Source organism: Shewanella oncorhynchi (genome assembly GCF_012584455.1).
In the GTDB taxonomy this organism is placed as follows: domain Bacteria; phylum Pseudomonadota; class Gammaproteobacteria; order Enterobacterales; family Shewanellaceae; genus Shewanella; species Shewanella oncorhynchi.
The window spans coordinates 115,343-173,013 of record NZ_JABAEB010000005.1 but is presented as its reverse complement, the minus strand read 5'-3'; the positions used below and the strand labels follow the sequence as shown (position 1 = coordinate 173,013).

Sequence of the window (57,671 nt, the reverse complement as noted above, 5' to 3'; positions counted from 1 at the left end):
AAAGTGATTACATTCGCAAAAATATGGCGCTGGACTGGAACAACATCCACCAAGCGGTCGATGCATCTTTAGCACGCCTCCAAATAGACACTATCGACCTTTATCAAATCCATTGGCCTGACCGTAATACCAATTTCTTTGGTGAACTGTTTTACGATCAACAAGAGCATGAACATCAAACACCGATACTTGAAACCCTAGAAGCGCTCGCCGAAGTGATCCGCCAAGGTAAAGTGCGCTATATCGGTGTGTCGAACGAAACGCCTTGGGGCTTGATGAAATACCTGCAACTCGCCGAAAAACATGGTTTGCCGCGTATTGTGAGTGTGCAAAACCCCTATAACTTGCTTAATCGCAGTTTCGAAGTCGGCATGAGCGAAATCAGTCACCGCGAAAACTTGCCATTACTGGCCTATTCGCCACTGGCCTTTGGCGCCTTGACGGGAAAATATTGCAACGACCAATGGCCTGAAGGCGCGCGCCTGACCTTGTTTAAGCGTTTCGCCCGCTATACAGGTTCGCAAATGGCTCTGGAGGCTACAAAAGCCTATGTCGATTTGGCCCGCGAGTTCAAACTCACGCCCTCACAAATGGCGTTAGCTTTTGTTAACTCACGTAAGTTTGTCGGCTCCAATATCATAGGTGCCACCGACTTATATCAACTGAAAGAAAACATCGACAGTTTAAAAGTCACCTTATCGCCAGAGCTATTAGTACGATTAAACCAACTGTCCGATCAATTTAGATTACCTTGCCCTTAGCCCCTAGGCTTAGTCGGCGAGTTGTTTGAATGACTGACCAATAGCATCGGGTCAAATCCCCCTGATGCTATTGATTTCAAATAGCTTTAGAGGCATAACTTTTTACCTTTATATCACCTCATCAATGCGCTCTCTCCTCCATTCAATCAAAAGCTACCTATTACTTAGTCTTCTTTATCTTATCCCTCCGGCTTAGCAAAAGGTCATCGTCTTCAGCTCCACGAGCTCACCAGCGCCAGGCTATGCGAGAAGGCTGCAATACATGGTCTAGGTTACATTCGGATACAGAGTCCTTTTAAGAAGTGAAATATAGTGGCATCACAGTCACTAGACAGATGTCTTAAGGATCAAAAAATGAAAAAACTTTGCTTTGTAATCACAAGTGTTTTGATGTCAAGCCACGCTCTTGCTGAAAGCAATACCTACATTCGTAACGGTAATATCTATAGTCATCAAGATCAGTTCTTTGCTGGCGCAGGTGTTGCTACTGGTAGTCAGTTTTATAAGGGTCAAGATCACCAGACAGGTGCCTACCTCAATGGCGGCTACCACGGTGAAGACTTCAACGCCGATCTGTCCGGCATCAACTACCGCTTTTTAGGCACGAACGATAGTGCCGTTAATTTCAGTATCTTTGCCGTTGCCAATCCTGGCTTTGATGCCGATGATGCGGATATTTTAACGGGCATGAAGGATCGTAAATTCAGTGGCGATCTGGGTTTAAACGCCGACATTCATTTAGGAAATGGCACGCTATCAACTAAATTCCAACACGATGTCACCAATATTTATGATGGTTTTCAGGCCGATATCACCTATTACCATCCAATAAATGTAGGCTTCGGTGATCTGGTGCCTTATGCGGGTGTGCACTACTTCAGTAAAGACTTCGCAAACTACTACACAGGTGTGACATCATCTGAAGCTACGGCGCAGCGCCCTGCCTATCAAGCCGACGGCACCTTTGCCTATAAGCTAGGCTACGCTTTGGTTATTCCAGTCACTAAGCATTTAGATATTACTCAAGCCACAGGTTACTCGCACATAGGTGCCAACATGGCAGACTCTCCGCTAATAGACAGTAACAACCAGTGGGTTACTACCCTTGGCGTGAACTATAGCTTCTAAACAACCTGACGAGACAAGACCATGACACTTATCAGAAAAACGTTTTTATGTGCTGGATTAGCTCTGATGCTTTCAGCTTGTGCCACTTCCTACGATACCGAAAAGCAATTTTGGTCTTTCGGTAAAGGATTTGAAACCGCACAGATTGCACCCGATAGCTGGCAGATAAGCTTTGTTGGCAATACCAACACTGACCGCGCATTGGCCCGAAAGTACGTCATGCGTAAGTCAGCAGAGTTATGCAAACAAGCGGGTTATAACTACTTCACTTTTACTCACGAACAAACCGATCGTGATGCAATTGGCCAGTTTGGAGTAGGAGCGAGCGCGAGTAAGGATATCTTGTGGGGGAGTTCGACGATGAATCAAGAAACCTCTGTCATGGTCGAAGTCACAGGTTTACATAGCAAGCCAGAAAATGCGAGTTCCCGCATCTATGAAACAGATTACATACTTAACAATGTCAATGTGAAAAGTTAATTGCTCATCAAAAATGCACCAGTCTAGATTCTCGTTAGGTATCAAGGCTGGTGCGTTTTATTTATAAATCCCCCTGTTCTGCACCAATTCGTTAGGCACTCATTCGTATAGTGAGTTGAGTCATTCTGCCTCTATCTCTAAATCAACTCAGCAGATTAGATGACGCAGGTTTAGCCGCATTGCTCGCTTCAGCTCATGTTAAAGAAACAGACAAAAACGGCTAAAACCTCGCATTATACCAATCGTATTAAACCCCAACTTTAAACTTCAGCCTTGAATTTTAGTGACATGCGAGCCCCACCTAAGTCAGGAGCACGGCCAATACGTAATGGGGACCCCATCCAACAACCAATTCTATCGACAATCGCCAGACCCATGCCATGACCGGAATTTCCGCGGCTGTGCTGACCACGCACAAAAGGTTTAATCACTTGAGCAGATTCCTGTTCATCTATGCCAGGGCCATCATCGTCAACGTGTAACCACGCAATCCCATCTTCCGATGCCAACATCAACCGGATATTGGCACGGCCAAAACGCAGCGCATTACTGAGCAAGTTATTCACCTGCATTGACAAGTACTTAGGATCTGTTTTGATATTTAGCGGTATTGGGCAGGTGATGAGTTCCATTGAAAACCCTGAGTATACTTGGCCTTGATACTTTTCCAGCAACCAAGTATTAAGCTCAATAGGTTGCCAATCAGGTTGGATATTCGCCTCATCGAGGCGGGCATAGCTGAGCAGTGTCATGACCAACTCTTCCATAGTGTCCAGATCGCGGTTCAATCGCTGAAAATACTTCACCCTAAGTTGTTCGCTTTGGGTTTCTTCTAACGCCGCAATACCAAATCGCAGCCGCGCAATCGGAGTTTTTAAATCATGGGAAACTGCCCGACTAAGCAATTTATTGTCATCGATTAATTGCTGGATGCGATCTGCCATACGGTTGAATTCGCTTTCTATTGTGCCTATGTAGGACGCTTTACTGACCACAATTCGCTGCTGTAATTCTCCCATACCAAATGCTTGAGTCACCTTACTGAGATTAACCAGTTGGCGGATTAAAGGAGACACCCACACCAACAAAATCACCACCACACCGCCATAAAAAAGCATGGTATACAGCTTATTCGCGTTAAAACTCACATCGGCTGGCGTCACTATCTGGGTATTGATATTCAGCACCTGACCCGTTTTAGGCAATAAATAGTGCAAAGAGATGCCGTCATCGGACTCCAGCAATAATGATTCCCCTGAATAAAACTCTGTCTTTAGGGCTGAGGGTAAGACAAAATCTGCTTCATTCACCAAAGACAATTGATCTGCATTTCGCTGATTCCAGTTGTCTATAAACGCATTATTAGGGGCGGGATCGTTATCTAACGTTTGCGCCAGTGAACCGCCCAGCAGTTTTAATGCCGCGAGGTGAGTTGCTGGGCTAGGCGTTTCATTATCAGGATCAATAAGTGTTGCAAACTCACTTATCGACCAGCCTAGGCTGGCAATGGCCACCAGCACGACCAGCACCAGAGAAGTCATTAACTTCTTCATAAAGCTTGCTCTGCCTCATCGCGGCAAAACAAATATCCCTTGCCACGAATGGTTTTGACTTTATAGGGCTGACTCAACGCTTCCTGCAACTTCTTGCGTAAGCGCGATATGCGAATATCCACCGAGCGGTCTAGGCCATCGTATTCAATGCCCCGCAGTTGGGCCACCAATTCATTGCGACTCACTATCGTGCCCGCCTTCAATGCCAGCAGCCACAAAACATCAAACTCATTGGCATTCAAATCCAGCGGCTGTTTATCAATGGTGACTGACTTTGCCGTCGCATTTAACACTAAAGAATCAAACACTAATTGCTGCTTTTGCTCCTCATCACTCACTCGGCGTAACAGGGCCTTTATCCGCGCTAACAGCACCTGTGGTCGAATCGGCTTAGTGAGGTAATCATCAGCACCGGCATCTAACCCGCGGATTTCATCGCCGTCCTCAACGCAAGCCGTCATAAATAAAATGGGCCCAGTATAAAATGCCCTGGCCTCCTTACACACATCGAAGCCATTCTTAACGGGCATCATCACGTCGAGTAGCACTAAGTCAGGCATCTCATCGGCTATCATCTCTAAGGCAAAATCACCTTGGCTGGCCACTGTGACTCCGTAACCGTGATCCAGTAAATAATCACTGATCCACTCTGCCAGTGAGGTATCGTCCTCTACGACTAAGATATGCTTTGCAACTGACATATTAGAATAACCTCCAACCGGACTGACTCTGTTTAGGGGCCTTATAAACCCATGTCACGACCACTTTAACTTGCGCGAGCGGTTGCACATCATCATTACGGATAAGACTAAAAGTCGCCGTTTTATCCCCTTCAAAACTATATTGATATTCTTGCATAGCTTTGCCAGTCCAGCAGGTTAACTGGTGCTGACGGTCTGTCAGTATGAGGCAGTACTCGCCGCTCGCGGGTGTCTGCCATCGGAACAATACATCTTGATAGCAAGTTTGCCCTTTATGCAGTGCAATGCAGCGTTCTGGGGTTGCGGTAAAAATAACGGCATCATCCTGACTCCAAGCCAAAAAAGGCGCGCTCAGCATCACTACCGCTAACAATTGATAAAATCGGTTCATGCCCTCCTCCTAAAACACATAGCTAAGAGAAGCATTAAAATACGATGTATAACTCGCTTGATTGAAGGGACTGTCGGTCACTTCTTGGGATAACACATTGAAGCGGTACATGGCCCGAAAGACAAAATTTTCACTCAGCGGATAGGCAACCCCTAACTCCATGCCGTAACTGAAAGAGCTATCCGGCCGATACTCAGGAAAGCGTTCAGTGGCTTCTTCCTTACTGATCCCAAAAAGATGGCGATTCAAGGTGGCAGATGAGTAACCTACGCTCCCCAATACGTGAAAATTCCAATTACGAACCTGCCAGGACTTACCCAATCTGGCAGAACTCTGAATACCTTGATCATCATAATAATCAGATACTAACCTATACTGAAAAACATAGTTATCGCCCCAATAACGCGTAGCACGAAAACCGGCACCAACATAGAGAGAATCTTCCGATAGTAGATAGGCATTGCGGCCAGCTTCATCCAGCGTACTGGGATCCACATCAGGACGGGACCAAGAACCTTGTAAGTTAGCCAATAGCAGTTCTAATGACCAATCCTCTGAGCTCCAAAGATTAAACCCCAGATTAATGCCATCTTGAGATTGATGGATCATCTCAACAAACAGCCCTTTGTACTGGTACATGCCACTGACTAACAGCGACAACTGTGCAGAACCAGAATCCGTTTGCCGAACATCGACTTGATTAATCCCGTAAACACTCATGCCCAGCTCAAAATCACCGCCGTCAGCAAGGCGATTAGTTCCTCCAGTAACACTGCTCGCAATATCTGATGCTGCAGCGGTTCTAGGAAGAATGCTCAGCGTTAACACTAGAAGCCAAAGAATACGCATGCCCATTTAATTCACATTTTTAGTCGTTATTTAGCGCTACATATTACAACAGTTTGTTGCAAGTCACTGCACAACCAGTATCATTTTTACGGCAATAGTGTGTCGGATAACAAGAGAGACCTATATCCCAAACAACTTGAATCCTGCATCTTCAAATTATTTGGGGATATACTCACCTCACATTGAGTTAAGGTACAAATGAGGCTCAAGCTAAGATGAAGTAGCGCAGTTAAGTTAACCGCTGTCAGTCGTTGGCACACTGAATTATGGGCTAATGCATTTAAACAACTCGCACCTTAAACTGCTGCATCGTTTCCCTCAATGAATTCGCCTGCTTAGACAGTGACTCGCTGGCTTTAGCTGTTTCGTTAGCGCTGCTGAGTACCAACTCACCCGAATCACGAATCGCATTAATGCGCTCACTAATATCTTCGGCGGTCACGGCTTGCTCCTCACTAGCGGTCGCGACTTGAGTATTAGCCTGAGTCAGTTCAGTCAACGCATCTAAAATCTCAAATAAGTGTTGCTTGGCTTGATTAACGAGCAGTGATGACTCACTGATTTGCTTATCGTTATTGGCGAAGGATTCGACTGAGGATTTAGCATCTTTCACAAGTGTTTGGATAAGATCGCTGATCTCCTGCGTGGCCGTTTGACTGCGCGTTGCCAATGCCCGCACTTCTTCGGCAACGACAGCAAAACCACGACCTTGATCTCCCGCCCGCGCCGCTTCAATCGATGCATTCAAAGCTAATAAGTTCGTCTGCCCAGCTATCGCATCGACCACAGAAACAAAGTTGAGGATTTTCCCCGTACTCGCCTGAACCTGTTGAATAAGTTGATTCGAATACTGGGCGCTGGCAACCAACTGCTTCGATATTTTTTCGCTCGCATCGACAACCTCACAACTTTCTTTCACTTTATGCTCAGCTTGTCCCGCTGAATACGAAGCGGTTTCTGCACTACTCGCCACTTCAGTGATCGTTGCTGCCATTTGGGTCATAGAGGCGGCGACTTGGTCTGTGTTATCCTGCTGCCTCAACATAGCCTCACGATTATTCTCGGCCACCGCATTAAGCTCAGTCACCATAGAGGCAATTTCTTCACTTCGAGCAATCACTTGGCCAACAGTTTTACTTAAAGTCCACGCCATTTGATTCATACTGACGGTAAGTTCGCCTAATTCATCCTTGGAATCGACGTGTAACTCTTGGTTAAAGTTGCCCTTTTCCATCATGGCGGCAGAATTACGTAACCGATTGATAGATTTGACCATGTATTGACTGCAAACGATGCCAATCAATAATCCTATGACTAAAGACACTATCGAAATAATCGTTAAGCCATAAATCGCCCTGAGTTCTTCTTCCTCTGTTACAGAAACCGCAGTTTGGGTCATTTGCTCTAAACGCTCAACGAATTGCCTCAGCTCAGTATTAAACTCGTTTTGCGCAATCTCTAAAGATTCAACCCGCTTAGCCAAGGCTGCAGGTTCTTCTTTTTGCTGTATTCCAGTAATCACAGTGGCAAGCAGGGCTTCATAATTACCAAAACGTTGAATAATAGTGCCAATCTCTTGATTTAACTGCTGAGTTTTTTCATGTAATTGCGGATTTACAGCCTCTTTTAATGCCTCATTGAGCATAGACTGAGTCGAGAGTAACTCCTTGCTAATGTCTTCATTGTGCTTGATAACATCCGCAATAAAAGCCACTAAAATTTGCTGGCTCGATGCGGTTTCAATGTCCGCGGCACGAAACGCTTTTTCTAGAATGACAGAGCTTTCAAGCTGCTTAATGGTGACGTCAGTTGATAATCTCACTAACGGAAGATTCTCTTCTGCAATGGCTTGAATTTCCTCCGATACACGCTGCATCTTCAACAAACTAAATCCAGACAAAATCAAGATCAGCACTAACATCACCCCAACGAGGGCGATCATCTTATGTTTAATCCGTAAGTCTTTTAAAAGCTTCACCATAAAACTACTCTCCAGCAAACACTGACAACGAAGGACGTCCAATTTAGAATAGTCGGAGTTTTAACTTTAGGTGGATGAATTAAGCGTAAAGTATTAGCTGAATTTAAAAGAAAAACTTAAACATTAGAAAAATCGCATCATAGCTAAGCTCAATGATGCGTTAGAGTCTAAAACCGTTTAAGGCGTGCGAAATATCTATTAGGCAACAGTTTGAACAGACCTTAGTGAAATTAGGCATTCAATACCACTGTCCGATAACAACACCTCAACAAACCGCTAAGACTTGCATTCACATGGCAGATCACAGAAGATCCCATGGCCTTTTTCATTGCCCTTAGCCTCGCCCATGACTCAACCTGCATCACCTACGCCAAATACTGTGACTAACACAGCGACGAATACTGTTACCTCACATCCTTCGGCAAGTGCCTCTCCTGATGCCACAGCGGTTCTTTGTTCATTAGAAGCAGAGCAGCGCAATGCTAAAATTAGGTCACAATTCCCAGCGTTAAATCAAATGCTTGATGGTTATCCCCTATGTTATCTCGACACAGCAGCCACCAGCCAAAAGCCGCAAATGGTGTTAGATGCCATGGCGCAGTTTTACGCTAATGAAAATGCGAATGTACACCGTGCTGCACATCAGTTATCGGCGCGTTCGACCTTAAGCTATGAGAAAGTGCGCGATCAGTTGCAGCAATTTTTGAAGGCAAAACGCCGCGAAGAAATCATTTTTACACACGGCACCACAGAATCAATCAACTTAGTCGCCTTTGGGCTGACAGCCCAATTAAGCGCTGGCGATGTGATATTAATCGACGCCGCCGCTCACCACGCCAATATCGTGCCTTGGCAGGAACTGGCGAAACGCACAGGGGCAATCATTAAACCAATCCCGCTCTGTCAGGATTGCCGCTTAGATATCAACGCCTATAAAACCTTGCTCGAGTTAAAGCCTAAAATCGTCGCCCTGTGTCATGTTTCCAACGCACTAGGTACAGTCAATCCCGTGGCTCAGCTAGTGCAGTTAGCGAAAAAACAAGGTGCTATCACCTTAGTTGATGGTGCGCAGGCAGTGGCGCATTTAACGCTGGATGTGACTGAAATCGATTGTGATTTTTACGTCTTCTCTGGGCATAAAATGTATGGTCCCACTGGTGTTGGTGTGCTTTACGGCCGTTTCGACGCGTTAGATAATCTCGCGCCACTATTAACTGGCGGCGAGATGATTAAACGCGTGAGCTTTGAGGCGACAGAATTTGGCAACCTGCCGAATCGCTTAGAGGCGGGTACACCGCCGATTGCTGAAGTCATAGGTTTGGGCGCGGCCATTACATTTTTACAAACCGAGCTCATGCCGCAGGTTCAAGCTTATGAAGCAGAACTAGTTAACTATTTACAAAGCCAATTGCGCGCGCTCGGTGAAGTGCATTTATACGGCGCCTTTGATGACAATATCGGCGTCGTCGCGTTTAATCTTGCCAGTGAACATCACCAAGATGTAGGCATTTTGCTGGACCAACAAGGGGTTGCCGTTCGTTGTGGCCATCATTGTGCCATGCCATTAATGCAGAGCCTGAATCTTAAGGGCTGTTGCCGCGCCTCTATCGGTATCTACACCAATAAAGACGATATCGACCGCTTTATTGCCGCGTTAGCCTCGGTAAAAGACTTGCTGCTGTAATCCAGCATTTAGCCACTGCTCTACCCAACTCATACGATGCTCAAAATAAGTTAGACAGGATTTCACCCTATGACAGATTCAATCATGCCTATGCCAAATGAGGCCGATTTTCACTATTTAGTGCAAGATGCCGAAACCTTACTGGCGCGTTTTACCAATGCCCCTAACTGGCAGGAAAGATATCGCCAAATTATGTTGCTAGGGAAAGACTTACCAAGTTTAAGCCCTGAGCTTCGCATCGAGACCGCTCAAGTAAAAGGCTGCGAGAGTGATGCATGGATTTACCATCTAGAACAGGCTGGCAGGCACTATTATTTAGCCGACAGCGATGCCCGCATCGTTAAGGGATTGATTGGATTATTGCTTGGCGCCTGCCATGGTAAAAGCCGCGCTGAAATCCAAGCATTTGATCCTATAGCTTACTTCAAACAATTGGGCCTAGAAGGTCAGCTCAGCCCATCGCGCACCAACGGCCTTAACTCACTGGCAAAAGCAATGCTTGAAGCCACTCGATAATCATAACCCGAGGGTTTTCATTTACTGCGACAAGCAATAATTGAAACCACTCGGCAACAACAAATAATCACAACTCTTGCTCAGGGGCAAAGGCCAAAAAAGGGATTTAATCAAAGACTTCTACGCCCTAAAAAGGTATAAAGAAGTTACATTTGCGTTATTGATAGGAACCGAGCATGCCCATCAAGGCAGTCAATCACTACCGTCGTACACTCCTTAAAGGTCTTGGCGCAGCAACTCTGTTAAGTCCACTCGCCAGTTTACCTAGCTTTGCCGCCGCACAGAGGCGGATATATGTCGATGGTTTATCCTTCCTACCCGATGACTTAAGTGATGTAACCGCCGCTAAGCTCGATGCCTATCTTTGCGATATTTCGGCTATTGAGACCATAGAACAAGCCGATGGCACTCAAAACTACAAACGCACTTATAAAGCTTGCATGGAAAGCATTAAGCAGGCCGCTAAACGGGTAAGTGATCATCCCGATATTTTGTTGCAAGGCCTGAGGGGGCAAGATATTCAACGTGCACGCGACAGCCAACGCACTGCGGTATACTTTCAAATCCAAGGCGCAGATTGTGTCGAAGAAGACAGTGAAGCTAACCAGTGGGCGCGGGTAGATGAGTTTCATCAACAAGGGCTACGCGTACTGCAACTCACCCACCATTACGGCAATACCTTTGCCGGCGGCGCCTTAGATAATGATGCCAGTGGCGGACTCAATAAACCACTCACGGCCCACGGGCACGAACTTATCGCCAAACTCAATCACGCCAATATCTTGATCGATGTGAGTCACTCCAGCGCTAAAACCGCTTTAGATGTCGCAAAAATCACTAAATCACCCATAGTGCAAAGCCACGGCGCGGCGCGCGGCATAGTCAACCATGCCCGTTGTTCCCCCGATGAAGTGATCCGCGCCATCGGCGATAGCGGCGGCGTATTCGGCGTATTTATGATGAGTTTCTGGCTTACCAATAATGCCGTGCCCACGATTGATGATTATATTCGCCAACTGGAATACGTTATGCGTGTTGGTGGAGTGGACTGCGTGGCAATCGCGAATGACTTCCCGCTCCGAGGCCAAGAAAACCTACTGACACTCGGTAATGACAACGCCAAAGGCATTAAAGAATATCAAGAATGGTGGTACAGCCTGAGGGCGAAAGGCGTGCTAGGTTTTGATGCAGAACCAAGGCATGTCGTGATCCCCGAGCTGAATCATATCGATCGCATGAGCCGTATCGACGATGCCTTAGCCAAGGCACGCTTTAAATCTACTGACCGCGACCGTTTTATGGGTGGTAACTGGCAAAGAGTGCTCAACAAAGTGCTACTGTAAATGCCATTGTTTTATCGTCATGTTTAATTTACTTTGTCGATAAATTTACTGGCTTATCAGCTTGTTTCAGTCTTGGATATTCTATGCTGACCACACTCGCTATTTTCAATTATCGCTCTCTGCGTGAAATCGTCTTACCCCTAGGGCAACTCAATTTGATCACTGGGGCGAATGGCAGTGGTAAATCGAATCTATACAAGGCACTACGTTTACTCGCACAAACGGCGCAAGGCGGCGTTGTCAATGCTTTAGCCCAAGAAGGCGGACTCGACTCCAGCTTTTGGGCGGGACCAGAAAACCCCACCAAAAGTATGCTAGCGGGCGACACCGCCATTGAAGCCACCGTCAGGCAAGCGCCAAGACGCCTAAAGCTTGGATTTGCTGGCGAAGATTTTAGCTATCTTATTGAACTCGGTTTACCCAAACCCGACGCCACCACGCTGTTTGGCTTAGATCCACAAATCAAGCGCGAAGCCATTTGGAACGGGCCTAAGTATAGACCCTCAACTGTATTGGTTGAGCGCCGTGGTCCTATGGTGAAGAGTCGCAGTGCTGACGGACAAGGCTGGGTAACCTTAGGCGCACACCTGCAAACCGGCGACAGTATTTTTACCGAATTTGCCGATCCAGAGCGCAGCCCTGAAGTGCTAAAACTTCGCGATAGTATCCGCGCATGGCGTTTTTACGATCACTTCAGAACCGATGCAGAAGCGCCAGCCCGTCGTCCACAATTAGGTACAGCCACGCCAGTATTGCACCACGATGGGCGCGACCTTGCATCAGCAATTCAAACCATTTTTGAGATAGGTGATAAAGCGGCTTTTGATCATGCGGTGAGCGATGCTTTTCCCGGTGCTAAAGTTCGCATTGAACCCCAAGCGGGCGGTATTTTAGTACTCGCATTTCATCAAAATGGCTTATTAAGGCCACTCAATGCCAGTGAATTGTCGGATGGCACCTTGCGTTATTTGCTATTAATTGCCGCCCTACTCACCCCAAGGCCGCCAGAGCTTATGGTGCTAAACGAACCAGAAACTAGCCTACATCCCGACTTATTACCTGCGCTTGCACGCTTAATCGCTAAGGTATCGGAAGAGTGCCAGTTGTGGGTGGTTTCCCATGCTAATCGGCTTATCAATGCCTTAAGCCAATTTGAACACTGCAATACCTTGGCCTTAGACAAAACCTTAGGCCAAACGCAGATCCAAGGCCAAGACTTACTCAATACGCCCAGTTGGCTATGGCAGAATCGTTAACCTATAGCCTTAATCAATCGTAAAATACCGCGAGCCATAGGGTTTCTGAACTTATAGAAGTCGAAGCGACTCGATGTTTTTGATGGGGCGGAATCGTTAAGTAATCTCCAGGGGTTAGCGTAACGGGTTCACCTTGTTCAAATTCAAGCGTCGCCTCGCCTTTGAGCAGCATCACCCATTCATGTTGAGTTTGATCGTACCATTGACCTTCGGGCGTAGATTGCCCATTGGAAACGATGCGCTCAATGGTCACAGTGTTATTGCCCGCCAGTTTTTCAAACACTTCGGCCGATAAATCTGTGGGTAATTTTGCAAAAAAGTTATCAAGCATTTTGTCTTTATTCCTCTGCTTTTATTAATGTGCCACTCTGATTAAACGGTATTTTGAGCAATCAAGCATTGAGAAACGAATCCATAAACCGCTATGATATGCGCACAGAAATACTCAGTTGCCATGAGTATCCCTCAGATAAGCCTATCGTTTTACATATGGATATGGAGATTTCCCCCAATGTCGTTGTTTCGCGCACTCAAAGCCAAGTTATTTCCCTCAAACCAAACTAGCCGCGATCCAAAAGACATTCATCTTCAAACTGAATCACAAACACTCAGCAAAGAACAAGATTTAACGCAGGAGCCGTCAGTCGCTGCACCGCTATTCCAGCGCTACTTCAGCTTAAAAATCCATGCGACAAAGGCAGACGCAACTTCTTGCGAAGAAAATGCCGACCACGGCTTAACTCTCTATCAGTATGATACGCCTCAAGTCATAGAACTCTTGGGCTGGGAAAACGCCAATGAATGCTGCGACTTCCACCATACCGAATTCGACCGCCTCGAAATCAGCAATCAATTCCCTTTCCCCGAGCAGCACTTTTGGCTAGACAAGGTAAAAGTGTGCAGTATCACCCCCAAAAAGAACAGCCAAATAAAGGCGTTGTGGCAAGTTGAGCTTAACAATCTCGATGCATTATTGATAAGCCACTTTACCCTCGATGCAGACAATATAGTGCAAGGCGATATTCAAGATTACGCCAGCCTAACAGGCCAACTGCACCGCATTTTTCACCAACTCAATACTGAAGAAGGTGCAGGTATACTTAGAATCATCACCCAAAGCCCAGGACTTACCCAAGCCGTCGATTCAAACTATTTTGGCGAACGTAATGGCGTGACCCGCCAATTCAATGCCCTAGGTACCCTGTTATTTGAAGGTAACTTTATTCATGATCAGCAACTTGGAACACAAACGTGGTACGACCATGAGGGCAAGATCAATCAAATAGAAGATCGCCATCCCCAAGGTCAATTTATTCAATACTTTTATGGCAATGGTCAGCTTAAAGAAACCGCCGAACAAGATAGCAATGGCTATTATATCAATACATTAACTCGCTACTATGAATCTGGAAAAATACAGCTGATCCGGCCCTTAGTGCAAGATGTTATCCACGGAATTGAAAAACAATATTACCTTGATGGTTCACTAGAAGCTGAAAGATATTACAACCAAGGCTATGAATATGAAGCCGTTTGGTATCATCCCAATGGAGCGATTAAACAAAAAGTGTTTAATGATGTGACGGGCAAAGTCATTGAAGAGTTTTACGACTCAGGTAAGCCTGCATGGCGTGAACCCTTCAATACCGAAGGCCAATTACATGGCGAACATGTAAAATGGTATCCCAATGGTCAACTTGAAGAAAAAATCTATTTTGAGAATGGTAAAGAACGAGGCATGGCCCTTTGGTATCATGACAATGGTCAACTCGCCCTTGAGATCTATCTTGAAAATGGACTCAGAGAAGGTCTATTTAGAAGCTATTATAAAAGTGGCGTGCTTTCGGCCGAAGGCCAATATAAAAATAACCTCTCGGTAGCCCCTTTTATTGAATTCCACGAAAACCAGCAAATTCAGATGTACTTACCGCACACACAGGGCAACCGTGATGGCACTGCTCGCTGGTTTTATGAAGATGGCACGATACGTACAATTTCTGAATATGAAGTTCGTGATGGCCAAGGCTACCTCAAAGAGTCCAGCTTTTATAATAACAAAGGGATCCTCGAATCCTACCAGAGTCACTCGAATACCCGCTGCGGCTATAATCTTGATAATAATCAAAGGGAATACTATCAAGAAGGTATTGCCGATACTCGCATCGAATACTATGAAGATGGCGCCATTCGCTGGTTACTCACCCGTACGCAAGGGGATTTATTTAGCTCTAAATCCTTATCCCCTCAAGGTTTAATTTTAGAAACTGGCACAATCCAAATTACTAATGGTCGTTACCTCGATATCGGCCATTGGCAACGTTTTACGCCCCAAGGAAAAGTGTACCGCGAAGCCTGGCTAGATGAACAAGGCCAACTGATAGAAAGCCGTCACTACTTTGATTTTCATGAAAATATAGCAACTCAGGAAGATGAAGAACCTGAATGGGATAGCCCAGAAAATCCTAGTTATGATTATGATGAAGACGATGCTGATGGGCAAAGTAACGGACCAAATAACCGTACGGATAACAGCGAACATCATGCTAGCAATAGTAGAAATAACGCATATTTATCTCGTCAGAAGTATCACGCACCCAATGGCAATACCACGACAAAACAGCGAGAAGATAAAACAATAGCAGTAGATGTCGCCGCTCACACCGAAGAACCCATATTGGCTTATCATTTAAAATTTGATGATGAAAGCAAACTTTATGCAATGAAACGCTATCATCCCAATCGCCAGATTGCCGAAGAAGGTAATTTACAAATTCAGGGACAAGAGCAATTCTGGGTCGGCATCCACAATCAATACGATGAGCAAGGCAAACTCAAGCTTTCCGAAACCTATACTATGGCGGGCGAACCGATAGAGCACTCCACTAGCACAAGTAGGATAGTGTTAAATTAATCAAGCAGATTTGAATCACACTAGATCGCGAGGATAGGTAAGCCCTGATAAAACTTGGCTTACCTTACTCACATTAACCGTCTGCTTGCGATAACAATTCCAAGCTTGATAGCACTAAATGAATCTAAGTCGCAGCACTAAAACTTAGGCCACGGCACTAAAACTAAAGTCCAAAAAAACTAAAGTGCAAAAGTGGCAATCGTCTTTTGAATACCCACAACATCCGTGCCACGCTTGAGTTCTTTGACTAAAGGTTCACTCTGACCTGAGATCCAAATTTTAAGCTCGGCATCCATATCAAAATGCCCTGTCGTTTCCACTTCAAAATGGGTAATAGATTTATAAGGTATTGAATGGTAAGTAACCTTCTTACCTGTAAGTCCCTGCTTATCAATTAAGATCAGGCGTTTATTGGTGAAAATAAACAAATCACGGATCACTTTGTAGGCGAGTTTTAATTCTTCTTGAATGCCCATGATAGGCCTTAATTCCTCGGCTAATTCCTGTAAATCAACCTCAGCAGCATTACCGAGTAAACCGTCTAACAATCCCATTTTAACATCCCTTATTATTGATATTATTTTCAATAAGATATCTGCTCATTACCGCATGTGCAATATAAGGCTTTGATGAAAATATGAGAGTGGCAATGGTGAGGGCAACATCAATGAGAGGTAGGCTGTTGTAGGCGCGCAGATGCAAGCTGAATAGGAGCTAGGAGCATTGCACTCGGGCAATGCTCCTAATGACAAATGTTAAAGGTGTTTCTGGCCTCGCACTTGACGGTTTTCACCGACCACCATCATTTCGCATTTAGGACAGTCAAAGACCAGCTTGAGCACATCGTTACCGATTTCAAGCACCATAGGATCGGCCTTGATACCTGGTACTTCCTTCGGACACAGATTGAAGTTAAAGCGTAGGCAATGCTTAGTGATCATCAATGGCACATCTTCGGTAACGCCATTTTTCTCATAGGTATCTTGAATTTCAATCACGCCGTGGCGTTGATAAAAATCCTTGGCCTTTTCGTTGGCAACGTTGCCTAAGTAACTCAAATGCTTGACGGGATAGACTGCATCTTGATTATGCTTCCACGGCAGTGGACGCACATAGCCTTGCACACGGGCAGCCTCTAAGGCGGCCACACCATCACGGCGCAGACCATTTAACACTGATGCGGGCAAGAACCAAGCTTGGGCCGTATCGATACTGATGCTACGGGCAACAAAGTCGGTACTGCCTAGCTTACCCAGTTGAGTACGGGTATTTTGTAAGGTCTTATCGACATCAGTCGCAGGCGTCTTCTCGACCACTAAATTCACTGTGGCTGTAAGGCCATAGATATCCGTCAATGTCAGTGCCAGTCCTTCTTGGGTGTCGCTCAACCGTAAATCGACGCCGATAATCCGCTTAGAAGATTCTTTCGATAACAGGGCTTCGAAGGCTTGGTTATGGTTACGATATAAAGTCATGCCAACCTTTAAATCCTTTGGCACCTGCAATATATGCAGTTTTAACCCTTCGGCGCGGTTAACCCGCAGGCCTTGCAGCTTGTCATCGGATTGTTTTGCCATAGCAAAATTCGCGGGGAAAAACGCTAAGCCATCGCCGTTATTAAACTCATGGGTCGAACTCACTTGGATAAAGTCTTTACCTATGCTGACCACTTTACCGACTTCTTCGCCTATGTATTTGGGCGAGCGAAAATCTTTAATTCCTTGGCTACGTTCGTTAACAAAGTAATCTGTACTGCCACGGTTAAAGGTCTTTTCAGGATCAGGGGTAAAACTATGTTCGCAGCGGCCGTGGGATGAAGCCTTAAACTCAGGGCGACGCGCCATAATCGCATCCAGCTTTTGGCGATAATGCGCGGTGACGTTTTTAACGTAACTTAAATCCTTTAAGCGACCTTCAATCTTAAACGAGCGAATGCCCGCATCAATGAGCGCTTCGAGGTTTTCAGTTTGGTTATTGTCTTTTAAAGACAATAAGTGTTCATTCTGCGCTAATACATCCCCTTGACGTGTTTTAAGATTCCCCGGCAGGCGGCACATTTGCGAGCATTCACCGCGGTTAGCACTGCGGTTACTAAAGGAATGACTCAAGTTACACAAACCACTGTAAGCCACACACAAAGCACCGTGGATAAAGAATTCGAGTTGCATATTGGTATGCGCGGCGACATCACGGATTTGGCTTAAGCCCAATTCACGGGCGAGCACCACCTGAGAAAAACCAACTTGCTCTAAAAACGCCACTTTTTCTGGACTGCGGTTATCCATTTGGGTACTGGCATGCAGGGCAATCGGCGGCAAATTGAGCTGTAATACGCCCATGTCCTGCACAATCAGCGCGTCAGCTCCCGCTTCGTACAATTGCCAAATAAGTTTTTCGGCGTCGGCCAGTTCGTTATCCATCAAAATGGTATTGAGGGCGACGAATACCTGAGCATGATATTGATGAGCATAAGTACACAGGCGCGCGATATCTTCAACACTGTTACCCGCCGTTGCCCGCGCACCAAATGCAGGACCACCTATGTATACCGCATCGGCACCATGGCGTATGGCTTCGATACCGTAGTCAGCATTTTTTGCAGGCGCCAATAACTCAAGACGGTTATGGACGTGAGAAAGATTCTCGGGAGTGTATATCTCTGGCTGGCTCATGGCTTCACAGACTCAAAATGATCATTAACGAAAAGGACGGGAGTATAACAAAAACTCAAATACAGCTCTATCAGCAAATCATCAACTAATCCGCTTTACTTTTGTCAGCAAGGATAATGACACAGCCGATCTTTAGGCCTCACACTTGCGCCCTCAAGCCGAGCAGAGTATCTTTGCCCCGCATTGACGAATAGGCACTATTTATGACTGATTTTATTTACCAACCACCGACCACTCCTTGGCTAGATATTCTTTATCAAGATAAAGACATTATCGTCATCAACAAACCTTCAGGATTGTTATCTGTGCCCGGTCGCGACCCCGCCCATTACGACAGTGTCTATGCCCGGGTAAAAGCAGAGCATCCCCATTGTCAAATCGTCCATCGCCTCGATATGGCGACCTCTGGCTTGATCGTTGTCGCCCTTATTCGTAGCGCCGAGCGGGAATTAAAACGTCAGTTCCACGATAGAGAAACCAGCAAAACCTATTATGCAAGGGTTGCAGGCCATGTCAAAAATGACACTGGCAGCGTTGATTATCCACTGATCTGCGACTGGCCAAATCGCCCTAAACAGAAAGTCGATCATCTTGTTGGCAAACCGTCTTTGACTCACTACCAAGTAATGAGCCGCGCCAAACGCTCAACGCTGGTTAAACTGACGCCAATCACAGGCCGCTCACACCAATTACGGGTGCATATGATGGCGCTAGGTCATCCGATCTTAGGCGATGGTTTTTATGCCGACTCACTGGCAAAATCCTTAGCGCCTCGACTATTACTACATGCAGCAGAGCTCACCATCAAACATCCCTACTCAGGTGTCAGTATGACTTTTAGCGCAAAAGTCCCTTTTTGTGAGCCTTTGGGTGAACAATGATCACTAAAATCAAATAATACGGGCAAAATCGGTAGCAATTCCCCATAAAAAAACGTAACTTTATGACAATTCACTACGTTATAGAGAGTTTATTTATGGATACCGCATTTCAGCGCGATCAACTCGATAATCATATCCTCGAAGCCCTAATGCAGGATGCCCGCACACCCTTTGCCGAACTCGCTAAACGCTTTAGCGTTAGCGCGGGCACTATCCATGTTCGGGTAGAAAAAATGAAGCAAGCGGGGATCATTACAGGTGCGCAAATCACGGTAAACCCTAAAGCCCTAGGCTATGACGTTTGCTGTTTTATCGGTATCAACCTTAAAAGCGCTGGCGATTACCCCGCCGCTATCGCCAAACTCAACGCTCTCGAAGAAGTCGTCGAAGCCTATTACACCACAGGCAACTACAGCATTTTCGTAAAGGTCATGTGCCAATCCATCGACGGCTTACAACACGTGCTCATCAATCGCATTCAATCTATCGATGAAATCCAGTCGACGGAAACCTTGATCAGCCTACAAAACCCAATCGTCAGAGCGGTTAAGCCTTAAACAGGAAAAACAGCAAATACTTGCAAACAACATAACAAACCTCAAAGTGTGATTAACATCTTTTTTACTGCAAAAGTGTTAACCATACGATATATTTGTGTTACAACTTCATTGCTGCCGCCAAAGAGCGCAGCATAAACTATAACAATTCAGCTACAAGCACATTTAGTAAAGTGCTGAAAGCATTAATTGACAAGGAAGAAGTTGTGAAGACAAAACTATCGATCGCTATCTCTGCTGCACTACTCTCAAGCGCAGCTATTGCTGACACTGCAACCAAGTACAACACTACTAACCAAGCGACAGATCAGTACGCTGGCATCAGTGTTACAAAAAATGGAAGTAATGAGCAAAAACAAGCTGTTGCTTGGATGATAAAACTTAAAGCTCCTTCTGTTGCTCAACAAAGCCAATTAAAGGGTTTTAATCGACAATCGGTCATGAGCAATATCGAAAGTTCACAATCAAAAGTTAAAAATGCTATTCAGAACATGGATGCTGATATTAAGATTGTCGCAACCACCTCAAAATTAGTTAATTCCATTGTCGTTCAAGGTGATCATAAAAAACTCGCTGCTTTACTGAAAAATGCTGAAGTTGCCGACATTTTACCTATATACGACTATAAACTCGATGTTGCAGCAAGTGCGGAGTACATCAAAGCAAAAGCTATTATCGAAGCTGGTGTAGCCTCTGGTAAAGGTCAGCGTGTTGCTGTACTTGACACTGGCGTCGATTACACTCACAAAGCTCTAGGTGGTTCAGGCTTAGTTGCTGACTATAAAGCAGCTGTTGCTGCCAAAAGTGAAACACCAAACTGGCCTCAGGGCAAAGTAATTGGTGGTTGGGACTTCGTTAACAACGATCCAAATCCAATTGATGTCACAACGAACCACGGAACCCATGTGAGTCATTCAGTAGTTGGCACGGCGCCTGATGTAGAACTACTCGTGTACTCAGTATGTAACTCAGGCTGTTCGGGTATCGCCCAGTTAAATGCATTAGAAGCATCAATGGATCCTAATGATGATGGTGATATCACTGACCGTGTTGACACTGTTAACATGTCATTAGGCGGTGACTTTGGTGATACCGATGGTGGCGCAGTTCAAGTCTTAATTGATGAAATGGTAAAACTTGGGGTAAACCTGGTTATCTCTGCAGGTAATGATGGCTCAACACCTTTCGTGGTTGGCGGCCCAAGTACCACTAATAGTGCTTTATCAGTAGGCGCTATGACACACCCAACAACTAAAGCTGGCAAAATTGATGCAATGCTAGTTGGAGAGTCAATTACTGCTATTGGTGCAGGGTTTAATAAATCAAATACATACAGCTTCACGAATGCAACTGCACCAATAATTTACCCTGCAACTAACAAAAATGGTTGTGTTGCTTACACTGAAGACTTAACTGGTAAAACGGTACTGATTGATCGTGGAGTTTGTGGCTTCGCTGTTAAAGTTCTAAATGCGCAGTTAAAAGGTGCTTCATTTGTCATAGTGACAAACAACGCGGCCAACACAGCTCCAATTGTTATGGGAGGTGAAGACAACAGCATAACAATTCCATCTGTGATGATTTCAAAGGAAGATGGTGATGCAATTAAAACGGCGCTCGCGGCAGGTAACGTAGCGTTCAGCGTGTCATCTACTGAAGTCACGACGGCAGGAGCAATTGCAACCTTTACTTCACGTGGTCCTTCAATTGCAGGCACTTTAAAGCCGGAGATTACCGCTCCTGGTACTGACATATTAACTGCTCACCCAGGTTTAGGAGAAGGATTAACTCCAATAAGCGGTACCTCATTCTCAAGTCCAATCACAGCTGGTGCAATTAGTATCATTCGTGAGGCATTGCCACATCGCAACGCGTTTGAAATTAAAGCCACAATGATGAACGCGGCAAACTTAGACGTAACGCTAGAGCCAAAAGAAATAAACCCAGACACTGAATTGGCACCAATCAGTTATATTGGTTCTGGATTGGTCAATGTAGAAAAAGCCATTAACCTTCCTGTAGCAGCTTGGAATAAAGAAACTAAACAAGCGGCTTTAGCATTTGGCTTATTGGCTCTCAACAAAACAACTTCAATTACTAAAACGGTTTCTGTTAAGAACTTCTCGACAGCAGAAAAAACCTACACACTAAAAGTCGACCAACGTTTCCAGAATGACTTAGATTCTGGAGCACTAAGTTTTGCAGTACCTGCAAGCGTAACGATTCCAGCAGGACAAACTGTCGACTTTGACGTTACAGCCACAATAGATCCAACAAAACTGCCAGAATGGACTCTTACATCATCCTATGAGCTTGATGGGACTGCTGCAGATGCTTCTACTGCATTAACATTGTCAGAATACGATGGTGCGATCCAATTTATGGATGGCGAAGAAAAAGCACTACATTTGGTTTATCATATTCTGCCAAAAGCAGCGGCCGCAATTTCAGTTGCAACAGAAACCACTGCCGATGGCATAGTGCGCACACTCACCAACGTAGGCGCAACTTCAATTACCGATCCATTTACGGCTCCACTTATTGCAACTAGCCCTGTTGATAATACAAAACGTCATGACTTGCTCAATGCATCGAGTGAACTGTTATTAAGCAGCTCATGTGATGCGGGTATTGCGATATATAACACGCTACAAATGCGCGATCCTATTATCCATCCTCTAGCGGGTAACTATTCAGTCGATTATGATCTTAACAATGATGGAGTTTGGGATTACACAGCAGCAACGGCGAACTTAAACTGGTTCAATGAAGCATATCCAAGATCTATCTATGGTTTAGTTTCTAAATATGGTACTTCGTCTGGAACATTAGAACCTGTATTCCACGTGACTGGTAATGACTTCCTAACGAGTAAAGCCTGTTTTGAAGATTTAGGCTTAACTCAAGCGGATTTAGGTAAGACTATAAAGGTTCGCTTCCGCGTTGAGGATAGTGACTGGGCTCCAATTCCATCGGGTGATGAAGACAGCGTGGTGGAAACACTGAGGCTTGATGGTTCAGGAACTTCTGCAATGCTAGTTGATACACAAGGCAATGAAGTTACTGAACTAAAACCAGGAGAAAGTGCCACTTTAGAAACTCAAGTTGGCGATAATGCAATAGGCTTTATGTTCCTGTCTGATTCTGGTTCTATGTCCGTTGTTGCTAATACTTCTGACGAAGGTAACTCTGCTCCAACAGTAGCCGACGTGATGCTTTCAGTAGATAAAGGTGCTGCAGCAGGAACTGTGTTAGGTAAATTAACGGCAACAGATCCAGACATGATCACAAGTCCATTCTCCGAGTTTGTCACACTGAACTCTAATAGCAGCATGGTCGTTGTCGATAAAGATGGAACAGTGCATTTAAGTACTGATGCTGTAATTAATCAACAGAGCACGACAATGGAAGTTGAAGTTATTGCACTAGATACTATGGGTAATGCTTCAGCGCCAGCAAAAGTCACTGTCATGGTTAATAATACCAAACCAACCGTTGCACCTACGGGCATGGCAAGTACTGAAGGGTTTGTTGTCACAGCTAAGGCCAATGCTAAAGATGCAGATAAAGACACCCTAACCTATAATTGGGTACAAACAAGTGGAATTAAAGTCACATTTACTAATGGTGGAGACAGCATAAACTTCTCTGCTCCTAGCGGTGACCATGTTCTTACTTTCTCTGTTACAGCCTCTGATGGCAAACTTGAAAGTGATCCCGGTACAGCAACCATCACAGTTAATGCTAAGAAAGCAGAATCTTCAGGTGGCGGTGCTCTAGGTTGGCTAACCGCCTTATTGTTACCACTGGCGGCAATGCGTCGTCGTATGAAGTAACGAGTTGTTGACACTAAAAAGGGAGCCTTAATGGCTCCCTTTTTCTATTACGCTCTAAAGAAATATGTCTAGGAACGCAGGCCGATTCCGCGCGAGACTAAGTAATACGCTAAGGTCCAAAGTGTGACACAGAAACCGATCATAATGGCGATGGACAATGGCACGCTGATGTCGGCGAAGCCTAAAAAGCCATAGCGGAACACGTTGATCATATAGACCACAGGATTGAGTGCCGACACACCTTGCCAGAAAGGGGGCAAGAGTGACAGGGAGTAAAATACGCCGCCAAGGTAGGTTAATGGGGTGAGCACAAAGGTAGGGATGATACTGATATCATCAAAACTCTTTGCAAAAACAGCGTTGATTAATCCACCCAGTGAAAATAACACTGAGGTTAAAAACACTGTCATTACCACTAAACCGGCATGATGCAAGCTAATGTCGACGAAGAACATGGCCACAAGCGTCACTATTAGGCCGACACACAAACCGCGCGCCACGCCGCCACCAACATAGCCAGCAATCAACACATAATGGGGCACAGGAGCCACCATCAGCTCTTCTAAATTACGCTGAAACTTAGCACTGTAGAATGAGCTCGCCACGTTCGAGTAAGAGTTAGTGATCACCGACATCATGATCAAACCTGGGGCGATAAACTCCATATAAGATACGCCGCCTATTTCTCCAATCCGGCTGCCGATTAAGTTACCAAAAATCAAAAAATACAAGGTCATGGTAATCGCCGGCGGGACTAAGGTCTGGATCCAAATTCGCGTAAAACGATTAATCTCTTTACTTAAAATACTTTTAAAGGCAATAAAGTAGAGCTGATTCATGCTGAGGCTCCCTGAGTTTTCTTCACGAGTTCGACGAAGAGTTCTTCTAACCGATTAGACTTGTTACGCATCGATAGCACTTCAATATTGGCTGCGCTCAATTGGCTAAAGACATCGTTAAGATTATGCTCTTTCGCTACATCCACCTCTAAGGTATGAGAGTCGGTTAAGCGACAAGCCATGCCATCGAGCACGGGGGCCGTTCCAGTATCGCGACGAAGATCGAGAATAAAAGTCTCCATATTCAGCTTACTCAGCAACGCCTTCATGCTAGTGCATTCCACTAAAATACCTTTATCGATAATGCCGATATTACGGCAAAGCATTTCCGCTTCTTCAAGGTAATGAGTGGTCAGGATGATCGTCACGCCCTGCTGGTTTATTTGTTTAAGAAACTCCCACATAGAGCGGCGCAGTTCAATATCCACACCTGCGGTAGGTTCATCTAAAATCAATAATTTAGGTTCGTGCATCAGGGCGCGCGCAATCATTAACCGTCGCTTCATCCCGCCGGATAATTCCCGCGAAGGGCTATTGCGCTTTTCCCACAGATCCAGTTGGCTTAAGTATTTTTGGGCACGCTCAAGGGCGATAGGTTTTGGCACACCATAGTAACCCGCTTGATTCACCACAATTTGCAGCACGGTTTCAAACTGGTTGAAGTTAAACTCTTGTGGCACTAAACCAATGCAGAGTTTGGCGTGTTCTAGCTGCTTATCGATATCATAATCAAAGACTTTGACCGTACCTGAACTCTTCTGCACTAAGGAGCTAATAATACCAATCGTGGTGGATTTACCCGCACCATTGGGGCCGAGCAAGGCAAAGAAATCCCCTTGATTGACGGTAAGGCTCATGCCTTTGACCGCTTCGACGCCGCCTTTATAGGTTTTTTTAAGCCCTTCGAGTACCAGAGCATGGGTAATATTCGCCATATTTGTACCGATCCTTACACATTAGAAAGTAATAAGATGGTGCTAAAAAACACAATTACAATGATAGGTTGCAGAACTAAAACAAAAAATTAGCTAATTGATTGAAAAGACAATCTTTAATGATTCAATCATTAATACTTTTTATATTGCCGCAAAAAGCAAAACTCCCGCCTGTTGCGGGAGTTTTAAACTGTATCGTACACTTAATCGAGTGGTACGACTTTGGCGATATAAGGTAGATTGCGATACTGCTCGGCATAATCAATACCATAACCTACGATAAACTCATCAGGGATAGTAAAACCGATAAAATCGACCTTCACATCCACTTCTCGACGCTCAGGTTTATCCAACAGGGTGCACAGTGCAAGACTCTTAGGCTCCCGCAGTAACAACATCTCGCGCACTTTGCTTAACGTATTACCTGAGTCAATCAAGTCTTCCACAATCAATACATCGCGACCGGCGATATCTGATTGCACATCTTTCAGCACTTTCACATCCCGTGAGCTGGTCATAGCATTGCCATAACTGGAAACCGACATAAAATCGATTTCAACATGGCCTTTAATTCGGCGACACAGGTCAGCCATAAAGACCACTGAGCCTTTTAACAAGCCTACCATCAGCAGACGTTCGCTGTGGGCATAATGGGCATTGATTAGCTCTGCCATTTGATCCAATTTCTGGCTTATCTCTTCTGCAGAGATCATCACTTCGGTGGTGTGTTTCATATAAGTCTCAATTGTCGAGGTCGCGGTTAGACTGTTTGTCATAACCCCAGCGACTCGTTAATGCATGGTCAACGCCCAAATGATCGAGAATTCGAGCGACCATGAAGTCTACCAGATCTTCTACCGATTTGGGATTGTGATAAAAGCCGGGTGCAGCGGGCATAATGGTCGCGCCGAGGCGAGAAAGGCTTAACATATGCTCTAAGTGTATGGCACTAAAAGGAGTTTCCCTAGGTACTAGGATAAGTTGGCCGCGCTCTTTAATCACCACATCGGCGGCGCGTTCGAGTAAATTATTACTCATTCCGGTAGCAACTGCCGCTAACGTCCCCGTAGAGCAAGGACAAATCACCATTTGTTTAGGTGCAGCGCTACCCGATGCAGGCGGCGAAAACCACTCATCTTTGCCTAATACCACTAACTCGCCAGCAATAATCACGCCTTTTTCGTGCAGCAAAGCCAACAGCTGGGCATGGGCTTTGTCACTGTTGGCGCTTAACTGTAAGCCGTGTTCCGTCGCCAATACCACTCGAGCTGCACTGGAGATCATCAAAAACACTTGATATCCCGATACCAACAGACACTCGAGTAACTTAAGCCCATAGGGAGCACCCGAGGCACCTGTCCAAGCTAAGCTAATCGCCTTAGTCGACTTTGCGTAGGCCATCTTAGCTAACCTGCTCTACAGTTGAAGCCTGTTCTAATGCGGCCAACAGCTTCTTATGTAACCCACCAAAACCACCGTTACTCATCACCACTATGGTGTCGCCTGCTTTGGCGGTTGCTGCGACTTTGGCGACCACATCATCAATTTGATGTAACACAGTCACAGGGATCACCGCCGCTTCCATGGCTTCTTTCATATTCCAGTCGATGGTATCGGCTTGATATAAAAAGGCTTCGTCGGCTTGCATCATAGAAAAAGCTAAAGTGTCTTTATGGACACCGCTCTTCATGGTATTTGAGCGCGGCTCGAGTACCACAGTAATCTTGCTCTGCCCAACCTTAGCCCGCATGCCTTTTAACGTGGTCGCAATGGCCGTCGGATGGTGGGCAAAGTCGTCGTATACGCTCACACCATTAACGGTTCCGAGTAATTCGAGTCGACGCTTAGGTGGCATAAACTTAGCTAAAGCTTCAATTGCAGCACTCGGCTTAACGCCCACGTGGCGTGCGGCAGCAATGGCCATCATGGCGTTTTCAATATTGTGCTGACCAATCAAATCCCATTCGAGAACACCTTGGGACTCGCCATCAAAAAACACTTCAAAGCGATGGCAATCATCACTTAACGCTTTGCCATACCAACCGCTGGTCGATTCGGCTAAATGGTAGGTTTCTTGCTCACTCCAACAACCCATATCAATCGTTTGCTTAACGGCATGGGAATCGGCGGGCCAAATGATCTTGCCTTCACCAGGAACGGTGCGAATTAAGTGGTTAAACTGTTTTTGAATCGCAGCCAGATCAGCAAAAATATCGGCATGATCGAACTCAAGATTGTTGATCACTAAGGTACGCGGATGATAATGCACGAATTTCGAACGTTTATCGAAGAAGGCACTGTCGTATTCGTCGGCCTCAACGACAAAGAAAGCGGTCTTGCCTAAACGTGCCGACACACCAAAGTTTTGCGGTACGCCACCGATTAAGAACCCAGGCTCATAACCGCAATTATCTAAAATCCAGGCTAACATGCTAGATGTCGAGGTTTTACCGTGAGTGCCAGACACTGCCAGCACCCAACGCTCAGGCAAAATATGATCGGCTAAAAACTGCGGGCCAGAGGTATAAGGGATGCCAATGTTCAACACGGCTTCCACGCAAGGATTACCTCGGCTCATAGCATTACCAATGACAACTAAGTCAGGATAATGCCCTGCTTCACCCAGCTGGCTAGGATCAAAACCTTGAATAAGCTCAATGCCTTGGTCCTCTAGTTGCGTGCTCATTGGAGGATAGACATTGGCATCCGAGCCCGTCACTCTGTGCCCTTTGGCCCTAGCCAATAACGCTAGACCACCCATGAAGGTTCCACAAATTCCTAAAATATGTACGTGCATACCGCTCGCTCTGATGTGTTGAATTCACCGCCATTCTAATCCATCGAGCGACAGATTGGCAGGTAACAATCTGGGAAAAGCACAGCAATCACAAATGACAGTTTCAAAATCAGTGGATTTCACATTCGAGTTGCAGAACTGAGATTTTTAGATAACAGGTCAACTAACACAAAGCCAAAAACTGTCGCAATGGAGGTCCTAACGTAAGTCACGGTAGAGCTGAGCGTGCTGGCTACGGTGACGACTAAATAAGAATTGACGTAACGCTTCACGCTCTTCGGTTTCGGCCTGAAACTTAACGAAGGCCAGACCTTTCTCGCTACGAATAGGCTCGATATCGACGCGCATAGTCTCGCCATTGGGCAATTGTAATTGCAAATCTTTACTGCCTAACAATTGTTTAAATTGCTGCTGTGATTTAGCACGAATAGCCATGCCAGAACTAGATAGCGAGGCAACAGACCATTGCTCACCTTGATCGTGGTCGAATATCCACACATCATCGGCTTGAGTTAACCGCCAACTGCGCTCCACTCCCGAGGCATCTAGCACTTCAGGTACACCTAAAGTGGGTTGAAACTGTCCAAAGTCATCCACTTTCATCAGTAGCGGAAACCAGAGTTTATAGGGTCCGACTTCGGCCAATAAAGTGAGTTTTGCCTTGCCGAGAATCGAGGCGATAACTTGCGGCACTTCAGTTGTGACTGTGAGCACATGATTGACCAGGGGATCGTTAGTCAAGGCAGTGCCCACACGAGTCGGCGAAAAAAGTTCGCTAAAACAAGCAAGCTCCTCCGCGGATAATCGAGGTTCATCCATCATGATACGTCCTCCCAAGTTAAATTCCTTATCCCAAAAAGTACCACCAAAGTATGGGATTGTACATTTTTACACCAAAACAGTGGCAAAAAACGGAATATAGGCTAGCAAGGCTAAATTCAAGACTCTATTAGCCATTTGCGCTATTTAACTTGGAAAATGCAGTGGATTGTTATTCCTCGCTTTTTAAACTGCTGGAAGGCGGAGCAAACAAGATACGTAGTCGTTGTTTAACACTCAAACCTGTCGCTGTGACCTCTGCAAACATGTCTCGCCATTCACTAAAAGTCACTTTAAAGGGATTAAAACTATTCACTGGCTTAGTGATGCCGTAAATCACAGTCTCCACTTCGGGCTCAAAGGTACCAAACAGCTTGTCCCAAATAATCAGCACGCCAGCATAGTTTTTATCTATATATTGGGGATTACGACCGTGGTGCACCCTGTGGTGAGACGGGGTGTTGAAAACCCATTCCAGCGGTCCGAGTGATTTAATCGCTTGGGTATGCACAAAAAATTGCAATCCCAGATTGAGTAATACCACAAACACCACCCAGTTTGGATCGAAACCTATGACCACCAGCGGTAACCAAAATACCCACATGCCTGCAAAGGGATACATTAAACTCTGACGAAACGCAGTGCTAAAATTCATATTCTCAGAGCTATGGTGCACCACGTGAGCCGCCCACATCCAGCGGACTCTGTGGCTCGCCCTGTGGAACCAGTAATAACAAAAGTCCTGCGCGACCATCAAGGCAATAAAGCTCAATGGGCCCATTTCAATATCGAATAACTTCCAACCAAAAATCGCCAAATACAGCTTAGCGATCAGCAAACCAGTGAGTAAATCAGCACCTTGATGCATGGCCGCGAGGCTGAAATTACACAGCACTTCTTGGCCGCGATAACGTGCACTTAACGGTAGCCTTTGTCTTTTATCGCCAAAGTACCATTCCAGCAAAATACACACAAAAAACAAAGGTGCAAGCACCAGCAGTAACAATTCTGGGTGCTGGATCAGCGAGGCGATATCCATATAAGATCATCCTGTTCTATTTTTATTTTATGATTATTTTTATTGTTACTTTTATAAAAACTCTAACTGCATTCTATAAACCGCATTCAACGCCACAACGCAGGCAGGTGCGATCCGTTAGTCATCGTTAGCTACCAGCGGGCATAATGATCTTCGGCGAGCCCCAGAACATTATTTAACTGGTAACTGTGTCCTTGATTATCGGTAATCGTGCCGCTGAAATGACCGATGAATTGGCGGAAATTACTCTTAAGCAAGAGCAAATTACGCTTTTCACTGCGACAATTGCGCGCCGCAAACTGCAAATCCACTTGGCCATTTTGACTGTAGACTCGCCAAACCTCGGCGCCGAGTGTGGCATGGCGATCAAACTCAAATTGCACTGGCCCGAGTAAATGACGCTCGCCATTAATCCAAAAGACATTTTCAGTAGCCCCAGTTTCATTAACACCCGCCGCTAAATTAAGCCCCATAATGCCCTCATGGATCCGCGCGTTAATTGACGCCCAGCGCCAACTGGTATCACGGCGCATGTAACCCGCTGAAAAGTCATAGCCTGCTAAAGCTTGATTCAGCGGCTGCGGCTCATGACCCACAGTCAAACTACCTTTAACGGTCAAACCATTATGCTTTTGTGTGTAAGTCCAGCCGTTGTATCCAGTAGGACTACACATAGCCATAGGCAAACTTAAGGGGGCTGAGTGTAAAGTCACATCGGCTTGAATATTTTTAGTATCAATCACTAACCGCCAACCGCCCTCTACAATCTCAAAGCTTAACTGCGCCCCTTTACGGCCAATACTACTTCGGCCCTCGGCTGGCGATGGTGTCATTTGATAGCCAAACCTCAAAGGTTTTAGCCAATCAAGCTGGGTGAGTGTGTTGGTTTTTATGTCGTATAAATAACAAAAAGCACTGCCGACGTAGGCAATATCGGCAAGCGCGATGCCTAGGACATAACGCGGCGTGACCAAAGAGACAAACTGAAATTGTTTATAATCGAAATGCTTAGCCCACGCTGAAGCAGGTTTATCCATGGTATCAAAATAGGCAAAGTCCGCTAAACCTAAGGTTTTGACTATGCCATCGAAATGACCGAAATGGGGTAACCCCTTCTGATTGATCAGGTTATCTGGGGCGATTTGCGTTGCTATCGTTAACATGACTAAGCCTTACAAAAAAGACGCGGGAGCATCTATGCTCTCTCATTCTAAACATCGAATTTTTACTCTAACCTGTCCCCCATTGCATTAAAAGAGTGCAAGGACAAAATGTTGTCATTTTGTTGCCAGTCAGTATTCGGTTTAATGTTTTAAATTCCTTGTTTGTAAAACGATTAAAGCGCCTAAAGGCGCTTTAATCGTTGGATAAGGAAAGATTAGAATCGGTAACTAATACCAAAGTTGATCCCCTGTAATTCAAGCTCTTTCATCGGGATATATTGGTATTCCAAATTCAAACCGAATCCTGACTTAAATCGATATTGCCAGCCTGCAGCGCCATAAAAACCTACATCATCCGAGTCCATATCTTGTTTATCTATCTCATAGCTGACTTGAGTGTAAGCTGCGCCTAATTTGGCATACAAGCTGTTACCACGAGACAAAGCATATTCAGCGTAAGCGGCGGTTCTAACACCTTGGTAACGTAAATCTTTTATCTCACTGATGACGCTAACAAGCGCACTCGCCACCCCACCTGAACCCGCTAAATAACCCGCCTCAAACCCAAAATGCTCGTTGAGCATATAGCGGTAATATAAGTCGCTGGTTAAGGTGTCACCCGCATCATATTTACCGTTCTTAGTTTCAAATTCTTGGGTACCGTAACCTAAACTACCACCCAGTATATGGGCAGAATCGCCCGCGAGCGCATTGGAGCTCATCATGCCTGACGCCAGCATCAGGCCAACAAATAACGAAGTGAATGATATTTTTTCCATATTTAACCTGCCTTCCATGCCTTGTAACTATGCGAATAAATGATGTGAATGCACAGAAAACACGGATGTGAATAATGAGCACAAGATATTAGCAATAAAAGCTGTACCTCAACTGAATCACGGTGTTCTGTGGCATCAAAAGTGATTTCTGGTATGCTGTAGCCACTTTTACTTGTACGAGAGATCCCATGAAACGGCTATTACTGACCTTGACTTTCCCCCTGCTGTTCGCGGGCTGTGCCAGCCAAAATCCGACTCATATGGCTTTCAGCCCTCAAGTGCCCAATATCAGCCAACAAACGGCGCAACTTGTACCTATAGCTCTTGAAACGGTAGATACACGCACAGTCGATTATGTTGCTCGTTTTATTGAAGAAGGGACAAAAACACGTTTAGTTGGCCCGAGCGAACCGCCTAAACTGTTACTTGATGAAGTATTCCGCGCAGGTTTTGCTCAAGCGGGCTACCAAATCGACCCAAGCGCAACTAATTCAGTGCAAATTCAATTAGAAGAATTGCAAATGGATATCACTAAAAAGACCTTTGGCTATGAGGCAAAACACAGTGTGTTAATCGCAGTTCAAGCCAAAAACTCCACCCAAGAGCTGGTTAAACGCTATAAAGCCAAAGGCACTTTAAAAGGTCCTTTAACACCCGATTTTGCAACTTTAGAACTGGATATGAACAAATTGCTCGGCCAACTTACCGGCGAGATTCTAAACGATCCTGAGCTTAATCAGTTTCTACAAAAATAACAGCGTCAGTTTATTATAAGGAAATCAATATGCTCCGTTGGATATCAGCCCTCTTGCTCATATTTATGAGTCATCATAGCCTCGCACTCGACATTCAGGCCGATACCTTGTATCCCAGAGTCGAATTTGATACTAGCTTAGGCAAAATCGTGGTCGAGCTAGATAGAACTCGTGCACCAATCACTGTCGATAACTTTTTAACTCATGTCGTTAAAGGCGAATACGACAACACGATATTTCACCGTGTGATCAGTGACTTTGTGGTGCAAGGCGGTGGACTCACCCCTAAGTATGAAGAGTTGCCAGACGGCAAGCCGATAGTCAACGAATCAGGAAATGGCCTAACAAATAGCATGGGCACTATCGCCATGGCACGTGAAAACGAGCCGCACTCAGCCACTCGTCAGTTCTACTTTAACGTAGCCGACAACACTAAGCTCGATCCCTCTAAACGTCGTTGGGGTTATGCCGTATTTGGTGAAGTGATTGAAGGTAAAACTGTCCTCGAAGCTATGGCTGTCGTTGAGACAGGAACTAACACTAAGCTCAATTGGCCCGATGTTCCTGTTACCCCTATCATATTGAAAAAAGCCAAATTATTACCAAAACAGTAATCAAAATATAATTTCGAGCAAAAGCGCTAATTTTGCATCTATACTGTGATAGTAAACAGAAAGGAGGCAAACGATGACGGCAACTGAGTTCATCGATAATAAAGCGCCCCAACTCGCCTTCTATGGAAAAGCGTTTTTGAGTGAAGAACTCGACTTCCATGAAGTGCAACTTTACTTATGGGATACGTTAGAAGAATGGCAGCAACTGAATTCGACTGGCGAAGCGCAAACGGAAACTGAAAAAGTGTTTTGGCACTTGCTCCACAGCTTTAACAGGTGGCCTGACTGTGTGATCCGCGGTAATCAATATCTGCGTAAGCAAGTAAATGATTGCTGTGACTACCTGAGTTTAGGCGGCCGAGTGCCGCAGGGATGCATCGGGATAAGACCTTAAGTTCAGCATTCCTATCGATAAAAAATGGCCCTGTAATAGGGCCTTTTTATTTCGTAAACAAATTCCTCGTGTGTACATTATTACGCTCTCCTTACTATCAAGATCAATGCTGGCGATAAAGATAAGCGATAAACTTTTAGCTACAAGCAGTTAACTCTCGAGCCATATTCAACCATCTTATAGTGCTAAACGGGACTCCAAAGTAAAAGGAATACCATTAGCCCTTGAACCCTATGGCACCTTACCCGTAAGCTAAGCGGATTAAACACTTAGACTCATGCCTATGTCCGCAACAGGTTTTATTCAACGTACACTCGATGCCCTCAGTGTCTATTATCACAAGCGGGTTTTGATCCTGTTATTACTGGGTTTTTCTGCTGGTCTACCATTAATGCTGGTATTTTCAACGTTATCCTTTTGGTTGCGTGAAGCTGGTGTTGATCGCACTTCAATCGGTTATTTCAGCTGGATAGCCTTAGCCTATGCGTTTAAATGGGCTTGGTCACCCTTAGTCGATCGGCTTTCATTGCCGCTGCTAACTCGATTTCTAGGCCGCCGCCGTAGCTGGATGCTGTTCGCTCAGTTGTTATTGGTTGGTGCCATCTTAGGCATGTCTTTTAGTGACCCTCTCAAAGATCTCGAGCGCTTGGCACTGTTCGCATTAATGGTCGCCTTTGCCTCAGCCACTCAAGATATTGTTATTGATGCCTTTCGGATTGAATCAGCCCCAGAAAAGATGCAAGCCGCACTAGCAGCGGCCTATCAAGTGGGTTATCGCAGCGCCATGATTATCGCCACCGCAGGCGCACTCACCATAGCGGCTTGGGTTGAACCCGGTAACACGGCATACAACTTAGTGGCATGGCAAACTTCTTACCTGATTATGGCAGGATTGATGTCTGTTGGGATTTTGACCACACTTTTTAGCTGCGAACCCGAAGTCGATACCCGCGCCGCCGATGCCACTGAATTAGCGCTAAAACAACGCTTAAGTGCCCGTTATCCAAGAATTATCGCAGCGGGCATATCTTGGGTATATACGGCCAGTATTTTACCCTTTATCGACTTTTTCAAACGCTATGGCCGCAGCGCTATCCTCATCTTATTACTGATTTCTTGCTACCGGATCTCGGATATTGTGATGGGGATTATGGCGAACGTCTTTTATGTGGACATGGGATTCACTAAGGAAGAAATTGCCTATTTGAGTAAAATCTATGGCCTGATCATGACCTTAGTCGGCGCAGCCTTTGGCGGTGTTTTGTTAGCCCGCTTCGGAACTATGAAAATCCTTTTCCTCGGTGCCTTACTGGTTGCCGTAACCAATCTGCTATTTGCGTGGCAGGCAGTGATTGGCTACAACGTGCCCTTTTTAACCTTTGCTATTTCCGTGGATAACTTCAGCGCTGGGATAGCCACGGCGGCATTTATTGCCTATCTCTCGAGTCTCACTAGCAACGGCTACAGTGCAACGCAATATGCCTTACTGTCTTCGATTATGTTGCTTTTCCCTAAATTTATCGCGGGCTTCTCGGGCGCTTATGTCGACGCATTTGGCTATGTGAACTTCTTTGTCGCCGCCAGTGTTATTGGCTTTCCAGTGTTGTTTTTGGTTATCTTAGTCAACAAGTATGCGCCGCATCCAAGCACATCATTAATGGATGATGCGCAGACCAAAACAAATCCATCAGACACTTAATATCCGGCCTACTTAATAACGTTATTCAACAAAAAGCCCCCAATGCTAAGCATTGGGGGCTTTTTTATTGATGACTTTAATGCACTCAAGCGGGCATTAAAGCAAATTAGTCGCGGAAGTTATTGAATTGGAAAGGCTGACCTAATTCAGACTGGCGCATTAACGCCATAACCGCTTGTAAATCGTCACGGGCCTTACCCGTTACACGTACCGTGTCGCCTTGGATCGACGATTGTACTTTCAGCTTGCTGTCTTTAATCATCTTAACGACTTTTTTGGCGATATCAGTTTCAATCCCCTGCTTAAATTTTACTTTAAGTGAGAAAGTCTTACCGCTGTGCACAGACTTATCATCCACGTCCATAGCCGATGGCTCAACATTACGCTTGCTCAATTGGGTGCGTAAAATGTCCACTAACTGCTTACACTGGAAATCATCTTCAGCAGACAGTGTGACCACGTGATCTTTATATTCAATTTCAGCATTTTTGCCACGAAAATCAAAACGACTGCTGAGTTCACGACGAGAATTTTCTACCGCGTTACGTAATTCGACTTCGTCGACTTCAGAGACAATATCAAATGAAGGCATGGTTGCCGCCCCTTAGGTGATTGTAAATGCCCATAGTTTACCGACTCCCCGCACCAAGTTGAAGATTAACTTCACCCTAAGCAAGATAAAACTCGGGATATGGGTGACTTTAGCCACACATTTTCCTATCATTGCCCCACTCTAAGCTAATACAAACATATTTGTGATAACTAAAAACACCCTATTTAAGCTGGCTTTAGCCGTAGCCTTTGTCGTGATCAGTTATCTGGTATTTTCCAGACCAACCTATTCGCAAAGTATTCCGAATATCGACAAGGTAGGCCATCTTGGGAGCTTTTTTTTCCTCTCCTATCTCACCTATCTTGCTTTCAAACCTAAGTGGTATTGGTTATCTCTCACACTGGCAAGCTACGCCATTTTAATTGAGTTAGTGCAATCACGTTTGCCCTACCGTAGCGCTTCTGTGGGTGACGTTATTGCCGACTTTTCGGGTATTGCACTGTTTTACTTTTGCAATTGGGCCTATGGCAAATACTTCCGCGCAGCGCAATTGCGAGAAGATTAACTCAGGCGCTTCAAACTGGTACTGATGACCTATACCTTAAGGCTACACATATGGCTCATGCTGTGAACATAAATCGCGTGGTGGATATTGCGATTTTAGGTGCTGGTGCCGTTGGGCAGCTTATTTGCCACCAACTGACTACAGCGGGCATGGGTGTTGCTCTTATCGGCCGCGATTTAATTGTATCTATACAGCAGACACTTAGCGTCACTCCATTAGCGCCGGCCAATGATAATCAACAGAAAACACACGCACTCCAGTATTCTGTGCCTATCTTAGCGGCCAATGCGCTCGATAATATCCGCCTCGTGATTGTCTGCGTCAAAGCCTATCAAGTGCTCGATGCACTTTTACCCTTACTTAACCAACTGCCCAGACAATGCCATATTTTGTTATTACACAATGGCATGGGACCTCATTTAGCCCTAGCGCCGCTAATTGATGCGCAAGCTGATGGCAGAGGGCTAAGCCTAGGGACAACTTCCCAAGGGGTGTTACGTCAAGCCAGTTGGCAAATTAGGCAAACTGGACAAGGGCTAACTCAATTTGGGCATTTTGCAGGTACAGAGCTCACTGAGCATTATCGCAATGCTTTACTGACGGCTATCCCCAACAGTGAATGGGTGGATGCCATCGTGCCTTGTCTATGGCAGAAACTCGCCGTTAATGCAGCGATTAATCCGCTTACAGCACTATATCAATGTCCTAATGGCACACTCGCCGAGCCAGATTTTAGTGACATGATTAAAGGCATTCTCGACGAGTTAGTCACGGTTGCCACACTCGAGGGCGTGCATCTCGATAAACAATTGTTACACGACAGGGTCTATCAGGTGATCCGCCTCACTGCGGGGAATTTCTCATCGATGCACCAAGATATTGCACACCAAAGACGAACTGAAATAGACCAAATTAATGGTTATATCTGTGAGCGTGCACAAGCGCACGGTTTAAGTGCACCAGTTAATGCTGACCTCTGGGCGCGCGTCAAACAGCTAGAAGCTTAAGCAAGAAAACTCACATCACAAAACTAAATATAACATTATGTTTAATTGATATAATTTTTAATTTTTTGCTAAATCCTCACTTTTTATTTACCGCATTAAAACGCGAATTACCCTAGCGCCATACTCACTCGACTTTTGCTGCACTCATGCTAGTCAAGCAAATTTACCTTGCACCAACAATACGCACCAAATCAGGGCAGGTTAACTTTGCTTTGCACTGTTTTGCACCAAAATTTTAAGCTATTTCGGTGCATTTCAATGTTAACGCAATGATAATAAATGCTTTATCTATATGGCCTAATTCCTGCTTTATTCCAATAAATTGAGTCTGCAGCTTGTTGGAGAGAAAATTGAAACTGGTCACCGCAATCATTAAACCATTCAAATTAGACGATGTACGTGAAGCTTTAACCCAGCTCAGCGTCCATGGCATGACAGTCACTGAAGTACGCGGTTTTGGCCGCCAAAAGGGCCATACGGAATTGTATCGTGGTGCTGAATATGCAGTGGACTTTTTACCTAAGATTAAACTCGAAGTTGCCATTCATTCCGATCAAGAAGATGCCGTTATTGATGCCATTATTGCTGCAGCCCATACGGGCAAAGTGGGTGATGGCAAAATCTTTGTGACTTCGTTAGAACAAGTGGTGCGCATTCGCACTTCGGAAGAAGGAGTTGATGCCCTATGATGCTAGTGAGCTTCAGACTCAGTATTAAATACCTATTGATATTATTCAGTATATTGGCGACGAATGCCGTCGCCGATGATGGTCAATTTAGCGCTGCAAATACGGCGTGGATCTTAAGCTCATCCGCATTAGTGTTGTTGATGACACTGCCAGGATTAGCCTTGTTTTACGGCGGTTTAGTTCGCAGTAAAAACGTGCTTTCAATATTGATGCAATGCTTCTCTATTGCCGCCCTAGTGTCAGTTTTATGGTTCGGGCTAGGTTATTCACTCGCATTCGACACAGGTAACAGTTTCATCGGTGGCTTAGACAAAGCACTACTGTCAGGTATTGGTCGCGATAGTCTTAGCGGGGATATTCCCGAGCCGCTGTTTATGCTATTTCAAATGACCTTTGCCATCATAACGCCAGCTTTAATCATCGGTGGTTTTGCCGAGCGAATGAAGTTTTCAGCTGTGCTTATCTTTTCAGGTGCTTGGTTATTACTGGTTTATGCGCCGATCACCCACTGGGTTTGGGGCGGTGGCTGGTTAGCACAGCTAGGACTGTATGATTTCGCAGGCGGAACCGTGGTGCATATCACCGCAGGGGTTGCTGCGCTCGTAGCCGCTAAAGTGCTAGGTCCACGCAAAGGATTTTTAAACTCAGCCATTATGCCGCACAACCTGACAATGACTGTCACAGGTGCGGGCATGCTGTGGGTGGGTTGGTTCGGTTTTAACGGTGGCAGTGCGCTCGGCGCTAATGGCACCGCAGCCATGGCGATTCTAGCCACTCATCTCGCCGCTTCTATGGGCGCGATGACATGGGCGGCAATTGAGTGGATTAAGTTTGGTAAACCCAGCGCCCTTGGCATAGTCACAGGTATGGTAGCGGGCTTAGGCACTATCACTCCCGCCTCAGGTTATGTTGGCCCAGCAGGCGCCTTAGTCATAGGTTTACTCGGTGGAATCGTGTGTTTTTACTCAACGGTTTATATCAAACAGAAACTTAAAATCGATGACTCCTTAGACGTTTTCCCCGTACACGGTGTCGGCGGTATTCTCGGAACTCTTTTGGCAGGAGTCTTTAGCTCGACCCAATTAGGCGTTTTCAGCGGCTACGGTTTTGCGACGATGAACAACACTATGATAGACCAACTTGGGGTACAGATTATCGGGGTTGCGGCGATATTTACTTATACTGCGGTGGTCACTTGGTTGCTGTTTGTGATCATCCGTAAGCTACTTGGCGGCCTTCGCGTCAGCACAGAACAAGAAGTTAACGGCTTAGATTTATCGGAACACGAAGAAACGGGTTATAGTCTTTAATCAGAACCTCGAGCCAGAACCTTTAGTTAAGACAGTTCAATAGCCATAAGGGCACCAAGGCGCCCTGATGGCTGACTTACATCATGATGCTACTTTTTGAAATGTTCGACTAACCATAACTTTAAATCCGCCAGCTTCATCGGCTTAGCAAAGAGATAACCTTGTAAAAAATGGACTTGGCGACTGGTCAAATAGTCCGCCTGCTCCTGCGTTTCAACCCCTTCAGCCACCACCACATAATTCATCTTGTGGGAGAGCTCGATAATGGTATCGAGCACGTGGGAAGTCACAGAGTCCTGCCCTATGGTATCGATGAAGCATTTGTCGATTTTCAAGTAATCCAATGGCATGGTTTGTAACAAAGATAAGGTTGTTTGCCCAGTACCAAAGTCATCGATAGCCACTAAAATCCCCAACTGGCGTAAGCTTTCAATGCGCTGGCAAATATCCGGCGTTAATAATTGCCGTTCGGTGATTTCGATTAAAGGCTTAACGCCAATACGATCCAAAGAATCCCGCAGATGAATAAATTTCGACTCGATATCATCTTGGGTGAAATGCTCTGGCGCCACGTTGAACGCGACTCTAAAGCCCGATTCAACCCTCATATTAGCAAAATCTTTTAATGCCTTTTCGAAGATATAATTGGTCAATGGAACAATCAACTTGCTCTCTTCGGCGATAGGAATAAACAAATCAGGCCGTACTAAGCCCATTTGTGGGTGCTGCCAACGCACTAATGCCTCGACTCCTTTGGCCTTACCGTCCTCAGCACAGATCACAGGTTGATAAACCAAAAAGAACTCTTCGTTCTCTATCCCGCTACGAATATCATCAGCAAGGGAGTGACGAGATAACCGTGAATAGAGCACAAACAAGATAGAACCCGTAATCAAAATAATACTAAAGGGTAATGAGATAGCAAAAAATATCCAAAAAAAATGCCTAAAAAAAGCAGGTGACATTTCTAGTAACACCGAAAAACGATGATCCTCAGAATCTAAAGTCATTACCTCATTTTTGATAAACTCGAGTGATTCAGGAATCGTTTTACCATTGATGGATAAAGCGACATTGATAACTGCGCTAGGAAACACATCGGGCTGTACAAAGGAATCTAATAAATATTGTCCTTCAATAATGACAGCAGCACCGTGTTTAGATTTAGGGTCCCATTTAGATGACACTATCGCGGGCACCTCAGGCATAAAAGGCGTGCCCGTAATAATAAACTGGTTAGATATTTCAAGATTTTCGGTAGCACTAACAATGCTCAGGGGAGTATCAATATCACCGGTTTTAGAAGAGCAATAAACATGTTGTGAATCATATATTAAAGCCGAGCGAAAGTAGGGTTGGAACAACATATAGTTGTATAACTCTTGACACTCAGAATCCTTCAATGCCAATGCATAATGGCTGATTTCATTAGCATGGGACACCAAAGTATCAATATGACTCACATAAATAGCCCCCACACCTTTGACTTTATCTTCAACAAAATACTGTGCAGAAAGATAACTTGCGACAGCAGCAATTCCAATTGGAAACAATATGACTGCCAGCCATTGCCATAATGACAGATTTAATTTTGCTAACTTTTTTCGCATATATCCTTAACTCGCACAGCGCTCGGTTAAAAATGGTATCAAAATCTATGGAGCAAGACGTGTGTATATTTGTATCTCAGCGAATGTTTGCTTGATATAAACACACTGAATCGAGTTCTATTTTAGTCTAAAAAACCATCACACCTTCTATTAATTTAGTCTATTCCCACATCACCAAAATAGCGGCGATAGCGATCAAGACTAACCCTAGCATATCTTTTATCTTTACTTTTTCCTTCAGCCAAAAGGTGGCAATCAAGATCATAAAGAAAACTTCAACTTGACCTAAAGTTTTAACATAGGGCACAGCCTGCAACGACATAGCACTAAACCAACCGATAGAACCTAAACAACTGGCGATGCTTGTCAGTAAAGTCAACTTAGGTCGTTGCCATAATGCTATCAGCGTAAATTCATCCTTAAGCAACAAATAACTGACTAACAGCAAAGTTTGTAGGCCTATCACAAATAGCAACACCCAAGCTGCGCTATGGGGGAAACCAATATTCAAACATAAACTCGCTTCTCGTACCCAAAGCGATGTCAGCGCAAACGAAGTACCACAGGCTAAACCAATCAATACCGTATTGAGCGACAGACTTCGCAGGCCTTGTTTGGCACTAATGAGAAAAATTGCCACACCACCCAACAACACTCCCGACCAACCTAAAAGGGATAAATGCGTCCCAAAAAACACTGTGCCTAACACTGCCGCGACCACAGCTTCACTCTTGGCTAGCCCGGCACCAACGGCAAAGTTCTGTTGCTTGAACAATTTCACCATCAAGCCCGTCGCGAGGATTTGCATCGCCGATGCTCCGAGAATAAAACCGATAAAACGGTCGCTAAAATCGGGGATTCCGACATCCTGCCAAAGATATAAGCTCGCCAGATACACGGCGGCAATCGGCCCAGCCCAAATAAAACGCGCTAAGGTCACGCCCGCAACACTCACTTCTTTACTCAGCTGGCTTTGAAACGCATTACGCCAAGCCTGCATAAATGCCGCCAGCAAAGTGAGTAAGATCCACATAAAGGTATTCCGTAAAGAATCTGGTCGGCTATAAAAACAAGATTGTTAGGCAAAGCCCATCATAAAACATTAATGTTTCAGATAGCTACGGGGCTATACCAATCACATTCCTCAACTGAAAAACAAAAGCCCCGAACGAGTCGAGGCTTTGGGATTAAGTCACTAATTCATTAAGTCTTAGCTTGAGATTACTTACTGGTATCGATTGGCTCGAAGGATTTCACCAAATCGTCGATCGCTTTCATTTGCTTCAGATAATTTTCTAACTGATGTAAAGGCAGCGCACATGGGCCATCACACTTAGCGTTATCAGGATCGGGGTGCGCCTCAATAAATAGACCCGCTAAACCCAGCGCCATACCACTGCGCGCTAACTCGGTTGCCTGTGCGCGACGTCCACCCGCTGAATCTGCACGACCACCAGGGCGTTGCAGCGCATGGGTCGCATCGAAAATCACCGGATAGCCAGATTGCTTCATCTCGTCCATACCCAACATATCAACGACTAAGTTGTTATATCCAAAGCTTGAACCACGTTCACACAGGATGATCTCGTCATTACCCGCTTCGTTAAACTTAGTGATGATATGGCGCATTTCATGTGGTGCTAAAAACTGTGGCTTTTTCACATTGATGATAGCGCCAGTTTTTGCCATCGCGACAACCAAATCTGTCTGGCGGGCTAGAAATGCAGGTAACTGAATAATATCAACTACTTCTGCCACTGGCGCACACTGATGCACTTCATGCACGTCGGTGATCAAAGGTAAATTAAAGGTCTTTTTAATCTCTTCAAAAATCTTTAAGCCTTCCTCCATACCTGGACCGCGGTAAGAGTTAATCGAAGAACGATTCGCCTTATCAAAAGACGCCTTAAATATATAAGGGATCCCCAGCTTTTGAGTCACTTCGGCGTAGGTTTCAGCAATCGACATAGCGAGATCGCGAGACTCAAGCACGTTCATGCCACCAAACAACACGAAAGGTTTATCGTTGGCAATCTCGATTGAACCTAGGTTTATGATTTTATTACTCATCGCAACTTCTCTCTAAAATGCTGGAACCTTTCCCAGCGGTGAATAGGAGCTAAGGCGGTTATACCGCAACTAACTGTAAAATTTGACCACAAATCCATGCCATATAGGTTCCTAACGCATAACCTAATACGGCTAACAGTACGCCCACGGGTGCTAAAGCGGGGTGAAATGCCGCCGCAACTACAGGGGCTGACGCAGCGCCACCCACATTCGCTTGGCTGCCTACGGCCATATAAAATAACGGGGCTTTAATCAGCTTAGCCACCAGTAACATAAAGCTTGCGTGAACGATCATCCACACAATACCAATTAAAAAGTACAATGGCGTATCGAGCACCTTACTCACATCCATATGTAGACCAATGGTCGCAACTAAGATGTAAAGGAAGGCTGAAGCCACTTTTGATGCCCCCGCCGCCTCTAAATGACGCACTGGGCTGAATGACATCGCCAAACCAATCGTTGTGACTATCACCACTAGCCAGAAGAATTTAGAGGTTAAACTGTAATCTGCGGTCCAAGGATAGTTCACTTCAAAAAATGGCCCCAGAAAATCAGCGGCGATATGAGCAATACCTGTGATACCAAAGCCTACAGCGACAATCAGCATAAGATCGCGCAGATTAGGAATACGCGCATTTTCAGCATGATACTTTTCAACTTTATCTTTTAACGCTTCAATTGCAGAAGTATCCGCACCGGTTTTAGCATCGATCTCTTTCGCTTTTGAGGCTAGGAACAGCAGCACTGCCATCCAAATATTGGCGACTATCACATCGACTGTCACCATCACAGAGAAAATATTACCGCCCACATCATAAATTTCTTTCATTGCAGCTTGGTTTGCACCGCCACCAATCCAGCTCCCCGCTAAGGTCGTCATACCACGCCATACCGCATCGGGGCCATCGACCCCAATTAAAGAAGGTTCAATAACCGACACCAGCAACAAGGCGATAGGGCCGCCGATAACGATACCGACAGTGCCAGTTAAAAACATGATCAAAGCTTTCGGCCCTAAACTTAAAATAGCTTTTAAATCAACGCTTAAAATCAATAAGACTAAACAAGCTGGCAGCAAATAACGGGATGCCACAAAATACAGTTGTGAGGTATTACCATCGATTACCCCAAAGGTATTCAATAACGATGGCAAGAAATAGCACAATAAAAGGGCGGGAATAAAACGATAAAACTTCTGCCAAAAAGGATGACTACTGCTACTGGTATAAAATACAAAACCTAGAATTGTCGCGAGTATTCCTAACGCCGTGGCATCGTTCGTCACTAAAGCCGTGCTTGTCATGCTAATTTCTCCCTGTTGATACAGTTATTATTTTTATTAGAGACTTAACTTTTAAGTCCCTGGGTCAAACTTCCATCTGCCCAGTGTTATTATTTTTGCGGATTGAATTCGTTAATAAAAGTTGAATAAATAAGAAGAGCCCCGAAAGGCTCTGCTTTAGTGATAAACCTCGGCGTGTTCGTTTAATTCTTTGAGCTGCATCTTCACTATCTCGATCACGGGATCGTGAGGACTATTATCAACAAAATGCTGCAGATCGGCGGCGGCCACATTAATACAACCCAACTGCTGTGCAATAAATGCCCGCTCACGATTCAAATGTACATCGTCAACATGCCATTGCAACAGCAGACTGCAACACTCCATCGCTGCCTCAAATTGATGCGACACTATGCAACCCGCCTTAAGCTCATGCAGCATACGCGTCAGCAGTTTTTTCACCGTTGCAGGCTTTAAGTAACTTGCCTTAAGCTCAGCAGCATTACCTAACTCGCCGCGCACTAACACGTGCAACTGGTGACGGGTGAGTTCCTTGCCCGTTAAAGGATCCAAATAACTCACTTCACCGCCAATCTTACAACGCAACACCGTATTGCCAGGTAGCAATATGGGTTCGAATTCAAGATCTAACTGCTTCGCAAGCAACATCAATACCGTCGCCAGCGTAGTACTATTACCTTGGCGACTAATTAAGCAAGTACCTAAATCTGCCGCCTCTGTACTGAAGTAGTTCTCACGAACACAAAAACCTAAATCCTCGTAAAACCAATGCAACAGCGCATTAAAACGCTGTTGTTGATCAACCAAGTAATGAGTTAATACGGCTCCCGCCATTTCAAACCAAGCCCATTTAGCGGCTTCAAGTTTAGAAAATCCAAGGTGCGCACCTACATCCAATGCCGACTCGGGCAATGAAATGCCATCTTGCAGAGTGTAGTTACCCATTAACCCAATAATACCGCTTGTTTAAAATGAGCCAATTTAGCAGCATAAACCAACCAACCTATCGCGCCTAAGTAAGCAAACACTTTGAACAATTTGTTTCTGTTCGCTTTTATGGCAATGGCGCCTAGGACAATGTAAGCAACTACAGCACCGATTTTTTCGGTCATCCAAGGATCCACAAAAGGAAATTGCTGGATCATAAAACACAAAGTTAAGCCCGACAGCAGTAGGAAAGTGTCGATAACATGGGGCGCTATCTTGAGCAGCTTCTTCTCCATCAGAGCCGATTGGCGCAGATGCAGGACAAAGCGCACGGTAAGCAGTAACACGCTCAACGCGATAAAGGTAAAATGCAGATGTTTAACCGCAGGATATAGACTGTAAAAAGTTTCCATTACGATACTTATGGCCAGTGACAAAGGCGCTAGTTTACCCTAATCCTTGGCGGCATACCAATGCCTATCAGCCTAGATATTCAGAGCTAACATCATAAAAAATCAAACGAGAAGTGACGATGAATTTAAGCTTAATTAACGATGAATCAACCGAGTTCGCCGACGCTATAAAACAAAAAATTGTCGAGTTCAACCAAGTCCAATGGCAGGGGCTTAGCCGTAAAAATCTCGGCCTCAAATTACAAGATACCGAAGGTAAACTGTTAGCGGGAATAAGCGGCAAAACCTTCGGCAATTGGTTGTTAATCGATTATCTGTGGGTCGATGATTCTTTAAGACACCAAAGTATAGGCACGCACTTATTATTAGCCGCAGAAAGCCAAGCAAAAGAACGCGGCTGCCAATTTGCCCTACTCGATACCTTAGATTTTCAAGCTAAGCCCTTTTATGAGCGCCACGACTATCGCGTGCAGTGGATACAACAAGCCTACCCAGAAACCGGCAGTAAATTCTTTATGGTAAAAGTGTTGTGATGTTTAAGGTTTGGGATCTTCACCTTACACCAACTTAAGGTCGCCCTCTAGAAGACAAAAACGCCATTGGCAATAACCAATGGCGTTCGATAAATCGGCATAACTAGGTAAATATCTTCACTTAAAGCAGAGTTATTACTCCGCCCATTTACCCATAGTGCATCTGTCATTACTGCCAAAGTCTCGCACTGTGGCGACATTCTCGTAGCCCAGTTCGATAAGCTTAGCTCTGAGTTTCACAGCCTGCTCAAAACCATGTTCGAGCAGGATATAGCCGTTAGGCTTTAAGTAATCTCGAGCTGTGTTGGCAATATAGTAAAGATCGGCAAAGCCTTCCTCGGCGGCGGTTAACGCGCTTTGGGGCTCGAAACGCACATCACCTTGGTGCAAGTGTTCGTCAGCTTCATCAATATAGGGCGGATTTGAAACGATTAAATCAAAGTCCCGCGACTTTACGGCACTGAACCAGTCACTCTGGAGAATTTCGACCTGTGGCAGCTTTAAGTTCTCGCGGTTCGCGATAGCCAAAGCCACGGCATCATCGACTTTATCGACCGCGGTGATTTGCCATGACTCACGCTCAGAGGCCAACGCCAGCGCAATTGCCCCAGTGCCAGTGCCTAAATCGAGCACTTTGGCGTAGGTGGAAAGCGGCATGTTCAAGGCGGTTTCAACCAGAATTTCAGTATCAGGACGTGGTATCAAAGTGGTGTCGTTGACGATAAAAGGCAACGACCAAAATTCGCGCTCACCGACAATATGTGCCACAGGTACGCCTTTTTGGCGTTTCTGTACCATTTGCTGGAAGCGTTTCCACTGTTCAATCGTTAGGGATTTTTCAGGCCAAGTATACAAATAGCTGCGGCTTTTATTGAGGCAATATAACAACAAAACCTCTGCATCCAGATGAGCGGATTCAGAGGTTGATGCTAACTGCACATAAGCCCATTGCAGGGCTTCGGCTATGCTAGATTGATCTGACAAAATTACCCCTGCTCGTCAGCCAGTGCGGCTAACTGATCGGCTTGATGCTCTTGCATCAAAGGCAATAAAATCGCATCGAGATCGCCTTCCATCACTTCGTTCAATCGATATAAGGTCAAGTTGATACGGTGTTCGCTCACGCGGCCTTGCGGGAAGTTATAAGTACGTACACGTTCGGAGCGATCGCCACTGGCAACCAGACTACGACGGGTCGATTCTTCAGCGCTACGGCGTTTTTCGTCTTCAACAGCTTGAATACGTGCGGCCAGTACACTCATGGCTTGGGCACGGTTCTTGTGTTGCGAACGTTGATCTTGGCATTCCACCACGATCCCGGTAGGAATATGGGTGATTCGAATAGCTGAGTCAGTTTTGTTAACGTGCTGACCACCCGCGCCCGATGAACGGTAGGTATCAACTTTCAGATCGGCTGGATTGATTGAAATCGCTTCAGCTTCAGGTACTTCGTGGAGTACCACAACAGTAACCGCTGAAGTATGCACACGTCCTTGGGATTCGGTTTCTGGCACACGCTGTACACGGTGGCCGCCGGATTCAAACTTAAGTTTGCCGTATACGCCGTCACCGCTGACCTTCATGATCACTTCTTTAAAGCCACCATGTTCACCTTCGTTACAGCTCATGATTTCGATCTGCCAGCGATTCGCTTCAGCATAACGGCTGTACATGCGGAATAAATCACCGGCAAAAATAGCCGCTTCGTCACCGCCTGCACCAGCGCGGATCTCAACGAAGGCATTTTTATCGTCGTCAGGATCTTTTGGCAATAATAGAATTTGCAATTCGTCTTCGAGCTGCTCGAGTTTGGCCTTAGCGGCTTTCATCTCTTCCTGCGCCATTTCACGCATTTCAGCATCGTCTTCTTCCAGCATTTCTTTGGCAGAATCGAGATCGGCCTGCGCTTGCTGATAGGCTTTAAAGCCAGCAACAACGTCTTCTAACTGGGCGTATTCTTTCGATAACGCACGAAACCTGTCTTGATCAGAAATGACGCTAGCATCACCCAGCAAAGCCATGACTTCTTCATTGCGCTCGAGCAAGCCTTCCAGCTTGCGGATAACGGATTCCTTCATTTAACTCGCTAACCTTAGTTTTTATCTAATCCAAGCGCTGATCTTAACTGACCGAGAGTATTCAAATCGCCCTGACGACTCGCTGCCGTGAGGGCCTGTGTCGGTGCGTGGATAAGTTTGTTGGTCAGGCGATTGGCTAGTTCAATCAATACCTGCTCAGTGTCTGAGCCCTGAGCTAATTTATTCAAGGCGCGTTCCACTAACTCATCTTTTACCGCCATGCTCTGGCTGCGATACTCGCGAATACTGTCGACCGACTCTAAAGAACGGATCCAATCCATAAATAGGAAAGATTGTTCTTCAGTAATTACTTCAGCTTGCTCGGCGGCTTCTTTTCGAGAAGCCATATTCTGTTCAATAATGCTATGCAGGTCGTCCACTGTATACAGAAACGCGTCATCCAAATCGGCGACTTCCGGCTCAATATCCCGGGGAACTGCTATATCAACCAATAACATAGGTTGATGGCGACGCTGCTTTAGCGCTTTTTCGACCATGCCTTTACCTAGGATAGGCAGAGGGCTGGCGGTAGAGGATATCACGATATCGGCTTTTGGGAGATAATCTGGTATCTGCGCCAGTGTAATTGCTGTTGCGCCAAACTCCTCGCACATGCCTTGGGCACGTTCTAACGTCCGATTTGCTACGACCATTGAAGCCACGCCGTTGTCTTTAAGATGCTTCGCAACCAGTTCTATGGTTTCACCTGCGCCAATCAACAGTACTTTAGTGGTCGATATCGATGAGAAAATATGTTTCGCCATGCTTACCGCGGCAAATGCCACTGAAACTGCGGCGGCGCCAATTTCAGTGTCAGTGCGGACTTTCTTAGCGACTGAAAAAGTATTCTGAAAGAGTCTATCTATGGTTAGCGCAACCGTACCAGCCTCTTTGGCCTTAACGAACGCTTGCTTTACTTGACCGAGAATCTGCGGCTCACCAAGGATCAAAGAATCGAGCCCAGAGGCTACGCGCATCAAATGCCTTACGGCATCTTGACCGTGATAGTTATAGAGACAAGGTGCTACATCCTCATGATCTAGGCCGTGATATTCTTCAAGCCACGCAATAATGTCGGCCTCATCGCCGTTGTTGCAATACAACTCAGTGCGATTACAGGTCGAGACAATAACGGCTTCACCCGAGCGTGTACGACTGGCCAGACTCTTCATAGCGTCATGAATTTTGTCCGGAGAGAAGGCTACTTTCTCACGCAGGTCTACCGTGGCTGTTTTATGGTTAATACCGATTGCTACAAGGCTCATCTGACTCTTTCTAGATTCTTGGCGACTCTCTTAATAAGGGCATTCTACTGAATTGGCCCAACTAAAAACAGAATACGCTTAACAAAACCGAATAAAGGTCTAACTTCTTACCTAAATTTTCTATCAATAATAGGTAAGGCAAAATTTGTCCCAAGGGAGCAAATCTAAGTGACCGCCGATGGAAATTTTACGTTTGGCATTGGTATTCTTTCCAAGCCCTCGTATCATAAGGACTTTGGTATATCAGTCATAGATGAATAATTTGAAGCGCCTCACAAAAACCATTTTCTCTTGTTTTACCTTAAGCGCCCTACTCTTACTGGCGGGGTGTGAAACCTTGCCGCCGATGACTGACTTAAGCCCAATCACAGTCAATGATGCGCGCCAAGCCAAAGCTTGGGAATTACAGGGAAAACTAGCGATAAAAACTCCCGACGATAAACTCAGTGCCAATATCTACTGGCGCCACAGTGAAGATCGCGATGAACTCACTCTCACGACAATGCTAGGCACAACTGTGTTGACGCTTAACTCAACCCCAAACTCTGCCCATTTACATATCGATGGCAAAGATTTTCGCGACGATAATGCCCAGCGTTTACTCGAGCGCGTCAGCGGTTGGTCCATCCCCTTGGCCGATTTACCTTTATGGATCACCGGCCAAGTTGGCCCGAATGACCAAGTACTGGAAAGCGATAGCCAAGGCAAACCCAAACAGCTCACGAACACTCAAACCCCACCGCCTTGGCAGGTCACATTTTTAAGTTGGCAATCCCAGAGCGGCGCCAACGTGCCCCATCAATTAAAGCTTGAGCGTGGTGACTTACAACTCAAACTACAATTGAATCAATGGCAAGCCCTCGGCAAGCCTGCAATCATACTCGAAGAGAAACCTTAGCATGCCCGCAGCAATTTCACGCCATTGGCCAGCACCAGCCAAGCTTAACTTATTCTTACACGTGAATGGTCGCCGCGCAGATGGTTATCATGAACTGCAAACCTTGTTTCAGTTTATTGATTACTGTGACATGCTCGATTTTAAGGTCACTGAAACCGCAGAACTGATTTTGCACTCCAATATCTCTAATGTTGTCGCCGATAGCGATAACTTAATTCTGCGAGCCGCAAAATCATTACAACAAACCACAGGCTTTACTGGCGGCGCCGAAATCTGGTTGGATAAACGTCTACCCATGGGCGGAGGTTTAGGTGGCGGCTCGTCAGATGCTGCCACCACCTTAGTGGCACTGAACACGTTATGGAACACACAATTATCGACCGAAGAACTGGCTAAAATCGGCCTTAAACTTGGAGCCGATATTCCTGTTTTTATTCATGGTTTCGCTGCTTTTGCCGAAGGTGTAGGTGAACGCTTACAAGCGGTAAATCCGAGTGAGCCTTGGTACTTAATCATCGCACCCGATGCCCATGTTTCCACCGCTGAAGTATTCCAAGATCCACTTTTACCACGTGATACCCCGAAACTGGCCATAGATACCTTAATGAACCAACCTTGGGCAAATGATTGTCAAAAACTAGTCGTTTCTAAATACCCTCAAGTTGCCAAGGCATTAGGCTGGCTGCTAGAATATGCGCCGTCGAGAATGACAGGAACAGGCGCATGCGTGTTCGGGGAATTCACACAAAAGCAACAAGCTCTCGCAGCCTTGGCGAAATTACCGTCTGAAATGCAAGGATTTGTTGCACAAGGGATGAATCTTTCGCCGCTCATCACGCGACTCAGTCACCCTTAAACTACTTTCTTCTAGAGTAACCACTTAACGATAACGCCTCGGGTTCCTCCCGTCCCTACATCGTCGTTACTCTAGCCACTAAAATATAAAGCAAACGCCTGAGGTTCATACAGTGCCCGACATCAAGCTCTTTGCTGGGAACGCCACCCCCAGTCTCGCTAAAAAGATAGCCGATCGTCTATTTTGCAAACTCGGAGACGCAGTGGTTGGTCGTTTCAGCGATGGTGAAATCAGTGTCCAAATTAACGAAAATGTACGTGGGGCCGATGTGTTCATCATCCAATCCACTTGTGCGCCGACAAACGACAACCTGATGGAACTCATCGTTATGGTTGACGCGCTACGCCGTGCATCTGCTGGCCGTATCACAGCTGTTATTCCTTACTTTGGTTATGCTCGTCAAGACCGTCGCGTTCGTAGCGCCCGTGTACCTATTACTGCAAAAGTGGTTGCCGATTTCCTGTCTAGCGTGGGTGTTGACCGCGTTCTGACCTGTGACCTGCACGCTGAGCAAATCCAAGGTTTCTTCGACGTTCCTGTTGATAACGTATTTGGTAGCCCAGTGCTACTAGAGGATATGTTAGCGAAGAACTTAGATAATCCAGTCGTTGTTTCTCCAGACATCGGTGGTGTTGTTCGCGCTCGCGCAGTAGCAAAACTGTTGGATGATTCTGATTTAGCGATCATTGATAAACGTCGCCCACAAGCGAACGTTGCGCAAGTTATGCACATCATTGGTGATGTTCAAGGTCGTGACTGCATTATCGTTGACGATATGATCGACACAGGCGGCACTCTGTGTAAAGCGGCTGAAGCCTTAAAAGAACATGGTGCGAACCGCGTATTTGCTTACGCAACTCACCCAGTGTTCTCTGGCAAAGCGGCTGAAAATATCGCTAACTCAGTGATTGATGAAGTGATTGTGACTGACACTGTTCCTTTAAGCCCAGAAATGTTGAAAGTGGCTAAAGTAACTCAGTTAACTATGTCTGCGGTACTGGCTGAGGCAATTCGTCGCGTAAGCAACGAAGAGTCTATTTCTGCCATGTTCCGTCACTAATAGTTCTGTTACTGAACGTTCTGACTAATCTGAGCGGTTCCAATGCACAGCTTGCTGTTTTAACGAATCACTAAGCTTGCAGAGCTAATTACTCAGACATAAAAACGCACTCCTCGGAGTGCGTTTTTGTTAGTGTATTTTTTAAGCCAGCTTCTGATCATCAGATGTAAACTGGCTTCTACGCATTAGATTTTAAAATTACTCACCGCACGGAATAAGAACTCAGCCTGCGCCTTAAGCTCATCCGATGCGGACGCATTTGCATCTGCCGCATGGGATGACTCCTCAGCGATATCGCGGATCACCACCACGTTCTTGTTCACTTCGGCCGCCACCATACTTTGCTCTTCAATAGCCGCCGCAATTTGAGTACTCATGTCCATAATATTACGCACGTCGTTATTGATAAGCTTCAATAAAGCGCCTGCACTTGCCGCTTGTTCAGCGCTTTCAACGCCTTGTTTTTGGCTAGATTCCATCAATTGCACAATCGATCGGGTACGCGTCTGCAGCGTTTGAATGATGTTAGCAATCTCTTGGGTTGACGATTGCGTCCGCATCGCTAAGTTACGCACTTCATCGGCAACCACAGCAAAACCACGGCCTTGCTCACCCGCACGCGCCGCTTCAATCGCGGCGTTCAAGGCTAAAAGGTTAGTCTGCTCAGCAATGCCGCGGATCACATCTAGCACGCTACCGATAGTCTCGCTGTCACGTTCCAATTCGTTAACGACCGCTGCTGAGCTATTCAACTGCTCAGCAAGTGACTGGATTTTATGTATCGTTTGCTCAACCTCTAATTGACCACTTTGGGCATTATCGTGGGTCTGACCCGCTTTTGATGCCGCTAATTCGGTTGTTTTAGCGATTTCCTCAATCGTTGCGCCCATCTCAGTGATTGCTGTTGCGACCATGTCGGTCTCATTAAGTTGTTGACCCACACCTTCGGAGGCGAGCATGGCATTTTCTGAAACACGTTTACAGGAAGTGTTAATCGTTGCGACCGACTCAATCACTTGCTCAATCAGCTGTTGGAAGCTACTCACCATGCTATTGAAATGCTGTGCAATTTTACCAAGTTCATCTTGGGTAGAAGCATCACACCTCAATGTCAGATCTTTACTCACCTCAATGCGAGAAATGATCTGAGTGATACGCTCAACAGGCGCGATAATACTGCGGATAATCAAGTAGGTAATGATTGATAGTAGTAACGCAATAAAGATAAACACAGTAATACCGACATTAACACTACTACTCTCAGCATCATCAATGGCCTTAAGAGCTAAGTTTTTCAAGTCACTCGTACTGCTCTCAGTTTGCTGGTTTGCAGCTAAAACTCGCGCCATAGTACCGTCATTTTCGGTCAAACCAAGCTGCTGTTCTTTATTAATTAAGCTTTTGAAATCCTTTTGATATTGAGTAATAAGCTCTTCAATTTTTCGTTGAGTATCAATATCGATACTCGAGGCACGAAGCTTGTCATTAAACTTACCAATATTAGTATCGAAGGTTTCGACATAACTTAGCTCACGACGCAGCATAAAATCCTTTTCGTTACGCCTAAGTTGCAGCATTGCGGCTTCGAGTGCGGGCTGATCAAATTCCTTGAGTAGCGTTTCAACGTTATGCACCGCAGCTCGTAACGTACCGTACAAACCTGTTTTAGGTGTTAAGCCAATCTCTTGTTGTAGCTGCACCACTTCAGAAAAAGCGGCTTGATACTGATTTAAATTACGGTCAAAACTTTCAAGTGAGGCAGTCGATACCCCATATTCTTTAAAGACTTTCTCTAACTCAGGGACAATACTGTCGATAGCCATGTGGCTTTGCTTATGCAGCTCGACATATTTCAAATCCTTGCGAGCGAAAAAGTCCTTTTCATTTTTACGCAAAATTAAGACGTCGCGCTCTAAATCAAGCACACTTTGAGCCGCGTTAGAAAGTTCCGATTTCACCGAATTTGAATAGAGTTGTAATCCAAACATGGCAATTAGTGCCGAAATAGACACTGCAGCACTGAGTAACAACTTTGAGCGGATTAGCATAGAAAGTCCCCGAATATATAATCTATCTTAAAAAGATAGCTGGAAATTAAGCCTTTAACAGCGCAAACATAGCAATACATTAAAAGTTCACATCAAATACTTTGATAGCTTGTCGATTTAAGCTCCCATACTGTGAGTACCGCATTATTTTTAACTTAGTTCTTCAAGGTGATACCCTACCGTTACAACAAAGTATTTCGTTTTAATTACGTTAAATATACCGTCTCAAAGCAGATGTAAGTGTCATAATATCAATTGATATAAAATGAATTACTTCATTAGCTTAGCAGTACTTTTTCGGGCGAATTCTACTACAAATTACAAAAATGTTACGCTGGATAATTAATCTAAATAAAATATATTTTTTAAGGTTCCAAACCTTTTGTAGCGCCCACTGCGTCAAAACTACAACACTCAATCATTATGGCAGGAAATTACAGTGACAGCAGGGATCCTCCCACTCAATGGCTCAATGTCTGACTTTGAACTGGTCACCTTAGCGAGCCAAGGAGACAGAACTGCCTTCAAGTTGCTGTATCAAAGCCATTACCAACGTATTTACGCCCTATCACTGCGCCTTTGCGGCCATAGCGCTATGGCTGAAGAAATAACCCAAGAGTGTTTTATTTTAGTGTGGCAGAAGTTGCCACAATTTCGAGGTGAGAGTCAGTTTTCCACTTGGTTACACAGTATTTGTGTCAATCAAGCATTGAGCAGCATTCGTAAACAAAAGTCCTTTTGGTCACGATTTATTCCGCTGGAACAAGAAACTGAACCCTTAAGCCCTGATAGCAGCTATAGCGGATTAGATAAGTTAATTTTCAAACTGCCAGAACGCGCTCGCATGGTTTTCGTACTCTGTGCAATCGAAGGTTATCAACATGATGAAATCGCTGACTTACTCGGCATTGCCGTCGGTACCAGCAAGACCCAATACCATAGAGCTAAGCAACTACTACAGGAGATGCTGTAATGACGTTAACGCCGCTTTCCCGTGAACAACAGCTTGAGCAATTGATCAATAGCGCGCCCAAAGAGATGTCGCCTACACATGATCTGTGGCAAGGCATTGAAAAACGCATGGATAAAACGTTGATACCCCAAACGTACAAATCCCAGAAGAGTCACGCTTGGGCGATAGCGGCTTCGTTTATTATTCTAGCGGCATTGGGATATACCCAATTGCCCTATTTCAACTCATTCATAATGCAGCAGACAGAGCTTGCCCAGAACCAAGCTATGCCAGAGCAACCAGGGGATGCGGCCTTACATTTATTACTCACCCAAATTGCAACATCACACCAAGCGCAAGTGGACAACCTAGAACAGGCGCCAAATGCGCTAATGTGGCAAACGAGCAGCTTCAGCGCACCCGTTGAGCAAGGTTTAACTGAGCTAAGGCTCGCGGCAACACAGATTTACCAAGCTTTACAAGCGAATCCAACCGATAAACAACTTTGGCAACTGTGGCTTTGGGTGCAGCAGCGTGAGCTCGACCTATTACAACAGGGCCAAAAATTACCCATTAGAAACTCGACACAAGGAAACACCCTATGAGTAACCTCAATCTCACTAAAGCTAGCCTATTGGTTTCGACACTCTGTTTAGGCTTAATGGGCAATGTGTTAGCAGCACAAAGCGTTGATAAACAGTTAAGTGTCAGCAGCGACACTCAACTGCAGATCAAAGTCCAACGCGGTGATGTGACCATTCAAACATGGGATAAGAGTGAAGTGAGTGTCACTGGCACATTAGATGAATTGAGCGAAGGCTTTGTGTTTGAGCAACAGGGAAATAGTCTCAATATCGAAGACAAGATGCCTCGCCACTATAATGGCAATAATGACAAAGGATCACAGCTCACCATTAAAGTCCCAAAAACGGTTAAACTCAGTGCAGATACCATATCTGCCAATCTGCAAGTTGCCGAAACTCAAGGTGAACTAGATTTGAATACGGTAAGCGGCAATATCAACGCCAACAACTTAAGTGGTAAACCTGAGTTACATACAGTCTCTGGTGATATCACGACCAAAGCACTTGATGGAAAAATCAAATTAGAAACCGTATCCGGCACGATTCAGGACACTGACAGTAAAGGAGAAATGAATTATCGCCTCGTTAGCGGTGACTTAAAAAGCCACACTCAGGCAGAAAAAGTCACGATTGAACAAGTCTCAGGTGAAGTGAATGCTAACTTTAGTGTCACCAAGGAAATCGAGCTCAGAACCGTCAGCGGAGATTCACAAGTGTCACTCGCTAAAAACTTCAACAAAGCGAATTTAGAAAGTGTGAGTGGCGATATTACCGTGATCTTTAATGATGTTCCCGATGCCAGCTTCAACTTAGATGGTGGTCCTGGTGGAAAAATCAACAACGGTTTAACCCAAGATGTACCGCAAAAACAAAAATATGTACCAAGCACAGAGTTATCATTCCAAACAGGCTCTGGTGCAGCCAACGTGAAGATGAATACCATCAGCGGTCATCTGATTTTAAAGAAACAGTAATAAAAGCTATTTAGCACAAATAAAAATGCCGCCAAAGTAAAACTCGAGCGGCATTTTTTATATCAAACTCATCAGACTGAAGCTATCTCTTCAGCCGTCAAATATCGCCATTCACCCAGTGCTAAGGAGGGGTCTAATTCAATTTGCCCTACACTTTCACGATGCAACCCTTGCACATGATTGCCCACAGCGGCAAACATACGCTTCACTTGATGATACTTACCTTCGGTGATAGTTAATCGCACTAATTGTGGATCAATAATCTCCAGTAACGCCGGCTTAGTTAGACCATCTTCACCGCGCAATTCAACGCCAGCGGCAAATACCGCAATCAAACGAGCATCCACAGGCTCAGCGAGTTGCACTAAATAACGTTTGCCACATTCTTTCTTCGGTGAGGTGATCTTATGCGACCATTGGCCATCACTGGTAATCAACACAAGTCCTGTAGTGTCAGCATCTAAACGACCAGCAATGTGCAAAGTTTCTGGCTTAGGCACATCCACTAAGCTCAATACCGAAGGGTAGGTTTCATCTATCGTCGAGCAAATAGTGTCTACCGGTTTGTTAAGCATTAAATAACGCTCGCCCACTAAGACAATCGGCTCGCCTTCAAGGCAAACACACATACCTTCAGTCA

Annotated in this window: 55 protein-coding genes (2 of these 55 running past the window's edge); 26 read left to right on the top strand and 29 right to left on the bottom strand. The window is 45.3% G+C overall.

What is annotated here, in order from left to right; genetic code table 11:
- From HGO26_RS09540 to HGO26_RS09530, 3 genes are all read left to right on the top strand, one after another.
- Positions 1-761: the 3' portion of an NADP(H)-dependent aldo-keto reductase gene (locus tag HGO26_RS09540; RefSeq protein WP_168824823.1), read on the top strand. 280 nt of this gene lie to the left of the window's left edge; only the last 761 of its 1,041 coding nucleotides appear in the window; its start codon lies beyond the left edge, outside the window; its stop codon occupies positions 759-761.
- Positions 762-1,115: 354 nt separating this feature from the next.
- Entirely contained in the window at positions 1,116-1,889 is a 774-nt protein-coding gene (ompV, locus tag HGO26_RS09535) for an outer membrane protein OmpV (RefSeq protein ID WP_168824821.1), read from the top strand.
- A gap of 21 nt (positions 1,890-1,910) precedes the next feature.
- The gene (locus HGO26_RS09530) at positions 1,911-2,369 is read left to right on the top strand and encodes a CC0125/CC1285 family lipoprotein (RefSeq protein WP_028761861.1); all 459 of its coding nucleotides are present in this window, start codon (positions 1,911-1,913) and stop codon (positions 2,367-2,369) included.
- 260 nt (positions 2,370-2,629) lie between these two features.
- Here the strand turns inward: HGO26_RS09530 and HGO26_RS09525 are convergent, their stop codons facing one another.
- The 5 genes from HGO26_RS09525 to HGO26_RS09505 all read right to left on the bottom strand — a co-directional run bounded on the left by HGO26_RS09525 (position 2,630) and on the right by HGO26_RS09505 (position 7,844).
- Positions 2,630-3,922 carry an ATP-binding protein gene (locus tag HGO26_RS09525; RefSeq protein WP_168824819.1) on the bottom strand — a complete coding sequence of 431 codons (1,293 nt, stop codon included), beginning with the start codon at positions 3,920-3,922 and terminating at the stop codon, positions 2,630-2,632.
- Positions 3,919-4,623 (bottom strand): response regulator, encoded by a 705-nt coding sequence (locus tag HGO26_RS09520; RefSeq protein WP_105250123.1) that lies wholly within the window; start codon positions 4,621-4,623, stop codon positions 3,919-3,921. The genes HGO26_RS09525 and HGO26_RS09520 overlap by 4 nt, the downstream gene beginning before the upstream one ends.
- 1 nt (position 4,624) lies before the next feature.
- On the bottom strand, positions 4,625-5,014 hold the full coding sequence (locus HGO26_RS09515; protein WP_168824817.1) for a DUF3019 domain-containing protein: 390 nt from the start codon (positions 5,012-5,014) through the stop codon (positions 4,625-4,627).
- Positions 5,015-5,023: 9 nt separating this feature from the next.
- Positions 5,024-5,863: a MipA/OmpV family protein gene (locus HGO26_RS09510; protein ID WP_168825072.1), complete on the bottom strand. Its 840-nt coding sequence runs from the start codon at positions 5,861-5,863 to the stop codon at positions 5,024-5,026.
- A gap of 280 nt (positions 5,864-6,143) precedes the next feature.
- Entirely contained in the window at positions 6,144-7,844 is a 1,701-nt protein-coding gene (locus HGO26_RS09505; protein ID WP_168824815.1) for a methyl-accepting chemotaxis protein, read from the bottom strand.
- A 346-nt stretch (positions 7,845-8,190) separates the two neighbouring features.
- On the opposite strand from HGO26_RS09505, the gene HGO26_RS09500 reads away from it, so the two are divergent.
- The 4 genes from HGO26_RS09500 to HGO26_RS09485 all read left to right on the top strand — a co-directional run bounded on the left by HGO26_RS09500 (position 8,191) and on the right by HGO26_RS09485 (position 12,643).
- On the top strand, positions 8,191-9,528 hold the full coding sequence (locus tag HGO26_RS09500; RefSeq protein ID WP_168824812.1) for a cysteine desulfurase: 1,338 nt from the start codon (positions 8,191-8,193) through the stop codon (positions 9,526-9,528).
- A gap of 69 nt (positions 9,529-9,597) precedes the next feature.
- The gene (locus HGO26_RS09495; protein ID WP_168824810.1) at positions 9,598-10,044 is read left to right on the top strand and encodes a SufE family protein; all 447 of its coding nucleotides are present in this window, start codon (positions 9,598-9,600) and stop codon (positions 10,042-10,044) included.
- Between the two features lie 176 nt (positions 10,045-10,220).
- A complete protein-coding gene (locus tag HGO26_RS09490; protein WP_168824809.1) occupies positions 10,221-11,387 on the top strand; it encodes a membrane dipeptidase in 1,167 nt (388 codons plus the stop codon).
- Between the two features lie 83 nt (positions 11,388-11,470).
- Entirely contained in the window at positions 11,471-12,643 is a 1,173-nt protein-coding gene (locus tag HGO26_RS09485) for an AAA family ATPase (RefSeq protein ID WP_168824807.1), read from the top strand.
- 13 nt (positions 12,644-12,656) lie between these two features.
- On the opposite strand, the gene HGO26_RS09480 is transcribed toward HGO26_RS09485, so the two are convergent.
- Complete coding sequence (locus HGO26_RS09480; RefSeq protein WP_168824805.1) at positions 12,657-12,974, bottom strand: cupin domain-containing protein; 318 nt, start codon at positions 12,972-12,974, stop codon at positions 12,657-12,659.
- Between the two features lie 180 nt (positions 12,975-13,154).
- On the opposite strand from HGO26_RS09480, the gene HGO26_RS09475 reads away from it, so the two are divergent.
- On the top strand, positions 13,155-15,554 hold the full coding sequence (locus HGO26_RS09475; protein WP_168824803.1) for a toxin-antitoxin system YwqK family antitoxin: 2,400 nt from the start codon (positions 13,155-13,157) through the stop codon (positions 15,552-15,554).
- A gap of 179 nt (positions 15,555-15,733) precedes the next feature.
- Here HGO26_RS09475 and HGO26_RS09470 read toward each other — a convergent pair whose 3' ends face one another.
- Both HGO26_RS09470 and HGO26_RS09465 read right to left on the bottom strand, forming a co-directional pair.
- The gene (locus HGO26_RS09470; protein ID WP_105250128.1) at positions 15,734-16,108 is read right to left on the bottom strand and encodes a PH domain-containing protein; all 375 of its coding nucleotides are present in this window, start codon (positions 16,106-16,108) and stop codon (positions 15,734-15,736) included.
- A gap of 201 nt (positions 16,109-16,309) precedes the next feature.
- A complete protein-coding gene (locus HGO26_RS09465) occupies positions 16,310-18,226 on the bottom strand; it encodes a peptidase U32 family protein (protein WP_168824801.1) in 1,917 nt (638 codons plus the stop codon).
- Between the two features lie 203 nt (positions 18,227-18,429).
- Between HGO26_RS09465 and rluA the strand changes: the two genes are divergently transcribed.
- From rluA to HGO26_RS09450, 3 genes are all read left to right on the top strand, one after another.
- Positions 18,430-19,107 (top strand): bifunctional tRNA pseudouridine(32) synthase/23S rRNA pseudouridine(746) synthase RluA, encoded by a 678-nt coding sequence (rluA, locus tag HGO26_RS09460; protein WP_168824799.1) that lies wholly within the window; start codon positions 18,430-18,432, stop codon positions 19,105-19,107.
- Between the two features lie 95 nt (positions 19,108-19,202).
- Positions 19,203-19,664 carry a transcriptional regulator AsnC gene (gene asnC, locus HGO26_RS09455; RefSeq protein WP_006080290.1) on the top strand — a complete coding sequence of 154 codons (462 nt, stop codon included), beginning with the start codon at positions 19,203-19,205 and terminating at the stop codon, positions 19,662-19,664.
- A gap of 206 nt (positions 19,665-19,870) precedes the next feature.
- On the top strand, positions 19,871-23,500 hold the full coding sequence (locus tag HGO26_RS09450; protein WP_168824797.1) for a S8 family serine peptidase: 3,630 nt from the start codon (positions 19,871-19,873) through the stop codon (positions 23,498-23,500).
- Positions 23,501-23,568: 68 nt separating this feature from the next.
- On the opposite strand, the gene HGO26_RS09445 is transcribed toward HGO26_RS09450, so the two are convergent.
- The 9 genes from HGO26_RS09445 to HGO26_RS09405 form a co-directional block, all read right to left on the bottom strand.
- Positions 23,569-24,339 (bottom strand): ABC transporter permease, encoded by a 771-nt coding sequence (locus tag HGO26_RS09445; RefSeq protein WP_168824795.1) that lies wholly within the window; start codon positions 24,337-24,339, stop codon positions 23,569-23,571.
- Positions 24,336-25,274: an ABC transporter ATP-binding protein gene (locus tag HGO26_RS09440; protein ID WP_168824792.1), complete on the bottom strand. Its 939-nt coding sequence runs from the start codon at positions 25,272-25,274 to the stop codon at positions 24,336-24,338. Before HGO26_RS09440 ends, HGO26_RS09445 begins: the two co-directional genes overlap by 4 nt.
- A gap of 203 nt (positions 25,275-25,477) precedes the next feature.
- Positions 25,478-26,008 (bottom strand): hypoxanthine phosphoribosyltransferase, encoded by a 531-nt coding sequence (gene hpt / locus HGO26_RS09435; protein ID WP_011845844.1) that lies wholly within the window; start codon positions 26,006-26,008, stop codon positions 25,478-25,480.
- Positions 26,009-26,015: 7 nt separating this feature from the next.
- Positions 26,016-26,675, bottom strand: coding sequence for a flavin prenyltransferase UbiX (locus HGO26_RS09430; RefSeq protein ID WP_028761725.1), 660 nt, complete (start codon positions 26,673-26,675; stop codon positions 26,016-26,018).
- A 1-nt stretch (position 26,676) separates the two neighbouring features.
- On the bottom strand, positions 26,677-28,071 hold the full coding sequence (gene mpl, locus HGO26_RS09425) for a UDP-N-acetylmuramate:L-alanyl-gamma-D-glutamyl-meso-diaminopimelate ligase (RefSeq protein WP_168824790.1): 1,395 nt from the start codon (positions 28,069-28,071) through the stop codon (positions 26,677-26,679).
- A gap of 198 nt (positions 28,072-28,269) precedes the next feature.
- Entirely contained in the window at positions 28,270-28,893 is a 624-nt protein-coding gene (locus tag HGO26_RS09420; RefSeq protein WP_006080282.1) for a hypothetical protein, read from the bottom strand.
- A gap of 169 nt (positions 28,894-29,062) precedes the next feature.
- Entirely contained in the window at positions 29,063-29,929 is an 867-nt protein-coding gene (locus tag HGO26_RS09415; RefSeq protein WP_168824788.1) for a sterol desaturase family protein, read from the bottom strand.
- 131 nt (positions 29,930-30,060) lie between these two features.
- Positions 30,061-31,092 carry a DUF2804 domain-containing protein gene (locus HGO26_RS09410; protein WP_168824786.1) on the bottom strand — a complete coding sequence of 344 codons (1,032 nt, stop codon included), beginning with the start codon at positions 31,090-31,092 and terminating at the stop codon, positions 30,061-30,063.
- Positions 31,093-31,307: 215 nt separating this feature from the next.
- Complete coding sequence (locus HGO26_RS09405) at positions 31,308-31,832, bottom strand: porin family protein (RefSeq protein ID WP_425596657.1); 525 nt, start codon at positions 31,830-31,832, stop codon at positions 31,308-31,310.
- 227 nt (positions 31,833-32,059) lie between these two features.
- On the opposite strand from HGO26_RS09405, the gene HGO26_RS09400 reads away from it, so the two are divergent.
- The 4 genes from HGO26_RS09400 (at position 32,060) to HGO26_RS09385 (ending at position 35,333) form a co-directional block, all read left to right on the top strand.
- Complete coding sequence (locus tag HGO26_RS09400; RefSeq protein WP_105250136.1) at positions 32,060-32,626, top strand: YajG family lipoprotein; 567 nt, start codon at positions 32,060-32,062, stop codon at positions 32,624-32,626.
- A gap of 29 nt (positions 32,627-32,655) precedes the next feature.
- A complete protein-coding gene (locus HGO26_RS09395; protein ID WP_168824782.1) occupies positions 32,656-33,240 on the top strand; it encodes a peptidylprolyl isomerase in 585 nt (194 codons plus the stop codon).
- A 73-nt stretch (positions 33,241-33,313) separates the two neighbouring features.
- The gene (locus HGO26_RS09390) at positions 33,314-33,634 is read left to right on the top strand and encodes a hypothetical protein (RefSeq protein ID WP_028761869.1); all 321 of its coding nucleotides are present in this window, start codon (positions 33,314-33,316) and stop codon (positions 33,632-33,634) included.
- A 283-nt stretch (positions 33,635-33,917) separates the two neighbouring features.
- Positions 33,918-35,333, top strand: a complete 1,416-nt coding sequence (locus tag HGO26_RS09385) for an AmpG family muropeptide MFS transporter (RefSeq protein ID WP_168824780.1) — start codon at positions 33,918-33,920, stop codon at positions 35,331-35,333.
- A gap of 106 nt (positions 35,334-35,439) precedes the next feature.
- Here the strand turns inward: HGO26_RS09385 and HGO26_RS09380 are convergent, their stop codons facing one another.
- Positions 35,440-35,925 (bottom strand): YajQ family cyclic di-GMP-binding protein, encoded by a 486-nt coding sequence (locus HGO26_RS09380; protein WP_168824777.1) that lies wholly within the window; start codon positions 35,923-35,925, stop codon positions 35,440-35,442.
- Between the two features lie 163 nt (positions 35,926-36,088).
- On the opposite strand from HGO26_RS09380, the gene HGO26_RS09375 reads away from it, so the two are divergent.
- The 4 genes from HGO26_RS09375 to HGO26_RS09360 all read left to right on the top strand — a co-directional run bounded on the left by HGO26_RS09375 (position 36,089) and on the right by HGO26_RS09360 (position 39,457).
- Positions 36,089-36,451, top strand: a complete 363-nt coding sequence (locus HGO26_RS09375) for a VanZ family protein (RefSeq protein ID WP_168824775.1) — start codon at positions 36,089-36,091, stop codon at positions 36,449-36,451.
- A gap of 68 nt (positions 36,452-36,519) precedes the next feature.
- Positions 36,520-37,458: a 2-dehydropantoate 2-reductase gene (locus HGO26_RS09370; protein WP_168825070.1), complete on the top strand. Its 939-nt coding sequence runs from the start codon at positions 36,520-36,522 to the stop codon at positions 37,456-37,458.
- A gap of 350 nt (positions 37,459-37,808) precedes the next feature.
- Positions 37,809-38,147, top strand: coding sequence for a P-II family nitrogen regulator (locus HGO26_RS09365; RefSeq protein WP_105250140.1), 339 nt, complete (start codon positions 37,809-37,811; stop codon positions 38,145-38,147).
- Positions 38,144-39,457 carry an ammonium transporter gene (locus HGO26_RS09360; RefSeq protein WP_168824773.1) on the top strand — a complete coding sequence of 438 codons (1,314 nt, stop codon included), beginning with the start codon at positions 38,144-38,146 and terminating at the stop codon, positions 39,455-39,457. Before HGO26_RS09365 ends, HGO26_RS09360 begins: the two co-directional genes overlap by 4 nt.
- 89 nt (positions 39,458-39,546) lie before the next feature.
- On the opposite strand, the gene HGO26_RS09355 is transcribed toward HGO26_RS09360, so the two are convergent.
- From HGO26_RS09355 to HGO26_RS09330, 6 genes are all read right to left on the bottom strand, one after another.
- On the bottom strand, positions 39,547-41,067 hold the full coding sequence (locus HGO26_RS09355) for an EAL domain-containing protein (protein WP_168824771.1): 1,521 nt from the start codon (positions 41,065-41,067) through the stop codon (positions 39,547-39,549).
- A gap of 160 nt (positions 41,068-41,227) precedes the next feature.
- Entirely contained in the window at positions 41,228-42,100 is an 873-nt protein-coding gene (locus HGO26_RS09350) for a DMT family transporter (protein ID WP_168824769.1), read from the bottom strand.
- A gap of 188 nt (positions 42,101-42,288) precedes the next feature.
- Complete coding sequence (kdsA, locus tag HGO26_RS09345; RefSeq protein WP_105250144.1) at positions 42,289-43,137, bottom strand: 3-deoxy-8-phosphooctulonate synthase; 849 nt, start codon at positions 43,135-43,137, stop codon at positions 42,289-42,291.
- Positions 43,138-43,195: 58 nt separating this feature from the next.
- Entirely contained in the window at positions 43,196-44,443 is a 1,248-nt protein-coding gene (locus HGO26_RS09340) for a DUF819 family protein (protein ID WP_105250145.1), read from the bottom strand.
- Between the two features lie 156 nt (positions 44,444-44,599).
- Complete coding sequence (locus HGO26_RS09335; protein ID WP_168824767.1) at positions 44,600-45,388, bottom strand: SirB1 family protein; 789 nt, start codon at positions 45,386-45,388, stop codon at positions 44,600-44,602.
- Positions 45,388-45,783, bottom strand: a complete 396-nt coding sequence (locus tag HGO26_RS09330) for a SirB2 family protein (RefSeq protein ID WP_006080263.1) — start codon at positions 45,781-45,783, stop codon at positions 45,388-45,390. Before HGO26_RS09330 ends, HGO26_RS09335 begins: the two co-directional genes overlap by 1 nt.
- 119 nt (positions 45,784-45,902) lie before the next feature.
- Between HGO26_RS09330 and HGO26_RS09325 the strand changes: the two genes are divergently transcribed.
- Positions 45,903-46,316: a GNAT family N-acetyltransferase gene (locus HGO26_RS09325; RefSeq protein ID WP_168824765.1), complete on the top strand. Its 414-nt coding sequence runs from the start codon at positions 45,903-45,905 to the stop codon at positions 46,314-46,316.
- Between the two features lie 135 nt (positions 46,317-46,451).
- On the opposite strand, the gene prmC is transcribed toward HGO26_RS09325, so the two are convergent.
- From prmC to hemA, 3 genes are read right to left on the bottom strand one after another with little or no spacing between them, the layout of a single operon-like run.
- The gene (prmC, locus tag HGO26_RS09320) at positions 46,452-47,300 is read right to left on the bottom strand and encodes a peptide chain release factor N(5)-glutamine methyltransferase (protein ID WP_168824763.1); all 849 of its coding nucleotides are present in this window, start codon (positions 47,298-47,300) and stop codon (positions 46,452-46,454) included.
- A gap of 2 nt (positions 47,301-47,302) precedes the next feature.
- Entirely contained in the window at positions 47,303-48,394 is a 1,092-nt protein-coding gene (gene prfA / locus HGO26_RS09315) for a peptide chain release factor 1 (RefSeq protein WP_131523734.1), read from the bottom strand.
- Between the two features lie 14 nt (positions 48,395-48,408).
- Positions 48,409-49,659 (bottom strand): glutamyl-tRNA reductase, encoded by a 1,251-nt coding sequence (gene hemA / locus HGO26_RS09310; protein ID WP_028761678.1) that lies wholly within the window; start codon positions 49,657-49,659, stop codon positions 48,409-48,411.
- Positions 49,660-49,912: 253 nt separating this feature from the next.
- On the opposite strand from hemA, the gene lolB reads away from it, so the two are divergent.
- The 3 genes from lolB (at position 49,913) to HGO26_RS09295 (ending at position 52,473) form a co-directional block, all read left to right on the top strand.
- Positions 49,913-50,557 carry a lipoprotein insertase outer membrane protein LolB gene (gene lolB, locus HGO26_RS09305; RefSeq protein WP_168824762.1) on the top strand — a complete coding sequence of 215 codons (645 nt, stop codon included), beginning with the start codon at positions 49,913-49,915 and terminating at the stop codon, positions 50,555-50,557.
- Position 50,558: 1 nt separating this feature from the next.
- Positions 50,559-51,413, top strand: a complete 855-nt coding sequence (ispE, locus tag HGO26_RS09300; protein ID WP_028761676.1) for a 4-(cytidine 5'-diphospho)-2-C-methyl-D-erythritol kinase — start codon at positions 50,559-50,561, stop codon at positions 51,411-51,413.
- A gap of 112 nt (positions 51,414-51,525) precedes the next feature.
- Positions 51,526-52,473 (top strand): ribose-phosphate pyrophosphokinase, encoded by a 948-nt coding sequence (locus HGO26_RS09295; protein ID WP_006080255.1) that lies wholly within the window; start codon positions 51,526-51,528, stop codon positions 52,471-52,473.
- 185 nt (positions 52,474-52,658) lie between these two features.
- Here the strand turns inward: HGO26_RS09295 and HGO26_RS09290 are convergent, their stop codons facing one another.
- A complete protein-coding gene (locus HGO26_RS09290; protein WP_168824760.1) occupies positions 52,659-54,521 on the bottom strand; it encodes a methyl-accepting chemotaxis protein in 1,863 nt (620 codons plus the stop codon).
- 439 nt (positions 54,522-54,960) lie between these two features.
- Here HGO26_RS09290 and HGO26_RS09285 point away from each other — a divergent pair, with 439 nt between their 5' ends.
- From HGO26_RS09285 to HGO26_RS09275, 3 genes are read left to right on the top strand one after another with little or no spacing between them, the layout of a single operon-like run.
- The gene (locus HGO26_RS09285; protein WP_168824758.1) at positions 54,961-55,494 is read left to right on the top strand and encodes a sigma-70 family RNA polymerase sigma factor; all 534 of its coding nucleotides are present in this window, start codon (positions 54,961-54,963) and stop codon (positions 55,492-55,494) included.
- Positions 55,494-56,078: an anti-sigma factor gene (locus HGO26_RS09280; RefSeq protein WP_113939048.1), complete on the top strand. Its 585-nt coding sequence runs from the start codon at positions 55,494-55,496 to the stop codon at positions 56,076-56,078. The genes HGO26_RS09285 and HGO26_RS09280 overlap by 1 nt, the downstream gene beginning before the upstream one ends.
- Positions 56,075-57,031: a DUF4097 family beta strand repeat-containing protein gene (locus HGO26_RS09275; RefSeq protein WP_168824756.1), complete on the top strand. Its 957-nt coding sequence runs from the start codon at positions 56,075-56,077 to the stop codon at positions 57,029-57,031. Before HGO26_RS09280 ends, HGO26_RS09275 begins: the two co-directional genes overlap by 4 nt.
- A gap of 71 nt (positions 57,032-57,102) precedes the next feature.
- Here the strand turns inward: HGO26_RS09275 and rsuA are convergent, their stop codons facing one another.
- On the bottom strand, positions 57,103-57,671 hold the 3' portion of the coding sequence (rsuA, locus tag HGO26_RS09270) for a 16S rRNA pseudouridine(516) synthase RsuA (RefSeq protein WP_168824754.1). Its footprint extends 184 nt past the window's final position; the window shows 569 of its 753 coding nt (coding positions 185-753); the start codon falls outside the window, past its right edge — the gene reads right to left on this strand; its stop codon occupies positions 57,103-57,105.

Bases quoted from the DNA above. Each gene is read 5' to 3' on its own strand.
- HGO26_RS09400 (WP_105250136.1), top strand. From the start codon at position 32,060: ATGAAACGGCTATTACTGACCTTGACTTTCCCCCTGCTGTTCGCGGGC.
- HGO26_RS09495 (WP_168824810.1), top strand. From the start codon at position 9,598: ATGACAGATTCAATCATGCCTATGCCAAATGAGGCCGATTTTCACTAT.
- HGO26_RS09355 (WP_168824771.1), bottom strand. From the start codon at position 41,067: ATGCGAAAAAAGTTAGCAAAATTAAATCTGTCATTATGGCAATGGCTG.
- HGO26_RS09380 (WP_168824777.1), bottom strand. From the start codon at position 35,925: ATGCCTTCATTTGATATTGTCTCTGAAGTCGACGAAGTCGAATTACGT.
- HGO26_RS09490 (WP_168824809.1), top strand. From the start codon at position 10,221: ATGCCCATCAAGGCAGTCAATCACTACCGTCGTACACTCCTTAAAGGT.
- HGO26_RS09505 (WP_168824815.1), bottom strand. From the start codon at position 7,844: ATGGTGAAGCTTTTAAAAGACTTACGGATTAAACATAAGATGATCGCC.
- hemA (WP_028761678.1), bottom strand. From the start codon at position 49,659: ATGAGCCTTGTAGCAATCGGTATTAACCATAAAACAGCCACGGTAGAC.
- HGO26_RS09515 (WP_168824817.1), bottom strand. From the start codon at position 5,014: ATGAACCGATTTTATCAATTGTTAGCGGTAGTGATGCTGAGCGCGCCT.
- HGO26_RS09340 (WP_105250145.1), bottom strand. From the start codon at position 44,443: ATGACAAGCACGGCTTTAGTGACGAACGATGCCACGGCGTTAGGAATA.
- HGO26_RS09335 (WP_168824767.1), bottom strand. From the start codon at position 45,388: ATGGGTAACTACACTCTGCAAGATGGCATTTCATTGCCCGAGTCGGCA.
- HGO26_RS09440 (WP_168824792.1), bottom strand. From the start codon at position 25,274: ATGGCGAATATTACCCATGCTCTGGTACTCGAAGGGCTTAAAAAAACC.
- HGO26_RS09485 (WP_168824807.1), top strand. From the start codon at position 11,471: ATGCTGACCACACTCGCTATTTTCAATTATCGCTCTCTGCGTGAAATC.
- HGO26_RS09470 (WP_105250128.1), bottom strand. From the start codon at position 16,108: ATGGGATTGTTAGACGGTTTACTCGGTAATGCTGCTGAGGTTGATTTA.
- HGO26_RS09415 (WP_168824788.1), bottom strand. From the start codon at position 29,929: ATGGATATCGCCTCGCTGATCCAGCACCCAGAATTGTTACTGCTGGTG.
- HGO26_RS09405 (WP_425596657.1), bottom strand. From the start codon at position 31,832: ATGCTGGCGTCAGGCATGATGAGCTCCAATGCGCTCGCGGGCGATTCT.
- ompV (WP_168824821.1), top strand. From the start codon at position 1,116: ATGAAAAAACTTTGCTTTGTAATCACAAGTGTTTTGATGTCAAGCCAC.
- HGO26_RS09290 (WP_168824760.1), bottom strand. From the start codon at position 54,521: ATGCTAATCCGCTCAAAGTTGTTACTCAGTGCTGCAGTGTCTATTTCG.
- HGO26_RS09330 (WP_006080263.1), bottom strand. From the start codon at position 45,783: ATGGAAACTTTTTACAGTCTATATCCTGCGGTTAAACATCTGCATTTT.
- HGO26_RS09530 (WP_028761861.1), top strand. From the start codon at position 1,911: ATGACACTTATCAGAAAAACGTTTTTATGTGCTGGATTAGCTCTGATG.
- rluA (WP_168824799.1), top strand. From the start codon at position 18,430: ATGACTGATTTTATTTACCAACCACCGACCACTCCTTGGCTAGATATT.
- HGO26_RS09360 (WP_168824773.1), top strand. From the start codon at position 38,144: ATGATGCTAGTGAGCTTCAGACTCAGTATTAAATACCTATTGATATTA.
- prfA (WP_131523734.1), bottom strand. From the start codon at position 48,394: ATGAAGGAATCCGTTATCCGCAAGCTGGAAGGCTTGCTCGAGCGCAAT.
- HGO26_RS09480 (WP_168824805.1), bottom strand. From the start codon at position 12,974: ATGCTTGATAACTTTTTTGCAAAATTACCCACAGATTTATCGGCCGAA.
- HGO26_RS09500 (WP_168824812.1), top strand. From the start codon at position 8,191: ATGACTCAACCTGCATCACCTACGCCAAATACTGTGACTAACACAGCG.
- HGO26_RS09430 (WP_028761725.1), bottom strand. From the start codon at position 26,675: ATGGCCTACGCAAAGTCGACTAAGGCGATTAGCTTAGCTTGGACAGGT.
- HGO26_RS09510 (WP_168825072.1), bottom strand. From the start codon at position 5,863: ATGCGTATTCTTTGGCTTCTAGTGTTAACGCTGAGCATTCTTCCTAGA.
- HGO26_RS09420 (WP_006080282.1), bottom strand. From the start codon at position 28,893: ATGATGGATGAACCTCGATTATCCGCGGAGGAGCTTGCTTGTTTTAGC.
- HGO26_RS09350 (WP_168824769.1), bottom strand. From the start codon at position 42,100: ATGTGGATCTTACTCACTTTGCTGGCGGCATTTATGCAGGCTTGGCGT.
- asnC (WP_006080290.1), top strand. From the start codon at position 19,203: ATGGATACCGCATTTCAGCGCGATCAACTCGATAATCATATCCTCGAA.
- mpl (WP_168824790.1), bottom strand. From the start codon at position 28,071: ATGCACGTACATATTTTAGGAATTTGTGGAACCTTCATGGGTGGTCTA.
- hpt (WP_011845844.1), bottom strand. From the start codon at position 26,008: ATGAAACACACCACCGAAGTGATGATCTCTGCAGAAGAGATAAGCCAG.
- HGO26_RS09520 (WP_105250123.1), bottom strand. From the start codon at position 4,623: ATGTCAGTTGCAAAGCATATCTTAGTCGTAGAGGACGATACCTCACTG.
- HGO26_RS09475 (WP_168824803.1), top strand. From the start codon at position 13,155: ATGTCGTTGTTTCGCGCACTCAAAGCCAAGTTATTTCCCTCAAACCAA.
- HGO26_RS09385 (WP_168824780.1), top strand. From the start codon at position 33,918: ATGTCCGCAACAGGTTTTATTCAACGTACACTCGATGCCCTCAGTGTC.
- HGO26_RS09275 (WP_168824756.1), top strand. From the start codon at position 56,075: ATGAGTAACCTCAATCTCACTAAAGCTAGCCTATTGGTTTCGACACTC.
- HGO26_RS09465 (WP_168824801.1), bottom strand. From the start codon at position 18,226: ATGAGCCAGCCAGAGATATACACTCCCGAGAATCTTTCTCACGTCCAT.
- HGO26_RS09390 (WP_028761869.1), top strand. From the start codon at position 33,314: ATGACGGCAACTGAGTTCATCGATAATAAAGCGCCCCAACTCGCCTTC.
- HGO26_RS09525 (WP_168824819.1), bottom strand. From the start codon at position 3,922: ATGAAGAAGTTAATGACTTCTCTGGTGCTGGTCGTGCTGGTGGCCATT.
- HGO26_RS09280 (WP_113939048.1), top strand. From the start codon at position 55,494: ATGACGTTAACGCCGCTTTCCCGTGAACAACAGCTTGAGCAATTGATC.
- kdsA (WP_105250144.1), bottom strand. From the start codon at position 43,137: ATGAGTAATAAAATCATAAACCTAGGTTCAATCGAGATTGCCAACGAT.
- ispE (WP_028761676.1), top strand. From the start codon at position 50,559: ATGCCCGCAGCAATTTCACGCCATTGGCCAGCACCAGCCAAGCTTAAC.
- HGO26_RS09445 (WP_168824795.1), bottom strand. From the start codon at position 24,339: ATGAATCAGCTCTACTTTATTGCCTTTAAAAGTATTTTAAGTAAAGAG.
- HGO26_RS09325 (WP_168824765.1), top strand. From the start codon at position 45,903: ATGAATTTAAGCTTAATTAACGATGAATCAACCGAGTTCGCCGACGCT.
- HGO26_RS09395 (WP_168824782.1), top strand. From the start codon at position 32,656: ATGCTCCGTTGGATATCAGCCCTCTTGCTCATATTTATGAGTCATCAT.
- HGO26_RS09410 (WP_168824786.1), bottom strand. From the start codon at position 31,092: ATGTTAACGATAGCAACGCAAATCGCCCCAGATAACCTGATCAATCAG.
- lolB (WP_168824762.1), top strand. From the start codon at position 49,913: ATGAATAATTTGAAGCGCCTCACAAAAACCATTTTCTCTTGTTTTACC.